The organism is Peribacillus frigoritolerans, assembly GCF_030676415.1.
GTDB classification, from domain to species: Bacteria; Bacillota; Bacilli; order Bacillales; family DSM-1321; genus Peribacillus; species Peribacillus frigoritolerans_A.
On sequence record NZ_JAUUTW010000029.1, the window covers coordinates 1 to 57,671 of the forward strand.

Consider the following 57,671-nt stretch of genomic DNA (forward strand, 5'->3'; position numbering starts at 1 on the left):
CCAAAAATGGCCTAACATAGTGGGCTCGTAGAGCCCCAATCTCTTAACTTTAGGCGAAAATTCAAAGGGAATTTCAAAAGGGGTTCAGAATTTTTTAATTCCGAACCCCTTTTGTCTACAAACTGAAAAACCCCGAATAGGGGTTTTTTTAATTAATATCTTATCATTCTCCTTGAAAAACTGGGGGGTTGAGGAACTCCACAAACAAAGCTTTGGGAATAACACTCTTTCACGATACTTCGGGTATGCGGTATAAATGTGTTGAAGTGTTTATTCACGGTAGTTGTATGTGTCGGGTGAAAAACCGGAATCACAGTGTTAATGACATTAGTTTTAACAGATTGCTTTGTTGGGGAGATTTGAGGTGGATTATACTGAGTGGGCATTCTGTGAGGAGGGCAATATTGTGGTGGACATTGACCGCCTTTCGGATGCCCCCAGGGCTTATTATACATTTAAACACCTCCTTGCTTTTTTTGAAAGTCATTATTAGTTTATGAAAATAATTGATAAAGGGACTGGTATAAATGCCTTTATCAAAAATTCACGGGCATACCAGATCTTTCACTCATTTTTAAAAAATTGAATAAACATTAATGTAAACGAATTCGGTTAATCGCTTGACGAACAAATGACTTGTGTCTTTTCCGCCAGTTATTTTCCTTGCTTTTTTCCAAGCCCCATTCAGGAAATGTAGATAACCGTAATGCGGCAAATAATTGCCAGACGGGTAAGGTTGTAAAATTCACCTCCGGCATCATGGATTTATATTGATTGGTGAAGTTATTCATCGCTTGCATTCCAAAATGATATAAAATTTCGAGTTGACTATTTGCAAGATCAGCCAAAGGGTCCCCTAAGCCTGAGTCTTCCCAATCAATTATGGAAACTAGTTTATCCTCTTTCCATAATATATTTCCTGGCCAATAATCTCCATGAAGGATCACTTCCTTATTCATGGATGGTAATGGCATGAAAGATTTTAGCAAATCTCTAATCAAGCTCAGATTTAATGTTTCGTCCAGGTTTACCCTATCTTCATTCTTTAACATCTCGACATATATATTTTCTAGTTTAGGCAGGAATGATAAAGATAGATTTGCACAATTAACACGATGGATTTTTGCTAGATTGATTGCCAATTGTAAGATATGATCATTAAGATTTGAGGGGGTGAATTCTGACTTACCCTCAATAAACTCGATAAGTATGCATGGCTTGGAAAAAGTCTCGCAAGATTGCTCGAAGTAATATGGCATCGGTACAGGCAAACCGGCAGCTGTCAATATCCCTAAGAGCTTATGTTCATCTGCTGCAATATTTGGATTCCGTTTCAAGTCATTATCACCATGCTGACGAACGATCATTTTTACGATCTGCCCTGACGATTGTAATATTTCAAGTCCTGTCACCTGTGCAGAAATTCCGCCTTTTAATTTCCATGCTCGAATTAGCTTGTTTCCTTGATCCAAATTTTTAACTAATTGTTCAAATTTACCGTATTCATTTATCATACGATTTCTCCTTTTAACCGTACCTGTTTAGGCATTTAAGTTACATTATCTATAGGATAAGTGTCCAGTTGGTCTATAACTTTCGTAAAAAATATATTCAAAGAATCCATTTAGCATCTGGCTACAATTTCAATAAATGAAACCAATAGCTTCTATCTCCTTCCAACCTTTGTTTATAGGTGGCTTATCCTCCAATAATTCCTGATAAATAGGTGTGTTTTTTTGGGGAACGGCAGCCGAGAAGAAGAATTCTATATTATTTTGAAATTTCTTTAATCCGATAGTTATGTGTACAAGCATTTGTTAATACGTAACATAAGATTAATAGAGGTGATAGAAATGGTAAAAGTATTTATTGATCCCGGCCATGGCGGTACGGATCCAGGCTCGGTGGGGAATGGATTGAAAGAAAAGGATTTAACTTTATCCATTGCAACTCGAATCAAAGACATCTTATTAATAGAATATAATAATGTTTCTGTAAAAATGAGCAGGACTCAAGATACGTACCCCTCCTTAAACGATCGTACAAATGCAGCGAACGCGTGGGGAGCTGACTTTTATCTCTCCATCCACATTAATGCTGGCGGCGGAACTGGGTACGAGGATTACATTTATACGTCCACTAACCAGATAACGAAAACGTATCAAGATCATATTCATTCAGAGGTCATGAAGCTTATCAACATCCAAGACAGAGGACAAAAAACAGGAGATTTACATGTACTCCGTGAAACGGACATGCCTGCACTACTGACTGAAAATGGATTTATCGATAATGTCAATGACGCAGCCAAATTGAAAACGGCATCCTTTATCGAATCACTGGCTCGCGGACATGTAAACGGTTTAGTTAAATGCTTCAATCTTACAAAGAAAAGTACAGCTGTATACCACACTGTCGTTAGTGGGGATACCGTATATTCCTTAAGCATTGCTTATGGCAGTACGGTTCAGCAAATTAAAGATTGGAATGGTCTTGACAGTCAGTATACCATTACAGTAAACCAGAAATTGCGAGTGAAATGAATAATTGATAATTGACTGGTTAAATTATTCATAACTTCCAGAAAGCACACCACGCATGAAGCCCTTCTCAAAAAGAGAGAGGCTTTTCTTGGTTCAGGAAAATGCATGTAATGAAATAATCAGGTGCATTCTACCGTCCTGATTTGTTCCATTACTTCGATAATGGCTGAAGGAGTGTAAGGGAAATATTATGACCAAAATATTATTAGCCTCTAATATTAAAATCTCATTCTTAAAACTGATATACGGAGGGAAAAATCCCTTGGATCTTGTATACCAGTTTATCTGCATGTAAGGGAAATTTACTGGAAAAAGCGTCCTAGGACACATATAGTTTCCAAATACATTCACTCAATGAAATAAGTAATCTAAAGAACGATACTAAATAGCACAAACCATGATGGCTTGTACCTAATATGTAGAATTGAATCTATGTATTGTTGCTCATTATTCATTTATTTTCATTTCCGTAAAGAAACCCCCGGGATGGATATTAATCGTATATTTTAATGGCTTGAACCACTTTTCCTAAAATTCGGACTCTATCATTTTTGATATTATAGGTTTTTTCTTCATAAAAAGGATCCGTGCTGCAGGGAGTGAGTGTGATGTTTTCTTCATTGATATTCACTTTTTTAACCGTAGCATCGTGACCATTTACTAAAACCACACCAATTTTTCCGTTTTCGACATAGGTTGTTTTTTCAACGAGAATCAATGATCCGTCTCTGAATTCTTTGTTCATGCTATTGCCATTCACTCTAAGGAAAAAATATTCTTTATTCGATTTTAGCATCGAATTTAATGTCGGCATATAGGTTTCTATATATTCGTTGGTAAAATTAGGCTCTCCAGCAGGGATATTTCCGTAGACACCAATTAATCTTACATTCTTTTCATTTAGAAATTGCATTCCAGGATTATTTCTAACGATAGGTGCTCCTTCAATGAGGTGGGATAGCGGTATTTCAAAGCATGTGGACATCATGCTCAATTTATCCATTAAAGGTTTATTCCGTCCGGATTCCCAAGCTGAAACAGCCGTTGGGGCCACTTTTAATATATTTGCCAAATCTTCTTGTGTCATTTTTCTTTCTTTTCTTAACATTTTAATCCGTTCACCAATGTGCATATTTCTTCACCTCTTACTTGAATATACACTATGAGTGAAAGTGAGTAAATTTAAAGTGCGTGAATTTTGCGAAAAGTTGTTGGTAACTATACTTCAAGTGTGATATTATTTTTTAGACGGGTGGTGACAAGATATGACAAACGTTAAGTTCACACTTAAACAAGCGAGGAAGTATAAAGGATTAACTCAAGATGAAATGGCTAAAGTGCTGAAGATGGCGAAGAGGACATACATTGACTATGAGCAATATAAGATTCCTTTGCGAATCGATAAGGCTTATTTATTTGCTGAATGTGTAGGATTCTCGATCGACGATATCATTTTTTTTGATCCTCACCTACACTTCAAATGTAGTTGAAAGTTCAAATGTACCAGTATTTCTTCACCAGATTGGCCATTCGGAATGTAAAGTCTAATCAATATAATCCTAACTTCCATGGGACAAGATTCAAGTAATGGAAAGAAGGTGAAAAAAGTGGAAAGGGAAATTAATTCTTTTGAAGTTGCAGTAGCAGCTGCTGCCGTTAGCCTATTCAAGATTGGAAAGGAAATTCGTAGAGATGTCATTGAGGATATTATCGTACACGACGGTGTTGTCAAATTGTACTACCGGAAGGACGAGCTTATCACTGAAATTATTGATCCTGTTCTCATGGGGGATACGGGTATGTAGGAGGGGGGGAGTGCTTAAATGAGTAAAAATCCAAACTTCTTTTGTGTTCATTAAAAAAGGGGCCTGTATGCTGATATTTTGTAGTAAATAGACGATTGATTCTAAGCCCAATGAATGACAGCCAATTGCTGTGAAAGAATTTAATTTACTTAATGTATAGGACGGACTTTAAAACACCATGAATAGGAGCAATTGGACAATGGCAAATTCGAAGGAAAAGTTAATATGGATGAACAAGCCCTCTATCCTTTGCAGGATAAGGGCTTGTTCTCTTTTTTCGAACGTGAAGCATTCGATTTTAAGGATTTCCTCTGTAAGTACGTCTTCATAAAAGGAAAAAGAGTGCATACATAAATGAATTGAAGGCGAATCTTCATACTTTATCTCCATTTTTAATGAACTTCTTCTAGTTTTTTTCTCCCATCTTTATGAAGGTAGCAGGTAATGGTATGCAAAAGTACAAATATATACTAATGAAGGCTATGGAAGGTCTGGGAAGGAGGGCATTGATAATAGGATGAGTTCGAAAAAATACCACAGGATATTGGAGGAGATAACAATTGAAAAGGAATGTAATCAATTATGTCGTTTTTCTTGTCCTTATTCTAACCATATTAATTATGGCTAAGCCAGACATTTCCTCAGCAGGGAAATTGAAGCCGCCCTCCGAAACTTTCAGTCCAGGGGATTGGTTTCTTGGAGGAATTCCTCCCAATCTTGACACAGAGAAACCACCGATCGTGTTTGTTCAAGGGAAAAATAGCAGTTCAACCAGCTGGTACGGTGAAACGGAATATCATGGTGTCAATGATATGTATACCAAGGCGTATGAAGCAGGCTACCAAACGGTTTTTGTTCAGCTTCATGATTCAGCTGGAAATGGATCAGTGAGCCAATATGCTAATGGAAGGCTTTTAGCTCAAATGCTCTCAGAAATCAGTAACCATTTCGGGGGCGAAAAAGTAAATATTATAGCTCACAGCAAAGGCGGGCCAGACACCCAAGCGGCTCTAGTACACTATGGAGCACACCAATATGTTGGAAGGGTCATCACTTTAGCTTCCCCTCATCATGGTTCTTACCTAGCTGATTTGGCTTATAGCTGGTATGCGGGCTGGCTTGGTTCCTTATTAGGTCAAAAAGATGATGGAACTTATTCTTTACAAGTTGGTAAAATGGCGGAATTTCGTTCTGTCACGGATAACCATGTTAACTCTCGTAAAAACATGTATTTCACTGTGGCAGGTATGAACAGAGGCCCGGTACTTTCAGCTTTATCAATGGGGGGACAATATTTATCTTCATATGGAGAAAATGATGGTCTAGTGAATGTATGGAGTACAAAAATCCCCTACGCAACACATTTATTTACGGATCCCAACTTTGATCACGACAATATTCGAGTCGGTTCAGCTGTATTTTCAAGAATTGAACCCTATTTAAGAAGCACTTCCACCGCTGGGATTCCTGTATTTAATGTCAATTATAAAGAACGAGTTGAAGATGATGTCATCACAACCGCACTCGCTCAAACCGTTCTGGGTGATGTCCTGAAAAAAAATGTCTGGATCGAACAAGTCTTCCATGTAAATGAAGCAGCCCCAGGTAATATAACCATATATACAGCCTCAAATGATGTTGAGGTTGAATTGATTTCTCCATCCAATAAAAAGTATTCACCTTCCTTAAAGGTTCATTCAGCCAAAAATGAAACTTCCTTTTTTAATGGAGCAACCATCCAATCATTCTATAGAAATAACCTTGAAATTGGTGACTGGAAAGTACGAATGAAGACTAAATCGTCAAAAGACGCCTACTTGTTCACAGCACAATTTAACGAAAAGAATCCCATTACATTAAGTATGGCCGGTAAAGTTAAGCAAAAAGATGCAAAGTTTTTAATAAAGAATCCATTGAATGATAAAAAAGGACCAATAAGCACAACATTTTTGGTTCATCTAATAGATGAAACCGGTGATGAAGTTAGTGAAAAAAGCTCAATTAATGTAATGGATACCGAAAATTTTACTGGTACCCTTCCAGAAGTACCTAAGTCAGGTGTTTATAATGTAACAATAGATGTCAAGGAAAAAAATGTGGATGGTACTGAAAGAACCCGGACGCTGATTCGTTCGGTCTATATTGAGAAATAGTGAAATGCCTTCTCTTAGTTGAGAGGGTCTTTTTTGGGGTAAAAGAGGGGGTGAGGGTAAAATGCCAATTCAGGTTCCCTGGCAAAAAAAAGATTTTATGAATTGCAACGAGTGACAGCCTGTATTGATTTATTCCGCCCTTTGATAGATTCTTTATAAGGCAAAATACCAATTTTTAGTGGCTTGGATAGCCATATACCAACCCGTTTTATTCTGCAAACAATGATGTAGATGGAATGAAAATGGAAATGAATTAGCCAATAACCAAAGGGTGGCAGGAATGGCTATCACTGCATTTCCTGATAATTTAACTGCCAGAATCCATGAAGCTGATATTGCTGGTATTGCAGTAAAAGCACTTACAGAAGGAAGTAATCATAGACAAACATCCGATTTGACTGACGCTTCCGTTCTTTAGGATTTTTCTAGATAGCGAGGAAGAAAAGGTGAAAAATAAAACAGATTTGATTGTAGCCTTTTTACTTGCCGGAACGCTTGCTTTTCTTCTTTTAGCTATTACGCAAGGGTCTTTATCACTTGCTTTTATCGGAATTGTCTTTTTTATCTTATTTTTATGGAGAATTCGAGTAGCTCAAAATCCTTTCATACAAGGGAAGATATTTGAAAATAGAACTTTCTCTGGGGGACTACTAGTCTCAGCTCTAAGTTCTGGGATTGGGTTTGGTATACCGTACCTTACACCTCTTTTACTTCAAGGAGTAGTGGACTTCTAATGTTTCCTGGGGCGGTTCTTGCAGCTATCCTAGGGAGAAAAGGCGGGAAGCTCGCGGATCAAAAAGGAAATGGGTTTGTTGCATACACAGCATTATTATGTTTCTTTTTAGGATATGGGATTTTGTCAATTCTTGCAGGTTCCTCTCCATATTTCATTATGATTGTGCTTATTTTTGCTTATGTTGGTCAAACATTTATACAAATTGCGTTAGGTAATACTGTGTCACGTTCGCTATCAAAAAAAACAAGCAGGTGTAGGTATGGGCATTTTTATGATGATGAACTTCATCGCAGGTGCTACAGCAACTAGATTAATAAGTAAAGCATTAGAAGTTAAAAGTCCAAGTCTACAACTTAATCCATTTTTGTTAGATCACAATAGTTTTAACTTCAGTAAAATCTACGCCGTTCTTGCAATTTTAATTGTGATGGTTACCTTTATTTATAGAAGTAACTTTCGAAAAGAAACTATAAAAGATCATTAATTAAAGCAGGGGTCCATTTATTGAACTCCTGTTTTTGTTGTATATAAATATATGGTGAAAAAGCATATTCGATACGGGGTGCGCCTCAGATCCGGAATATACAGAAAAACTGGTGAAACTTAACGAAACAAGTGATTTAACTAAATACGATGTAAGCCATCGAAGAGGTTTATCATATTGTCAAAAAAGGGGATTTCGTCTCTGCTCTAGCAAAGGCATATGGTACTACACAAGTTCAGATTCAAGTGGAACGGCTTGGTAGATCTAACCTTATTAAAGTGAACCAAAGATTAAGAGTGAAATGAATTTTAACAGGGAGCGGTATTTTAACGCTCTCCTTTATTTGAATGAGTTTCTTTCCAAAGTACTTATACCAAGAAAGACGATGGTACACCTTTCATCCGTTATAAAAGATGTTAATATTCCCATGAAAATTGAGTCTATTAAAAAAATATATCAAAACCTACTCTTCCGTATGCATATTGAGAGAATTCGAGACATAAATTAAACAAACAAAAAAAGCGCGGATAGCGCTTTTAGTGTATTTGTCTATATAAGCCTATTACTTTTCCAAGTATCGAAACATCTCGTAAAATAATTGGTTCCATATTTGAGTTCTCAGGCTGAAGCCTTATGTAATCCGGTTCCTTAAAGAATCGTTTTACAGTGGCTTCATCATCTTCCGTCATGGCCACGACGATATCTCCATTATTGGCACTGCTTTGTTGTTTCACGATGACATAATCTCCATCATGAATTCCTGCTTCGATCATACTTTCACCCATGATTTCCAGCATGAATACATGGTCATCATGTGGAACCATGCTTTCGGGAAGCGGAAAGTATTCTTCTATGTTCTCAATGGCCGTTATAGGCATACCCGCTGTTACTTTTCCAAGTAACGGCACGTTCACGACATTGGCTTTGGGAATATTGTTCGCTTCCTCCGAATTCATTATTTCAATGGCCCTAGGCTTGGTTGGGTCGCGTCTAATCAGGCCTTTACTTTCCAGGCGGGATAAATGTCCATGTACTGTTGAACTTGATGCAAGCCCCACTGCTTCGCCAATCTCCCGTACGGAAGGTGGATACCCTTTTTGGCGGACCTCTTCTTTAATGAAATCAAGAATATCTTGCTGCCGTTTTGATAGTTTAGTCATTTGTGCACCTCTTCCCCAATGTTCTTTGCTACATTATAGCATGGCCCCCAATTCTATACAAACATAAGTTCGAATTTTGTTGTTGACTGAAACAAACGTTCGTATTATAATTTGACCATAACATACGAACGAACATTCGCTTTGGAGGGATATTCATGAAAAAATTATACAAAAATTATATTTATACGATTCTATTAGCGGGATCAGTATTCATCTTTTCAATTTTATTCTCTTGTACATTGGACAATGATCAAAAAAAAGATTTCCTTTCTATAGAAGTAAGTGAAGGTGATACCCTATGGGGAATTGCCGAAGAATATGAGGAAGCAAATTTGACAAAAAAAGAATTCATTGGTTGGATAGAAGAGCATAACGGAGTCAGGGCGGATTCGATTAAACCCGGTCAAGTCATCGTCATACCGGTTAAAGGGGAAGAACTTGTCCAGAATTTGGCAAGTGAGCAGTAAGTAGTGAAGGTAGGGTATTATGAAGGCGGTAATCTATTGTAGGGTCAGCACAGAAAAAGAGTCACAGGAAACATCATTGGCAAGGCAGGAAGATGAATTAGTCAAATTGGCAGAAAAGATGGATGTTGAAGTCATTTCCATAATAAAAGAACAGGCAAGTGGTTATGAGTTGAATCGGGATGGCATTTTTGACATGCTCGAACTATTTAAAACCAAAGAAGCTGAAGTACTATTAATCCAGGACGAAACAAGACTGGGAAGAGGGAATGCCAAAATAGCCCTTTTCCATGTCATCCTTAAAGAAGATGTGAAAATTTATACGCTCTCACACGACGGGCAGCTTGAGTTATCGGATTCGGATGCCATGGTCATTCAGATAGTCGGTATTGTAGAAGAATATCAAAGGAAACTACATAATCTTAAAATAAAGCGCGGGATGATAAGGGCCGTTGAAAAAGGGTACCGTCCTCAAAAAAATCTCCAGAATCAAAGGAATTCCACTGGAAGGGAACGTATGGAGATCCCTATTGAAGAAATTATTAAACTTCGGGCCAATGGATTGACATTTGCAGAAATCGCAGCAACTTTAAGGGGCTTTGGATACAATGTATCTAAGGCTACTGTGAACAGGCGTTTTCTCGAACATCAACTGAATACACAGGAAAGTAAATCATAGAACTTGTAATTTCGCTTTTTTTTTAATACCATGACAATATCCGGAGATTATGAAGGAGCGAAATTATGTTATCAAAAGAAAAATTAGCCCGTATTAATGAACTTTCTAAAAAGGCAAAGTCTGAAGGTTTGACCGAAATTGAGGCGAAAGAGCAAACCCAATTGAGAAGTGAGTATTTGGAAACATTCAGAAAGTCCATGACCGATACATTGGAGCATGTGAAAGTCGTTGATCCAGAAGGTAATGACGTCACTCCTCAAAAGATAAAAAATATAAAAGAAAAAAGAAACTTACATTAATAATGCTTGGATTCACCTGATGGAACATTCCGTTTGAGGATCCTCTTAGCATTTAGGAGTAAAAAGGGAGTGCATTCATGTATGTATTCTCCTATTTAGTTTAATCTAAATAGGGGACTTCCCTTATTTCTAGAAAATTGTAATATTGGGGCAGTAAATAGTGATTTTAGTTGTGATATTATGCTTGTCACTATAATATAAAGAGGTACATTACAGGAAGGGATGTTTTTACGATATGTTAGATAAATTAGATGCACTTTCTATTAATACGATTCGTACATTATCGATTGATGCAATTGAAAAGGCTAATTCCGGCCATCCAGGTATGCCAATGGGTGCAGCACCGATGGCGTATAAACTATGGACCGAATATATGAACCATAACCCGAAAAATCCAGATTGGTTTAATAGAGATCGCTTTGTTCTTTCAGCTGGTCATGGGTCTATGCTTTTATACAGCCTTCTTCATTTATCGGGCTATGGCTTATCTATCGATGATTTGAAAAGCTTCCGTCAATGGGGCAGTAAAACTCCAGGACATCCTGAATTCGGACATACGGCTGGTGTAGATGCAACTACTGGCCCGCTTGGACAAGGTATCGCAATGGCAGTCGGAATGGCAATGGCAGAACGTCACTTGGCAGAAAGCTATAACCGCGATTCTTATAATGTGGTCGACCATTATACATATAGCATTTGTGGAGATGGAGATTTAATGGAAGGTGTTTCGGCAGAAGCCGCTTCATTAGCAGGACATCTACAACTCGGAAGACTCGTTGTTTTATATGATTCTAATGATATTTCCCTTGACGGCGACTTAAGTCAATCATTTAGTGAAAGCGTAGCAGACCGGTTCAAATCTTATGGATGGCAATATATCCGTGTTGAGGATGGGAACGATCTTCAGGAAATTGCTAAAGCGATTGAAGAAGCGAAAACCGACGATGCACGCCCAACATTAATCGAAGTGAAAACGGTTATTGGTTACGGTTCACCTAATCGTTCAGGTAAATCTGCTGTTCACGGCGCTCCGCTTGGTGCAGATGAGCTGAAATTGACAAAAGAAGCATATAAATGGACATTCGAAGAGGACTTCCATGTTCCGGAAGAAGTGTATTCACACTTCAATGAAGCTGTTGTTGATGCAGGCGCTCAAAAAGAAGAAGCTTGGAATGAATTGTTCAAAAATTACAAAGAAGCACATCCTGAGTTAGCACAGCAATTGGAGCTTGCCATCAAAGGTGAACTGCCTGCTGAATGGGATCAGGAAATTCCGGTCTATGAAGAAGGTAAGACATTAGCTTCCCGTGCTTCAAGTGGGGAAGTACTAAATGCGATTGCCAAAAAGGTCCCTAGCTTCATTGGGGGTTCTGCGGATTTAGCCGGATCTAATAATACTGCCATCAAAGGTGAGACAGATCTATTACCTGGTAATTACAGTGGCCGTAATATATGGTTCGGTGTACGTGAATTCGCTATGGGTGCGGCCTTAAATGGAATGGCGCTTCATGGTGGATTAAAAGTATACGGAGGAACATTCTTCGTATTCTCTGATTATCTACGTCCTGCCATAAGAATGGCAGCATTAATGGGACTGCCTGTAAACTATGTATTCACTCATGACAGCATTGCTGTAGGGGAAGACGGACCGACTCATGAGCCAATCGAACAATTAGCATCATTGCGTGCAATGCCTAACCTAGGGGTAATCCGTCCAGCTGATGGCAATGAAACGGCAGCAGCCTGGAAAGTGGCTATGGAGTCTACAAATAAACCAACTGCTCTTGTACTGACTCGTCAAGGATTGCCAACAATAAAAGACACTTCCAAAACTGCGTATGAAGGTGTTTCAAAAGGGGCTTACATCATCTCTGCTTCTAAGAAAGAAGTAGCCGATGCATTACTTCTTGCCACTGGTTCCGAAGTGAACTTGGCTGTAGAAGCACAGAAAGCTTTAGCGAACGAAGGAATTGATGTTGCGGTAATCAGCATGCCATCATGGGATCGATTTGAAACTCAATCTAAAGAATATAAACAAAGCGTAATCAATCCGGCAGTGAAAAAACGCCTAGCTATCGAAGTGGCTTCACCGTTTGGCTGGGATCGTTATGCAGGTGATGAGGGTGAAATATTGGCCATCAATCATTTTGGAGCTTCTGCACCAGGCGGTAAAATCATGGAGGAATTTGGTTTCACTGTAGAAAATGTAGTTGCCCGTGTTAAGGAAATGCTTAAATAATAGTAAGGGAGAACTGACACCAACTAGATTGGTGTCAGTTTTTTTTATCAAAAACAATCCTATTTTATATGGAATGTGCCCCTATTCTAAAGGAAATCTTCCATTCGACAAAAAAAGAAGAAAATTTCTCCAGTAAACTACATATCTTTTTAGTTTGTCAATATATAATGAGAATAAATAAATTTCGTTTAAATGTGTCAGTTAAAGGGGAAAGTCATCATAGTGGAAAATAGTGGAGAGGGTCCTGGTAGTTAGATGTTTTCGTGACCAAAATAGGAAAGCTAGGAGGCATTGGCTGATGAGAACCTATCAAATTTATTTAATCGAAGATGAATTTGCCCATCATTATTATGGAAGAGAAAAGCTATTTTTCAATTTGTTTTTGGAGTATATTCAAGCAAGGGGCAGACTGAAGAGTATTTTGCAAAAACAAATCGAATATGTCACCAAAACAGTCCCGATTATCCAGTTGCAGTTAGCGATTGAACAACGTTTGCAAAAAAAGATGAATTATTGGACTCAAAATGGAAAATACTATTTAGAAAAAACAAACGGATCAAGTAAAGCCGTTTTAATTATTCAGAATGAGTCCATTACTCTTGAAGCTGAAGGAGACTATGAAGCGGAGACGGCTTTCTTTGAAAGTATTCGAAAATATGAAGCGAGTTTTCTGGCCATTGATTTTGAACATGAAAAATACGGTTGGTTAAAACCGATAAAAGAAAGAAAATTTGTCTAAATGGGGGACTTTTCGGTAGCGGGTATTGTATAATAACCTTTGGTCTAGTACACTGATGTTAGACAACACGAAGGAGGAAATAGTATGTGGATTTACATTCTAGTTGGCGTACTGGCATTGATTGCTGGAGTAGTGCTGGGATTTTTCATCGCTCGTAAATACATGATGGATTACTTAAAGAAAAATCCGCCAATTAACGAACAGATGCTGAAAATGATGATGATGCAAATGGGTATGAAACCATCCCAAAAGAAAATTAATCAAATGATGAGCGCCATGAATAAACAACAAACAAAATAAGATAGCATTTATAAGATAAGCAAATCATAACTACCTTGAAGAGTGTATCTTTCATCATAAATTTTCCTAGTTTTTGCTTTATCTTTCAAATACTAATCCTAAACTTCTTTCTCTGATAAAACCAAATCGGAGAGAGGGGTTTTTTATGTTGTTAGTGGATAAGCAGGAGTAAAAATGATGAAGCTAACTAAAGATAAAAGGGTGGCAATCATGAGGCTTGAAAGGTTTCATAGACTTTCATGATTCTACACAGGATTCATCAAATTCAGAAACTTACTATATTGCATGTAAGGTTCCTGAATTTGAGTGACTGGCCATTCAATTTTCTATATAATGCTCATGGTTTTAAAACCACTTTAATGCATCCGTCTGTCCTTGTATCGAATACTTGGTAACCATGTTTAGCTTGATCCAATGGTAGTACGTGGGTTACGACATCGCCAGGATCAACTTTCCCTTCAGATATAAGATTATAAAGATATGGCATATAAGGGATAACAGGAGCTTGTCCGGTCTTGATATCCACGTTTCTTTGAAATATATCTCCTAGCGGAAAGCCGTTATAACGCCCTCCGTAAGCACCGGTTATTTGGATGGTTCCTGCTTTACGGACCGCTTGGGAGGCGATTACAAGACCACCCATTGCACCGCCATGCAGCTTAAGCCCCGTTGCAAGATATTCCATTGGGGTCATTTTACCACTCATGCCTGAACAGTCAATTACGATATCAGCTCCGCCTTTAGTTATTTCTTTTAGATATTCCCCTGCGTTTTCATATTGTTCGAAATTAACGATTTCGACTTTATTTGTCCGTTTTGCATGTTCCAAACGATAGTTGAGATGATCGACGGCAATGACCCTCTTCGCTCCTTTGAACCAAGCGAATTTTTGTACGAGTAATCCAACGGGACCGCAGCCTAAGATGATTACTGTATCACCTGGTTTCACTCCTGCATGGTCGACGCTCCAAAATGCAGTTGAAGCTGCATCGGCGAGTAATATCAATTTTTCATCTTCAATCTCACAGTCTTCTGGAATCTTAAAAGGTGTGAAATTCCCATAAGGAACCCGCATGTATTCTGCTTGTCCTCCCGCATAGCCGCCAGTTGTTTCTGAATATCCAAAAAATCCGCCCATTTCCCCATGAGGATTCGAGTTATCGCACTGACTTGTAAGGTCATTGTCGCAATACCAGCAGCTTCCGCAGCTAACGTTAAAGGGGATGATTACACGATCTCCCTTTTTCAATTTATTTACACCAGGACCAACTTCCTCGACAACCCCCATTGGCTCATGACCAATAACATAATCCGTTGGCATATTAGGAATCATTTGATGAATCAAGTGCAAATCCGAACCGCAAATGGCCGAAGCAGTAATTTTTACGATGATATCATCAGAATTTTTGATATGCGGGTCTTTAACCTCTTTGACCTGCACGTTTTTATTGCCCTGGTAAGTTACGGCTTTCATTAAACTTCCTCCTCTATTTATTCGGCGTTGCGAACATTCCGAGTCTATCTGTATCGTTAGGGAACAACTTCATCCCAGCGATGCTAACTGCCATTTCAGCTGATTTCAGATCCAATTCAACTTGCTTTCCTACATCATTTGGATAAAGCCAGCCTTTACTTATCATTAAATCGGATATTTCTGCATGTAAATCAATGGATTGCTCCATTTGCCGGTATAATGTTTTACGCAATTCTGGACTGGCTGTTTCTGACAATGCGATGCCATACGTATGAATACCGCTTTTGACCGACAGTAGGAAATCCAGGGCAAAAGAGGAATCCGCCATTTCAGGCATATGTTCAGCACCTAGGGGATCTAAATAATCCATTTCCATTAAAGCTCACCTCACTGTATATGGTTTGTTCGGGCACCTTCGTAAAAAGTCATAAGTTCATTAATGGCTACTATAGATTGCTGTACGTCTTTTTCCATTAATGCTTTTAAATCATTGTCAAAACAAATTCCTTGCATTAATTTGGATTTCATTAAGCATATTGTTTTAAAATTTAATATTTCATGGGTTTCCATGGTCTCGTGAAATGCCAGCTTTTCATTTTCCATTCAATCACCTCCTAAGTCTATGTAACAAAGGTAATTTTCCCAATTCAACTCTCGGGTATACAGAGGACTACATGTTGTTTTTTAATGTTTTATAACCTTTTATAGAAAAATGAAAAGGAATGAATAAGAGCTTTTGAACAACGAAAGATAAGTATGAGAATTTAAATGAAAGGTGAGATACTTTTAGTGGAAAAGTTGGGACTGCATGAAACGTTAGAATTGCATGAAATATTGAATTTCAAAAGCCTTTGTCTATCAAAAGCAGCTACAATGAATGGGTTAGTCCAAGATACCGAATTAAAAAACATTCTTTTACAGGACATGAGCAACGGAAGAGAGCATATTCAAAAATTACAGGAAATCCTGGTAAATCAAGGCGAGGGAAGACAATGACTAACTTTTTGCAAAATATGGCGGGTATGGGTGGTATGACCGATCAGGTGATTGCTACTGACTTTCTGAATTCTGCCAAATCAGGAATAAGAAATACGGCTTTCGCCATAACAGAAACAGCTTCACCTGAATTGAGGGCTACATTACGGGAACAGCTGAGGTCTTCTGTAGAAACACATGGGTTAATAAGTGATTATATGGTTTCAAAAGGTTATTATCATCCACAGGATATAAGTGAGCAATCGCAGGTGAATCTAAAAGCGGCTAATACAGCATTGAATCTTTCTCAACAATGAGATTCATCACCAGAATCAAATGAATGTGATTCCCTCTATCCTTTGTGGTTAGGGGGATTTCATGGTATAAACCGATCTACATAGTTGAGGAAGCTGTTGAGTTTTTTGACTTGACTTTATCAACTGTAAATTATAATATTACAGTAATCTCCTTGAGGAGGATGCGAAAAGTGAATAGTGATTTTACAATAGCTGTCCATAGTTTGGTCTATTTAGCTTATCTACCAGATCATATGGCAAGCAGTGAGTCTATCGCAGAAAACGTTTGTACAAACTCGGCAAGGATTCGGAAAATGATGAGCTGCTTAAGAAAAAAGGGATTTGTTAAAACTAAAGAAGGCGTTGGCGGAGGCTATATTCTAGACTGTAACCCTGAAGAGGTAAGTTTGGCAGATATTTATATAACCGTCTCACATGGAACCTTGAAACCAAAGTGGTGTACAGGTGATCCGGAGAAACAATGTGTCATATCTTCCAATACTCAGGTAGTTATGGATCAAATATTCGATGAAGCTGAATTATATTTTGAAAAATATTTAGAAGATATAACTCTCAGCACTTTTTTGGAAAAAATTAAGCAATGTCCGTGATATTGATTTAGTTTTTTCTTTGTACTAAATGTATATTTTATTATTACAGTTAATAACTATAGTTTGAATATCAAATGAACATATAAGGGGTGTTAAGGAAATGGTTAAAAATATTCAGTTCAAAAATGGGGATTGGGTACAGGGAAAATCAAGAGATGGGGAACTTATCCATGGTTTCATTGAAACCGTAAGTGATAATCGAGAAATCGTTAAAGTAAATGTGGTGGAAAGTGATAATGAAAAAGCGGTTGGAAAATCGATTTGGATTCCGAGTAAATGGACTGAAAAACTGCCGGATCTAGAAATCAGTAACGAAAATCATCTTTTGGCTTTAATTGATTTGGCGTTACTTTCTAAAGATGAAACATGGTTTATGGAGTTATCCGGTAAATTGGAATCCATCAAAATCCATCCGAAATTAAATGCCAGGAAATCAGAGTTTCTTATTCCGGGAAATAGAATCGCAAAACTTGATTTAAATAGATGATGAGTAAAAACCATAAATATTTCGAATAATACAAGGAGGAAATGATCATGACAATAGAACATGTAACAGATGATAATTTTGCAAGTGAAATCAAGGAAGGTTTAGTATTGGTTGATTTTTGGGCACCTTGGTGCGGTCCGTGTAAAATGATTGCCCCGGTGCTTAATGAAATAGATATGGAAATGGGTGATCGGGTTAAAATCGTAAAACTTAATGTGGATGAAAATTCAGATACGACAAGCGAATATGGGGTGATGGGAATTCCAGCTCTTATTCTATTCAAAGATGGAGAAAAGGTAGATCAAGTTATTGGCTTCCAGCCAAAAGAAGCCATTTCGGCATTAATCGCAAAGCATGCATGATTATTGAAATAATATGCGGATGTGTACTGTGATTCAAGGACTTATATCCAACCAACGTGGTGGGTAACTAAATGGAGGATTACTAAATGAATTCTAAATATACACCATTATTTGAGTCATTCAATTTAGGAAAGGAGTTAGAAGTGAAAAACCGATTGGTTATGGCGCCTATGACAAATTTCTCTTCGAATCCTGACGGGACTGTATCCGACGCCGAAGTTAACTATTATGAACGTCGGTCAAGCGGGGTAAGCATGGTTATAACGGCATGTACTTACGTGACGGCTAATGGAAAAGGTTTTCATGGGGAATTTGGCGGAGATAAGGATGAATTGATACCTAGTCTAAGTCGTTTGGCATCAGCGATTAAAGCGAAAGGTGCCAAGGCAATTCTCCAGATTTTTCATGGCGGCCGAGAGGTTCCACCGGAATTGGTAAATGGCGATGTTGTCAGTGCAAGCAATATCCCGTCGGAAGGCGAAGGGAAAGCAGTTCCGCGTCCACTATCTGAAAAGGAAATAGAATCGATCATTCTCGACTTTGGTGAAACCACCCGACGTGCCATTGAAGCGGGATTTGACGGTGTCGAGATTCACGGTGCCAATGGTTACTTGCTTCAGCAATTCTTTTCGCCTCATTCAAATCGTCGTGAAGACAAGTGGGGCGGTTCCCTTGAAAAGCGACTGACTTTTCCATTAGCGGTTGTGGATGAAGTGAAAAAGGCTGTTGCTGAACATGCCAAAGGTCCGTTCATCGTAGGATATCGTTTTTCACCGGAGGAGCCGGAAACACCTGGAATCACCATGGATGATACACTTGCATTAATTGATGGGCTTGTAACAAAGGATCTGGATTATCTTCATGTTTCATTAATGGATTTTTGGTCGAAAGCAAGACGGGGAGCCGAGGTTGACCGACCTCGGATAGAAATTATAAAAGAACGTATCGGAGATCAAGTTCCCATCATTGGTGTTGGTTCCATCTATACAGCGGATGATGCGATCAAAGCACTGCAATCCGGGGTTCCGTTAATCGCGTTAGGCCGTGAAATCATAATCGATCCTGAATGGGTACAAAAAGTGGAACAAGGCAGGGAAGCTGAAATCGTGACAAAAATAAACAAAGATAATCAGCAGCAACTTGATATTCCAGACCCATTATGGCAAGCGATCATCCACTCTCCAGGATGGTTTCCAGGGATTGGATAGATAACCATTCAAATTTATTGAAATAAAAAATGCATATTAGTTTTTAAAACCAGTATGGAATGATTGTACTTGTAAAATAATAACCCCGGATAACGGGCACACATATAAAAGTGTTCCTTATCCGGGGGTTTTATGTTTATGTAAGGATCATTTATATGAGTGAGAATCTATCTAAACAGCACTTAGGAAGCTGCTATTCAACACCAGAAGTGCAACCAATAATGGCTGCTTTTCTGGTGTTATCTTCTTTTTAACAGAATAGCTAATATATTTGTAGAGAAATGATAAGTAAAAGAGACAACATATAATCACTATCTAAAGATAAAAAATAAAATCACTGATAGTACTAGATATAAAATGAAATTAATAAGGATTTGCCACATGGGTCCCCCCAATCTAACAACAGATCAATAAGACCGCCCCCTTTTTCATTTAATAACTAATCTATTTATTACTGTATTTTCTTGTTTTTCGGTGTCAAAAGTATCAATCGAAGTAAAGTTTATGAAACAGTAAATAATAATGTCATCACTTGGGGATTTATATTGTTTATCTTGTTATAAATTACATATTTTGTTTCTAGAGTCTATTTACCAATCTTAAGAATTTTGGAAAAGGTTAGGGACAAATCAAGTACAGTTGATTTCAAGGATGGGAGCATTTTAACTGTCTCTGAAGGAATATTCTATAATAGGGTATCTTTTGATTCATTGAGGACACACCGAAGATAAAAAAACATGAGGTTATGATCATTCTCATTATTACTGTAATTTTTCCTTAGTTTGAGTTTTAGTTTTTAGACATGATATTTTTCAAATTAGGAACTTTTGTTTTCAATCCGAAATTTTTATTTTAATTAGGCACTGGTCCTGTGAAAAATCCACATCAACATGGAAGAGGAGGAACAGAATGAAAAGGATTCGATAGTACTCTATAATTTTAATGGCCTTATTCCAACTCATTTGTGAAAATTCCTGTACAACAGTGATGCACAGGAAGAATATTATTTAAATATGGGACAACCTATGTTCCTATTTCCTCAACACGATAATCGAAGTATCCATTACTCGAGTTATAAGCTTTGATAACCAATAGAAAAATTTCTGAGCAATGGGGAAAAAGTAAAAACACGGAGTGGCTTTACCCAACTCCGTGTTTTTTTATAATGTAGGATTAGCAAACCTAAGCGATACCTTTAAAATAGAAAGGAATCAAGTGAGTATGGGCCAGCTCCGGTTAATGCAACGCCAATAGCCACTGCAAGAATGGCAAGATTATATTCATAACCGTTTTGAGTTGACCAGTAGCCATTTGCTCCATGGACTTTAACGATCGCTACGAGCATTGTAAGTGCAATTAATATACCTGCAAAGGGTGTAAGGAGACCTAAAGCAAATAAAGCTCCGCCAATAAGCTCTGATAGACCAGCAAATAGGGCCATGGTAACTCCTGGCTTCATGCCAATCGAATCAAACCAGCCTCCTGTACCTTTCAAGCCATGACCGCCAAACCATCCAAATAATTTTTGAGCTCCATGTCCAACAAACGATAACCCGATTACTACACGTATAACTAATAAACCTATACCAATCATTTATGATTCCTCCTGGAATTTTATTTTTAATTTAGATATCTTTTATTCGAGATTTATATTAAAAAATAAGGGGTGTTATCTCGAATTAATTTATCTTTGATTAAAGATAATATTTTTTGAGCGATTTGTCAAACATAATTTTATCATTTTAATTTGAATGATTGCTCTGGGGAAAAAGGAACGAGGATAGGTGATGTTTCTCGGATGAATTAAAATAAATACATTTCATTTCTTGGGTTCTGTATTATAGGGAGAAAAAACCACTCCTTTTATTTCTAAGGGATATCTCTTAAACGAATAGTTCCATAGTCCATTGATAGTTTTTTCTTCCTTTGATGGAGTTATACATGGGGGGGGATGAACATTCTTTTTCATCATCTATTATAAGGATGATGTCTTCAAAGAGGTTGTTCAAAATTGAGGTATGGATTATAGGATGTAAGGTATCTGGTTTAAAGTGGATATATTCATTAACTTCAAAAAGGCGAAAGTATGCTATTAAGTGTTATCACTTCCCTGCTTTTTTATCTAATAGTTAGAAAAATTTTTTGATAGAGAAATAGTGGATTACCGAATACTATGCCAAGGTTCATTCAACAGGGAACTTTTTGAAAAAAAGGGTAAGCTTAACTTGGAGTGAAACAATAAATCAGAAACCGTAACACATTCCTTTATCGTACTGTAGGTGGACTTCAGCATGAATATTTGGAGTGTCATTGTCGCAATGAGGGTCTTCAAACGAATGCCATCCTGCTACATACCTATTACTCGCGAACTTTTCTGATATACTCGTGAATTTCACACTTTTACTCGCGAACTTTGCTGATTTACTCGTGAATTTCGCGCATTTACTCGTGAGTTTTGCTGATTTACTCGTGAATTCCGCGTATTTACTCGTGAATTTCACACTTTTACTCGTGATCATTATATATGGAATCCAATTTTATTTATAAGGGCTCCGAACTGGAAGTACAAATCTCGGTAATCAATGTGAATCCACTGGTCACCGATTATTTTATGAGGTGACTGCCGCATCGACTGGCCCAACCACGCTTTCAATTGGATCCAGCAAGTTTTTTCTCGAATACTGGTGATACCCTGCGACTGTTCTGCTTGTATTAGGTACGAAAACATTCATAATGAGGGGTTTATTAATTGGGTGCTGAAAATGTAGGATTTAATAACATACACTCCAGGTGCCACTGAGTAGGTAGTCTTATGATCTCTGTTCCGGACGGTTCTTCCATCTTAGCTGGATCTACCATTGTTCTAGTTGTGACAAACTGTGCATCGACTTCCGATGTTGATATTGTAACCTGATTCATATGCCTCATGATAAATGTAAAAACAGGAAAACAGGCAGCGCACAAAACGCTTGCCTGTTTTTTTATATAGCAAAGGTCATGCCTAAGTATTCAAATTGAGAAAGTATGTAAAAAGGGGAGATTGACAGCAAATTTAATCATATAATAACATATGTGGTTATCAATGGGAGATGAACTGAGTTAAAAATCTGTTCCGGTTTTATAAAAAAGTTCATTATATTTATTTAATAATTGATCAAGTTGCTGGCTATATTCAACGGCAACATGCGAGTTTAAACCATCTTTAGCGACAATTTTGATAAGTTCATTTCTCTTTAATTCAATCTGTTCGAGAAATTCATTCTTTTCAGCCATTATATTTCCTTTCTGGCCCCAACATTTATTCAAGGTACCCTTAATTTATATGTTTGTTGTAAAATCTGTATGAATATAACAATTATATCGGCTTGGATTAATGAATTCAAATAAGTTAACTTAATCCGTCGCCCCATCCAGTTATAAGTAATTGGTTGTCATGAAATATTCACAGTTCCATAAATGTATTTTTTTATCTTATTTGTTACAATGTTTATAGGTTGACATACATAGGAGTGAGCTCATTTGAATGATATTAATATGTTTTTAGCTTTTGGGGCGGGCTTTCTGAGTTTTATTTCGCCATGCTGCTTACCGCTATATCCGGCCTTTTTATCTTATATCACTGGTATGAGTGTTGGTGAAATCAAATCCGAGAACGCCATGCTCCAAAGAAGAAGCATGCTGCATACTTTATTCTTCCTTCTTGGGTTTTCTCTGGTTTTTGTTGCAATAGGTTTTAGCACAACATACCTAGGTTCTTTTTTCTCGGATTACAAAGAATTAATTCGTCAGATTGGCGCCATCCTGATTATCATTTTTGGTTTATTCATTGTAGGAATCTTTCAGCCGAAATCTTTGATGAAAGACAGTCGTTTTGAATTTAAGAACCGACCTGGCGGATATATAGGTTCCATTCTTATCGGACTTGCCTTTGCCGCTGGATGGACCCCTTGTGCAGGTCCGCTATTAGGTGCTGTCATTTCACTGGGTGCAACAAATCCTAGTGCTGCCATGAGCTATATGACTGCCTATATTTTAGGATTTGCCATACCGTTTTTCATATTATCCTTCTTTGTCGGAAAATTGAAATGGATCAAAAAGTACAGCCAATACATCATGAAGATTGGCGGATATTTAATGATAGGAATGGGTGTGATTTTGTTTTTTAATTGGATGACCAAAATAATTGCAGTCCTGTCTAGACTATTCGGTGGCTTTACGGGGTTTTAGTCCATAATAAGTTATTTTTTCAATAATATTCTATTTGAATATGGTGTGTCATTTCTTTCTTTTTTCATTACATTTCTTATGCATGCTGTTGTTTGAATGAGGAGGAACGGCTATGGACCGAATATTAATCGTTGGTGATGCTAAGTATATGGGAATGACACTTTCAATTTGAATCCTGACCTGGTAACGATGGATATTACCATGTCGCCAATCACGAGAGGGCTGGATGCCGTTAAAGAAATTAAGAAGGAATTTCAGGCTGCAAAGGTTATAATCTGCTCTGCCATGGGTCAGCAAAAAATGGGTATCGAGGCTATAGAAGCCGGGGCGCAAGATTTTATCGTCAAGCCTTTTGACGAGGGCAGGGTATTGGATGACATCAAAAGGGCGCGTAATTAATAAGACTCTCCTTGTTTATCTCAAATAGGTAATATATACTTTGTTTATAAATCGAAGTCATATATAATTTTTATTGGTACTTACCTATTTTTAGTTTAAAGGGATGGTTTAGAGATGATATATATATCAACAGGTATAGCGATTGTGATGGCTATAGGTGTTTTCATATTACGGATGAAGGAAACGAAAAAACCAGTGAATGAAAAGAAAATCATCTTACCGCCGCTGTTTATGAGTACGGGTGCTTTGATGTTTATTTTCCCAATGTTCAGGGTGACTCGATACGAATTGTTGGAAGCTCTTGTTGCAGGGATGTTATTTTCCATCTTATTGATTAAAACATCTAAATTTGAAGTTAGAGATGAAAAAATTTATATTCTGCGCTCTAAAGCATTCATATTCATACTGATTGGTCTCATGGTGATTCGACTGGTGGCAAAACTGATGCTGGGAAGCACGATTGAAATCGGTGTATTGAGCGGTATGTTTTTCTTACTTGCTTTTGCGATGATCGTTCCGTGGAGAATTGCCATGCTTTACCAATATAAGAAAGTTAAAGCAGCCAGTTTCGGCGGAAGTAGCATGGTGTGATACATGTACTGTAGAATTTAATCAAAGGGACAAACAAAAACCTGAGTCGATATTCATGATGACTCAGGTTTTTCATTTGCCTGGGAATTTTGCGGGTAAAAAAATCAACCCTAAAACCTAGTAATTTTATCCGGATTATATTATATTAGTATTATTATTATTTTACTTAAGGAGGAAACGGTTTATGTTACAAATGATTATGTTCGGGATTATTTGTGGTTTACTGCTGGGATTTGTGCTTCAAAGAGGCCGTTTCTGTGTTGTTGGTGCATATCGTGATTTGATTTTAGCTAAAGATGGACGGATGTTCTTAGCTACATTTATTGTTATAGCGATACAAAGTATTGGGGTTTATGCTTTGAAGGATACAGGGGTCATTCAGTTTGGAAATGATGGTTTTCCATGGCTGGGAACAATCGTGGGTGGCTTTATTTTTGGTATAGGTATGGTTCTGGCAGGAGGTTGTGCCACTGGGACTTGGTATCGTGCCGGAGAGGGCATGATCGGAAGTTGGGTTGCCCTTTTTGGATATATGCTAGGGGCAGCTATGACGAAATATGGTGTATGGAAAGTGGCTGGAGATAATCTGTTATCTTATCGCACAAGTGATACGTATATTCATGAAACATTAAATGTTTCGCCATGGGTGCTTGTGATTATTGTGACACTTTTGGTAGGCCTATTGGTGATTCGTGAATGGAGAAAACCGAAACTTCCAATCTTTAAAATGAAACCGAAAAAAACGGGATTGGCCCACATTTTATTCGAGAAACGGTGGCATCCCTTTGTTACAGCATTATTGGTGGGCCTTATTGCAATCATGGCATGGCCGCTAAGTGCAATGACAGGCAGAATGTTCGGACTTGGAATCACAGCGCCTTCCGCGAACATTCTAACTTTCCTTATAACAGGAGATGATGCGTTAATCGATTGGGGTACGTTTTTAGTATTGGGTATTTTCCTCGGTGCTTTCATTGCTGCCAAAGGGAGCGGGGAATTCCGTTGGCGTTTGCCTGATATGAAAACGTTACGTAATAATGCAATTGGCGGTGTAACCATGGGCTTCGGTGCAAGTGTTGCCGGGGGATGCACAATCGGAAATGGTCTGGTGAACTCGGCTCTATTTGCATGGCAGGGTTGGATCGCGATTGTCTTTTTCCTGCTGGGTACATGGGCAGCCACTTATTTCACGATTATCCGTAAGCAAAAGCAGACAGCGGCTGCATCCAAAGCGGCCTAAGATACGGGTCAAAAATTTATTAATCAAGGAGTGGAATAAAAATGGCAAAAGTATTGGAAACGACTGGAATGGTATGTCCATTCCCTTTAGTGGAAGCAAAAGAAGCGATAGTGGACATGGCAAAAGGAGAGGAATTGATCATTAATTTCGATTGCACACAAGCAACGGAGAGCATTCCGCGTTGGGCTGCTACCGAAGGTCATGAAATCACAGAGTTTGAGCAAATCGATGACGCTAAATGGCGTATAATCGTGAAAAAGGGAAAGTAAATTGATTTGAAGAAAACGTGCTCCTGTGCACGTTTTTTTTATTTTTTCAAGGTTGAATAATTGGCGCTGAAAGTTTCTAGTGATAACATGTCTTTAACCACTTTATTAAGGAGATGTTGATAATGGTAGACGAGGTCATTTTAAACGATGTTCCACTGCATGTTACTGATTTTCTTTGTGAAACTGTAAAGGATTCTGAAGGTAAGGAAATCAGAAAAGTCAGTTTCAATTTCAAGGTTACACATAGTGAATATCATGATATTACAACACTGCTTTATCAAATGGTATTTGATTTAAAGATTCCACAGTCAAACGAGGAGTTTCGTGCAGAGATCTTTAACTATGCCACTTCGGTCACGAATCTATATGAAGAAAATGCGGTGGGGGATTTTTCGCTCGTCTTGCTGGAAGTGAACGGTCAGGAATGATTACATTGCCAGTCTTGTAAAGATATGGGTTACTGTCTATAATAATAGTGACGATCATTCTATACATATGAGGTGGTACTTTGCTTAGTGGATGGTTTTTATGGTTTATTCTATTTTGGGTAGCCCTTTTAATTATATTGATGAGCATAGGTGGCTTTTTCATGTTTCGAAAGTTCCTGAAAAGATTTCCCAAAGAAGATGGGAAATCCGATATGGATTGGGAAGAATACTATTTGGACCAAACAAAGCACTTATGGTCAAAGCAGCAAAAGGAATTACTGGAAGATTTAGTGAGCCCTGTGCCAGAACTTTTTCGTGATGTTGCACGTCATAAAATCGCGGGAAAAATCGGAGAGTTGGCGTTAAAGGAAAAAGCGGGCGATATTACGGAAGATTTAGTGATACGCGGCTATATCATTGCCACACCAAAACGTGACCATAAATTTTTACAAAAAAAATTAGCTGAAAGAAAAGTGAATATGGGTCCATATGAACACTTATTCAGCTAATGATGAAAAAAGCAGACTCCTTGGAGTTTGCTTTTTTTTATTCTGAATCATTCAAAAGAATGGGTCAGTGTGGTAAAAATTAGAACGTTTGTACCCAAACCATGCTATTCGTTAAATTTTTGATATAATAATAGTAAGTAAAAATTAGGACGGAGTGAAACTATGAAATTTATCCATACGGCTGATTGGCATTTAGGGAAAATCGTTCACGGGGTACATATGACAGATGACCAAAGGCATGCACTCTTGCAATTCATAGAAATTGTCGAAGAGGAAAAACCGGATGCGGTTGTGATTGCCGGTGATCTATATGATCGTTCCGTTCCGCCGACTGAAGCGGTGGAGCTTCTTGATGAAATCCTTTATACGATTAATGTGAAAATGAATACACCGATCGTTGCGATATCGGGAAACCATGATTCTGCGGAAAGACTCGCATTCGGTTCATCATGGTATCGTCATAGTCAGTTATACATTCATGGGAAATTGACAAAAACATGTGAGCCGGTTCGCATCAAGGGCGTGAACTTTTATTGTGTTCCATATGCAGAACCTGGGACGGTCCGCCATCTTTTTGAAGATGATAGTATCCATTCCCATCAAGAAGCGATGAAGCGGATAACCGGAACGATTGCCGAGAATTTCAATAAGGATGAGCCGAATGTCTTCGTAGGACATGCTTTTGTATTAGGCGGAAAAACGAGCGATTCGGAAAGGGTCTTGTCGGTAGGTGGTTCTGGCTGTGTTTCATCAGACTTATTCGCTGCGTTCGATTATACGGCACTTGGGCATTTACATAGTCCAGACGCAATACGTCATCCTAAGGTGTTTTACTCTGGATCACTATTAAAATATTCCTTTTCTGAGGCCAAGCAGAATAAATCTCTTTCCATCGTCGATATGCAAGAAGATGGAAGCTTTGATATACGCTATCGTTCTTTGGCACCCAAGTTCGATTTGAGGGAAATAGCCGGAGTTATGGAAGAGTTACTCGATCCCGCTTTCTATCAATCGCAAAAAAGGGATGACTATTTAAAAATAACACTGAATGATGAGGGGGCACTCATCGATCCTATTAACCGCTTGCGCCAGATATATCCGAACGTACTACATCTAGAGCGTAAATGGGATTTGACTGACCTTAGAAGAAAAAAATCCTTCTCTTCTGTAAAAGATGAACGGAAATCAGAATTGGACCTGTTTGAAACGTTTTATCAAGAAATGACAGATCGGGACTTTGATTCCCAAAAGCAGGATTTGATGGTTTCGGTAATTGAGGCTGTTAAGAAAGAGGAGGCTTTGAAATGAGACCGGATATTTTAACGATGCAGGCATTCGGACCATATGCAGGAAGGGAAACCATTGACTTTAAATCCCTTGGAGAACGGACCATGTTTGTCATTTCTGGAAAGACAGGCGCAGGGAAAACAACGATATTTGATGGGATTAGTTTTGCAATATATGGAAAAGCCAGCGGTGAAGATCGAACCGGGCAAGATTTGCGAAGTCAGTTTGCCGATGATGATTTGTTGACGGAAGTCTCGTTACAATTTACCCTGCGTGGAAAAACGTATTTGGTGACCCGGTCGCCGCAGCAGGAACGCAAGAAAAAAGCAGGTGAAGGAACGACAACGGTTGGAGCAAAGGCTGAATTATATGAGATATTGGCCGAAGGAAAAAAATTGCTGGGAGCAAATGTACGAGAAGTTGAAGAAAAAATCAAAGTGCTCATTGGACTTGACGCTAATCAATTCCGGCAAATCCTGATGATTCCACAGAATGAATTTCGAAAACTGTTAACTTCCGACAGCAAGGATAAAGAACAGATTCTCCAGAAATTATTTCATACTGAACTTTATAAACGAATAGAAGAAAAATTAAAAGAAGAGGCTTCCAACCTAAGAAAGAAAAGTGAAAAAAGTGCTCAGCGGCGAATTGAATTAATGAAAGGCATCCAGCCTGGCAATCATGAAGAATTACAGGCACAAATACAAGGGGAAGAGCCTAATGAACAACAGGTCTTACCGTTGTTACAGGAAGTCATTTTGCAAGCCGCAGAAAAAAGTGAGTATATAAATAAACAAATACAGGAAAAACAGAAAGCTCGTGATCAAGTAAATCAAGAACTTTCAAAAGCTGCCGATTTATTGAATCGATTTTCGGAAAAAGAAAAACTGCGAAAAGAAAAGGAGGCCCTTGAAGCAAAGCTGCCAGAAATGGAACAAGTGAAAGTCCAAATAAAAATGGCACACAAAGCGGCTTCGCTTGAAAAGCAGGAACAATACTATTTGCGAATTGGCAAACAAGTACAAGATGCGAATGCCGAACTTCAAAAGTTAAGTGAGCAGACCGAGAAGTTAAGGGCTGAGCGCATTGAGAAGCAGGATTCCTATGATAAGGAAATGTTGAAGGAAAATCAAAGAGAGCAGGCAGTCCGAGCTGTTCATCAGCTTGAGCAGGTAAAAGAGGCTGTCATGACTTTTGCAAGCTTAAAAGCACAGGTTACTCTAGATGAAAAAGAGTGGCATGCCAGTAAAAAGCTTCGTGAAAAAACTGTTTCGGAACATCTGTCGATTGAAGCGGAAGCAGAGAAAGTCGCTCAAGAAAAAACAGAAGCGGAAAAAGCGGCTGTTCTTTATCGTGATCAGGAAATTGAAGCAGAAAGAAATAATCAATCGTTATTGAAAATTAAAAAGCTTCAAGAAGTTCATTATGAAATCCAGAATACGAAACGAGTTCTGGATGAAAAGAATAATCGGTTCCAAGAGTTACAAAGAATACAAATTCAGGAAAAGGGAAAACTGGAAACCCTGAACCGAAACTGGCGATCCGGCCAAGCGGGTATGCTGGCTTCCATGCTGCACTCTGGGGAAAATTGTCCTGTGTGCGGTTCACAAAGTCATCCAAAACCTGCGCAAATGCATGAGCATATGCCGACGGATTTGGAACTGAAAGATCAAGAAAACAAGCTAAAAACTGCAGAACAACAAAAAAGCCAAGCGGAAAGTGAATATTATCAAGCGAAATCCAAATATGATGCACTCGTAGAGTCTTCACAAGAAAAGCTTAGTGACTTACAAAATGACTTGCCGGAGTTTAAGTATGAAGATATTGATGAGCATTTGATACAGTTTGTACAAAAAGGAAAAGTGCTGCAAGAGCAGCTTAAAGAATTGATGCGGAAAAAGTCTTTATTAAATGATCTGGAAAGAAGGTTGCTGGAATTAAAAGAGAAAGCAACCCAGCTAAAGGAGAATCTGATCTCTTTAGAAAGAAAAGAGGACCAAGGGAAAACCAGGTATATTGAAAACTCTACAAAACTAACAGGATTAACCGATTCCCTGCCAGACGGAATACGGACAGAGGAAGAATATGATGCAGCTTATCAAATGGCTGTAAAAACACAGAGACGCTTACAATCGGCCTTGGAAGATGCACAAAAAAACCTTCAACTGGTGAAGGAAAGAGAATCGGCCATCATTGCCAAAAAAGAATCCCTAAGTGGAAATATAGAGGCTTTAAATACAGAATTGAAAGAGGAACGAGAAAAGTTAATTACGGATATGACCAATCAAGGCTTTTCCAATTATAAAGAATATACGGCAGCAAAAAAATCGGAAGCGGCTCTTGGAAATTTGGAGGACCAAGTACAGCAGTATAATCAAAATTGGCAAAGTGTTTTAAGTCTGTTTCATGATTTGGAAGTGAAATTAAAAGATGTGACCAAACCAGATCTTGAAGGATTGAAAAAGACTTTCGATTTCATAGATGGAGAATTGGAGTCGTTACGCCAAAATAAGAATGAATTACAGGCTGAAATGCGGACTAACGAAGAAATCGATGGGAAATTGGCGCAAATCAGGGAAGATCAGAAAAGTTTAGATGAAAGGTACAGTATCGTCGGTCATCTGTCTGAGATTTCCAAAGGTCAAAACTCCTTCAAAATAACTTTTGAACGGTATGTACTAGCAGCCTTTTTAGATGATATCCTAAAAGAAGCCAATTCAAGGCTACTGAAAATGACAAGCGGCAGATATCAGCTGTTGCGAAAGCTTGATCCTACACGCAGGAATATCCAGAGCGGTCTGGAGTTATCTGTGTATGACCAATATACAGGACATGAGAGGCATGTCAAAACCCTTTCGGGAGGCGAGAGCTTTAAGGCATCCCTTGCACTTGCTTTGGGTCTTGCAGATGTTGTCCAGCAGAATGCTGGCGGAATTTCACTCGAAACGATGTTCATCGATGAAGGTTTCGGTACGCTCGACCCTGAATCTCTTGATCATGCGATTGAAGCATTAATGGATATACAAAGCACCGGGAGATTGGTCGGGATAATTTCCCATGTGCCGGAATTGAAAGAAAGAATCGATGCACAGCTACAAGTCATTTCGACACAAAATGGAAGTCGAACGTCCTTTTATTTTGCTGGATAATCAAGAAAAAAGAATGGCTAAGGGGGATGTAGTTCCCTAGGCCATTCTTTTTATTTTTATGAACGAACTACTCAATGCTAATATCTTCAGCTGTTTTTCCGGGGGAAAACTTATGGATGCGAATCACCAATATCGGATTCGAGAATTCAGCGGTAATTCTTCGTGAGCAAATCGAAAAGGGGAAAGGGATCTTTCTCTGTGTGGGTAGTGTATCTTCTTTTTTTTCAAGAAATGGCTTATCAGTATCGTGAACGGTGATCGATAGCTCATTATCACATAGGCAAACTTTTATATCTTTCACATCATGATTTTCCAAAACCGCTTCCACCATATACTCATCGTCACTTTCGTATATATCAATTGAAAAAAGTTGATGATCCAACGCACAAGTTTCCGGATCTAGAAAAAAACTTTTTACCCATTCATCAAACTTTTCAACCTCATTCATTTGCGATCCATGTTGATTGTCTTGCATGTTGATACCCCCGGTTTTCCTTTGATGTATTATATGCTGGGGCATGAAGAATGGTGATTGAAAAAGTGGTTCAAAAAATATAAAAACAACCAAGGATTTTAGAAAAGTAATCAAAGCAAAGAAACGACGGGTATATGGGTATTAAAGGGAATGAAAAAGTAGAAGGAAGTTAATAAAAGTGATGACCAAATCTTTATGATTTGGTCATTTCTTTATAATCGATCATGTTGATCTATTATGCTCGTACCTTACTGCCATTAAAGTTAAAACAACTTACAAATGTCATATTTTAGATACCTTTATTAAAGAATACTTTAAAAATGATCAGCCTACGTCACTTATCCAGAGATACGCAACAGTAGAAGAAGTTGCTGATACGATCGTGTTCCTCGCATCTAAAAATGCATCTTCTATCAATGGGGTTGCTCAACGCGTAGAGGGTGGAATCATACAATCAATCTTGTAAATTGGTAAGGCAAGAAGTTTTGAGTTTCTAGGTGGAACTGATATTTGCATTTGGAGATTAATATACTGATTGAATTAAAAAATGGTTTGATTTTTCAACAACGGGTGCTTTAGCAAAATAAGAGGTCATTTTTACAGCTCTTTTGCATTTGCAAATTCGCTGGCGCTACTTTAACCGGATCTGTTGAATCAAGATCCAAGTGATAGCTAATCTTTCTACTCCTATTTTTGTTTTTTAGTTATAATAAGATCGTGCTTAAAATGGCAAAACAGTAAAAGTTTTCTGATTGCTTCAATCATGCAAATATAAAAGAAAAATGGAGGAATAAAATGCGGGAAAAGGCTGTAGTCATTGGTGGGGGGATTGCCGGTAAATTAGCTGCTAAAGCGTTGTCTCATTTTTTTCAGCAAGTTATCATCGTAGAAGCAGGTCAAGAATGTAAAGAAAAAGTTCCTAGAAAAAGAGTTCCTCAGAGTTACCACCCTCACGTTTTATTGAAAAGAGGGGAAGAAGCCATTGAGATTTTGTTTCCGGAGATATTGTCTCAATTAATAGAAGATGGCAGCATCGTCACTAATTTTACAAATGATCTGAAGTGGCACCATTTTGGTTATTGGAAACATCGGTTTTCTGGAGAGTTTACCCTGATTCAGCAAAGCCGGCCTATGCTTGAATGGCATTTACAAAGACGGGTTGAAGAAGTTCCTAATATTACTACTCGATATGAAACAAAAACAGAACAGCTGTTAGTAAACAAGCATGAAAATACCGTTCTGGGAGTCCGAGTACGTTCCTGTAAGACGGGTCTGGCAGAAGAACTGGATGCCAGTTTTGTAGTGGATGCCAGCGGTTCTGCCTCTAAGAATATAGAGTGGCTGCAAGCACTTGATGTAAAAGTGAAGGAACAAAGAGTTAAGATTCAATTGTTTTATGCAACACGCCTTTATTCTCTTAAAAAACAAGAACATCCCGAATGGCAAAACCTCCTTATATCACCGAGCTTTCCCGATAACCCTTACGGTGCCTATATTCAAACTCTTGAAGACAACCGATTCTCTGTCACGTTCAGCGGGTATGCTAATGCATATGCACCAAACACAAATGAGGAATTTGTCTCATACGCTAAAAAACTTCCTGTTCCTGACGTTCTTCGATTTCTTGAGGGAGCAGAGCCTCTTTCCGAGATTAAAATACATCGAGTTCCTTATCAAGTACGACGCCGTTTTGATCAAGCAAAAAACATTCCGGAAGGTTTCTTAATCATTGGTGATGCTCATTGCCGTTTTGATCCTCTTTTCGGACAGGGAATTTCTGTTGCTGCGGTGCAGGCTTTAGAGTTGCAATCTTCTCTTTTTCAAACGAAGAGGGCTGACAAGGGATTTGGTCAAAGATTTCATAAGAGGATTTCTAAGATTATTGACGTTCCTTGGGAAATGGCGACAACAGAGGTTCTTCGTCATCCCGAAATTAAAGGGGAGCGAACCTTTGTTCAGCCATACAAGCAGTGGTACTGCAAAAGGGTATATGAACTTTCAGCTTCTGATCCTGAAATATATAGTCGATTAGTCAGAGTAATGAATCTTATCCGAAGCCCTCTCCATCTGTTTCATCCTAAAGTACTATTCGCGATTCTTACTAATCAGCGGCATGAATGATTCTCCTGTTGTAAAGGAAAAAACAATTATGGATCTCTGAATACTAAATAACGAAAATATGAGAAAAAAGACTCGCGATTCGTTTGTGAATCTTTTTCTAATGAAAAAGACACTTTTAAAGAATCTTGTTAATTTTCTTGTTAACAAACGGGGCGTTAGTTGAAGATTAGAACTGTTTTTAAGGCAGCCTTTTCTTTATGCAACGATCGGGGCAGGTTTATTCATTAAGAACTACCTGTTTTTTTATGATGATTACCATTATTAGGTATTGTGAATTATAGTCATTTTAAGAGCTGTAAAATATGGATATTAACAAAGAAGTTGACACATTGATCCTTTCGTATAACAGATAGCAGCAAAAGTAAAGTCTATAGGAGCTAAGATGGAGCCGCAAATGGGGCCGCAGTCAAGATGCCTACAACTGCTGCATTTACTCCCATTAATGCCCTTTTACTTTAGAATTACGGCGTAATATGTCCCAAAACGGCAATGTCCCTAAAATAAAAGAAAGGCAGGTAAGAACATAGCAATCGTTGTTAATAAGACACCTTGCATCCATTTTTCACGGCACTATATACGCTGCAAACGTAAATAATGGTCCTGGTACAGCTTGTGTAGCACCATATCCAACAAGAAATGCCTCTTTATCAAGCCTACCAGTAGGGACAAATTCACGTTCGAGCAATGGCAAGATTACGTATCCTCCACCAAACACTGAAGAACCAGATCGATAAAAGCTATCAAACAGAGCAATCCAATTTGAACCTTACCTTACTTAATTTTGTACCAAGAACTGCTATTAGTAATGATCGTAACGATTTGGTTACCTATGATTAAATAATTCCATCCTTCGCTGGGGATGTTTCACCATTAGATCCGGTGAATTTATGGCCAATTGATTTAAAAGCCCTGGAAAATCTCCAGGGTTATTTTTATGCATTGCTATGGGAGATTCCAAGCGAATTAACTTTAATTTTATGGATAACCCTTCACGACTGGTTATTTTTGAAACATTCGGAACGAAAGATGTTCTAATTGTTAAGAACGCTTCAATTCTTTCAGAATTGAGGAGCATTTGGTTGGATTTAAAAAGGGTGCCCATTTTCCACTCTGACCAAGGATTACAATATACGACGAAATCATGCGAATAGCAGGTAAAAGAACCCGGTATTCAAGGAAGACACTCTCGTCGTGGCAATTCTAATGATAAAGCAGGTTTTCTTCTCGCATTTAAAAACAGAGAAGTTATATTTGGTACGCCCAAAAACAGCAGAGCAAGCTTTTATAGCTATTCAGGAGTATATAGACTTCTACAATACTAACCGCTTCCAAGAAAGATTTAACGGCCTTTCCCCGATTGAATACCAAGAAAAGGCCGCAGCTTGAACTACTCTTTTTTTATTGTCTACTTGACAGGGTTATGTACAGACGCTTTCTTTCTTATTTTTTTACAAACCATTCTACCGATAGGAAGATATTAAATCCCTTTATCAATAATGAATTGAGAATTCTGTAATTCACTTAATCCTTGTCTTTAATTCCTCTTTTGAGTAACTTTTTAAACACTCCAGCTGCAGGTAAAACGTAGGTAGCACAAATTGTGCAAGCTCTTTTCCTTTCGGATACAAATATTTAGAAAATGATTATTTTCTTTTGTGAAAATCCTTTTTCTAAATTTATGCCGTTATGATCAATGACTCGATATAAAAATGAATTTTATCCAGTCACTGTCTAAGGGTCAATCGTCAGTTACTTCTTAGATTAAGGAGTGTTTTTCTGTTAAATGCTTCAAGGTGGAGTCTGAACAGATATAACCTCAACCCCAAGGTCTTCCAATGATTTTTTAAAGGAAGGGTGGAGTCGATCATCCACAATAAATTTGTCAATTTCCTGCAAGTCTGCAACCTTTGCAAAAGAAACCTTTCCCATTTTGCTAGAGTCGCTTAATAGGATAACTTGCTGTGCATTCTGGATCATCAATTTTTTTATCCTAGCTTCCATTAAATTTGGTGTTGTCAAACCTTCAGTTAAATGAACACCATTTATCGCCACAAAAGCTTTGTCCACACGGATCATTTCCAAGTTTTGTTCAGCAAACGATCCTACCGATGCAAGCGTTTCATTTCGCAGGCTTCCGCCTAAAAACAAAATTTCTATACCTGCAGTGGGTTTGAAATTTCTCATAATCAGTATGGAATTGGTGACTATTGTTAACTGGGAAAACTGTTGAAGATCTTCGAGGATTGGCAGAGTAGTTGTTCCAGCATCTAAAAGAATTGTATCTCCATCGTCTATAAATTCGACAGCTTTTTTTGCGATGGCTTTTTTTTCTTGTACAAATTCAACTTCTTTATCCATAATCTTTGGTTCAAAATTAACGGCTTGTAAAGAAACAGCTCCCCCATGAGTTCTTTGAATCTGGTTAGTTGTTTGAAGTTCTTTCAAATCTCTTCGAATCGTTGATTGCGATACTTTTAGATAATCACTTAAATCTTGGACTGAGGCTCTAGAATAGTTAGTTATAAAATCAATAATTTTTAATTTTCTCTCTTCACTGTACAAAAAAATCTACCTCCATCACAGTGTACATCGTAATTGTACACGATTATGCAGAGTAATACATTATTTTTAAAAGAATTCTAAATCTTTAGAAAACATTGACAATTATTTAATATTCTCATAAGATTGTCATATATAATCATAGTTGGTCAAAAAAAATCATAAATGATCAATTATGAAAGCGATTCCAAATATATGGTGGGGAGATGATACATGTTTTAACTAAGAATTTAACTCAATACAGGCAAAATTTAAAAAACGGGAGGATTTTATGAAAACTTATCTAAAATCGTCATTTATTTTGATTATCATGATGTTTCTGGTTGTTTTGACTGCCTGCAGCGTAATTGATACAGGATCGGAATCACAATCAAACAGTTCGAGAAGTGTTGAAAAAAATAAAAGTGACCAAAAATTAAAAATAGGGTTAACACTAGGAACGCTCTCTAATCCTTTCTTTGTTTCTATGTCAAAAGGAGCGAAGGAAGCGACAAAAGAAATGGGGGCTGAGTTAATTACGGTGAGTGCAGACTATGATTTGGCGAAGCAAACTTCTCAAATTGAAGATTTCATTACCAAAGAAGTTGATTTAATTCTTTTAAATGCAGTCGATTCAAAAGGAATTGCTGCGGCAGTACAACAAGCCAAATCAGCGGGTATCCCGGTTATTGCAATTGATGTAGCTGCAGAAGGCGGAGTGGACAGTGTTGTTACATCTGACAATTACCAAGCAGGCAAAATTGCAGGTGAGTATATGATCAAACAATTAAAAGGGAAAGGAAATATAGCAATAATTGAAGGACCACCGGTATCTGCAGTTACTGATCGTATTAATGGTTTTGAAGAAGCGATTAAGAAATCAGAGATTAAGGTGATTGCTAAACAAAATGGAGAAGGAAATAGAGAAAAAGCGTTATCTGCAACAGAAAATATCTTGCAAGCACATTCGAAAGGATCTATTGATGCAATTTTTGCTATTAATGATCCTGAAGCACTTGGAGTAAAGATTGCTCAAGAACAAGCAGAACGTGAGAAGGAATTTTTTATAGTGGGTGTAGATGGTGCTCCAGAAGCAGTCGAAGCTTTAAAAGAGAAAAAAAGTTTTACAGCTACTTCTGCACAGCATCCAGATGAGATGATGAAAAAAGCATTGGAAATTGGGAAAGATGTGTTGGATGGAAAGAAAGTCGACAAGTTAGTCAAAGTTCCTGTTGAATTAGTTACTCAGGAGAATGTGAACAACTATAAAGGTTGGTAATGAGATGCTGAATAAGATCTTCCTTAGAAGGTCTTATCTTTTTTAAGAAATTCATTCATTAAGGGGGACAATCATGTGAACAGTGTACAATTAATTGAGAATGATGTTGTTTCGGTATCTGACTCTCCCTCTCCCATTCTCAAAATGAAAGGAATCAGTAAGACATTTTCAGGAGTTACTGTTTTAAAAAATATTAATCTTGAACTCTATAAGGGGGAAGTTCATGCATTAATGGGGGAGAATGGAGCAGGGAAATCTACACTTATTAAAATATTATCAGGTATCTATCAGCCTGATGCAAATGGTGGCAGCATCATATATAAGAATAATTCTGTCACTTGGAGTGGTCCAGTGGAAGCGAAGAAACAAGGAATTAGTGTGATTCACCAAGAACTGAAGCTATCTCCAAATTTGACAATAAGTGAAAATATTTTAATGGGTACTAAATTTCCTGAAAATAAATTTGGCATGGTTAAATGGGATGATGTTTATCATAAAGCAAAAGAAATTTTACATTCAATGGGATCTGAATTAAATCCCAAAACGATAGTTTCCACATTAAGTGTGGCACAGCAACAAGTTGTAGAAATTGCTCGTGCTCTTTCATATAATGCAGACGTGTTAATTATGGATGAGCCGACCGCATCGTTAACTGATAAAGAAATTGAAAAGTTATTTGAGATAATTGAGGATTTAAAAAAGAAAGGTGTTGCTATTGTTTACATCTCTCATCGAATGGATGAAATTTTTCGAATTTCAAACAGGTATACCGTTCTAAGAGATGGAGAGTGGATAAATAGTGGACCAATCAAGGAAACAAATCCTGAGCATCTTGTAAAGTTAATGGTCGGCAGGGAATTAAACTCCCTTTTTAAGAGGCACACAAAAGTAGCTACATCTCGTGTTGATGACACGAAGCCCGCCCTCGAAATAAATGGAATATCGGATAAAAGGGTTGTGAAAAATGTTTCGTTTAAAATATATCCTGGTGAAATTGTAGGACTTGCTGGTCTTGTAGGGGCAGGTAGAACCGAATTAATTCGAACCATATTTGGAGCTTCTCAAAAAACAGGTGGTGAAATTCTGGTTAATGGAGAAAAAGTGAATATTACCTCTCCGAATGATGCAATCCGACATGGAATTGCCCATGTGCCGGAAAGTCGAAAGGAGCAAGGATTGTTTCTGAACATGAGTGTCAAAGAAAATATTATTATGAATGAATTAAAAAAATTTCGCAAAGCTGGTAAATTGAACTGGAAAGAAATTGATCAAAAAGCAGATTACCTTATAAAAGAATTAGGAGTAAAGGTTTCTTCGTCTGAACAGCTTGTTGCCAATTTAAGCGGTGGAAACCAGCAAAAGGTTGTCATCGCACGGTGGCTCTCGATTGGTCCAAAGGTGCTACTTCTCGATGAACCAACTAGGGGTGTGGACATTGGGGCAAAAACAGAGATTCATAAAATTATATCAAAGTTAGCTGAAGCTGGATTGGCAGTGTTAGTAGTTTCCTCCGAGCTGCCTGAAATTTTGGGAATTAGTGATCGAATTCTAGTAATGCATGAAGGTAAATTACAAAGGCATTTAACAAGGCAAGAAGCAACACAAGAAAAAATCATGTTTTTTGCTACAGGGGGGGAATGAAAATGAAAGCGAATACAACGGTTGTGACCACTGATAAAGCCCGATATGGAAAGGAAGCTCTACAAATTTGGAATCGCTTAGGAATGCTCATTATTTTAGTATTATTATGTGCTGTGCTGGCTTTTACTGCACCAAATTTCCTGGAGATGTCTAACTTGTTAAATGTACTTAAACAAGTGTCCATAAATGGCGTACTGGCAGCTGGAATGACGCTTGTCATTTTAACAGGCGGAATTGATTTATCTGTAGGTGCCATTGTTGCTTTATCAGGTGTTGTTTCCGTAATGATTTCCCAAGCGGGAATACATCCGTTGGTGTCAATCTCTGCTGGACTATTAGTGGGGGCTTTCTTTGGACTTGTAAATGGATTTTTTACAGCAAAAACTAAATTGCCGGCCTTTATTGTCACCCTTGGGAGTTTCACATATGTAAGAGGGCTTGCGTACGTGATTAGCGGTGGCTACCCTATTGTTGTGGAGTCAGATTTGTTTAAATTTTTAGGAGCTGGTCGGCTGTTTTTAATCCCCACTCCTATCTATATCATGGTTATTGTGTATATTGGTATGTTCTTTGTTTTGAAATATACTATGTTTGGCCGTCATGTATACGCAATTGGTGGAAGTGAGGAAGCGGCACGTCTTACAGGTATTAAAGTAGAGCGCACTTTAATGAAAGTTTATTCGTTAAGCGGACTATTAGCGGGTCTTGCGGGTGTTGTTCTGGCAGGTCGATTATTTTCTGGACAGCCAACAGCAGGTTTAGGGTATGAACTTGATGCTATTGCCGCAGTAATATTAGGCGGCACGAGTTTAACGGGTGGTATTGGGAGAATACAAGGGACCATTATTGGAGTTTTAATAATGGGTGTAATTAGCAATGGACTAACGTTAATGGATGTTGGATATTACTGGCAACTCGTTGTTAAAGGCGGTGTGATCATAGCTGCTGTACTTATTGACCGATTAAGAAGCCAGTCTCAATCATTATAAAGTAAAACAAAATTGCAAAGGTGTGAGGCCGTTGAAAAAAGCAATAGAAAAACTTTTAGCATGTGGTGTAATTTGCACTTTAGCATTAATCCTAGTTGTTCCGACATTTGCAGCCGATTCAAATTACTATAATGAAAGTAACCGAAATCAATTTCATTTTTCACCTGAAGCAAGTTGGATGAATGACCCGAATGGGATGGTCTATTATGATGGGGAATACCACCTTTTTTATCAAAACGATCCTTATAGTTCTAAATGGGGTCCCATGCATTGGGGACATGCGGTCAGTAAAGACTTAGTTCACTGGGAGCATTTGCCTGTAGCTCTGTATCCAGATGAAAATGGAATGATATTCTCAGGAAGCGCAGTGATTGATTATAACAATACTGCAGGATTTGGAAAAGAAGCAATGGTGGCGATTTTTACTCATGCCGATGGTTCAAAGCAAGTGCAAAGTCTTGCTTATAGCAATGATAAAGGAAGAACATGGAAAAAATATGAAGGGAACCCGGTAATGCCGAATCCTCCTATTTCGGATTGGCGCGATCCAAAGGTTTTTTGGCATGACCAATCAAAAAAGTGGGTGATGACGCTTGCAGCGAAAAACGATGTTATGATTTACACTTCACCCAATTTAAAGGACTGGAGCTACGGGAGTTCATTTGGTGTTGATCCCACATCGGTGCAAGCCACAAGCCTAGATAAGGATGGATCAGTGTTATCCAAACAAACAGGCAGTGATTTTGTTTATGAAGCGGATATAAGTGTACGAGAAAAAAATGGTCGAAAGGGTTCTGGGGAACTGGTCTTTCGTTCTGATTCTTCCTTAAAAAATGCTTATCTTGCTGGATTGGATGCCAAATCCGGGAAAGTGACTTTAAGTAAATTGGTTGATGGAAAGAAAATTGTCCTTCAGGAAAAGAAAATTAAAGTGATGGATGAAGATTCAACTAAGTTGAGAGTGGAAACTAAAAAGGATTTCATAAAACTTTCTATAGGAAACAAACCGGTTATAAAAATAACTGATAATTCGTATGAAAGTGGGAATTTTGGCTTATATAATAGAAATGCTGTTTCTGTTTTTAGGAATGTTTTCTTTAAAAATGCGACTAACTTTAAAACAAATATCCTTAGCTGGAAAGCTATAGATGGAAAATGGGAAAGTACGATGGAAGGGAAGGTAGGGAATTCTAATACTAACGGTAATTACGTATCTTCACAGGTTGGTGATCAATTTGGTTATAGAGCAAACGTTAAACTAAATGGGAAAAGTGCGAGAGGTGGACTTCTTTTCAGAGCTGACAAAAACGGTGAAAATGGGTACATTGCCCAATTGGATGCTGGGAAGGGTAAGGTTAGTCTATTAAAAATTGAAAACGATAGACCTACTATCTTAGCTGAAAAATCCATAAGTATTGATTCAAATCAAGTGTATGATGTTTCTGTTTATACTAATGGCAGCAAGATAAAGGTACTGATAGATAATAAAGAAATCATAGAACAGGTTGATACAACGTATGAGAGCGGGCATTTTGGTTTAACTGTAAGTAATTCAATTGTAACCTTTCAAGACGTGATTAAAGAAAATTACATTGTGGCAAAGGAACAAAATATTGCTAATCCTGATTTCGAGTCAGGAAGTCTAGAGGGATGGAACGTTCTTGACGGTGATGCTTTTGGGGCAGCAAATGTTACAAAAGCTACTTCTTATTGGGGTGGTTCATTCGGACAACAGGATAAATATCATTTATGGGGATATACAGCAGAAAAAGGGGATGATGCAACCGGTTCGATTCGATCTTCCTATTTTACACTGGGGGGAAGCGGCGAAATTAATTTCTTGATTGGTGGGGGATATGATAAAAACCTTTATGTAGCGCTCGTCCGCGCCTCTGATAATAAGGAATTAATTCGTGCAGAAAACACCAAGTGGGCGGAGGATGAAAAGTATCGCCGTGTGACATGGGATGCTTCAAAATATATTGGAGAGACCGTTTATATGAAAGTGGTGGACAATAAAACTGGAGGTTGGGGACACATTAATGTGGACGATTTTCATGTATACAATCAAGGGTCACTGCCTATTGTCGTTGACAATGATCCAACTAAGGCTGATACACCTTTCGTAGGTAAGAAAAAGGGCTTGATTAAAGAATGGGACTTTATAAATGGTGAATGGACAGAAGGGACACAAGGATCTTATAGCGGAGTGTGGGAATGTCCAGAATTAATTCAGGTGCCGGTTGAAGGGAAATCGAATAAGAAAAAGTGGGTGTTGTCTGTAAGTATAAATGATGGAGCAGCAGCCGGGGGTTCAGGAATGCAATACTTTGTGGGTGACTTTGATGGAAAAAAATTCACGAATAATAATTCGTCAGACAAGGTTCTATGGACGGATTATGGGGCAGACTTCTATGCAGGTGTGACATGGAACAATACTGGGAATAAAGGCAAGCCGTTATGGTTGGGATGGATGAGTAACTGGCAATATGCGAACGACACCCCGACTTCCCCATGGAGAAGCTCAACCACTGTTCCGCGTGAATTATCGTTAGTGCAGACAGAGAAGGGGTTACAATTGAAACAAACACCTGTACAACAATTAATAACCTTGCGAGATAAAGCTTTTAAGTTAAGCAACCAATCTATTATCCCTGGTAAAAATCTATTGAAAAATGTTAAGGGAGATACGTTAGAAATCGAAGCGGAACTTTCAGCAAATAAAGCAAGTGAAGTTGGATTTAAAGTAAGAAATGGTAATGGACAATATACGACCATTGGATACAACCCTAGCAATGAAACAGTGTTTATTGACCGAACCCATTCAGGATATGATTTTGGTCCGAATGTAAAAAAAATACATGAAGCCCCTGTACAAAATACAAATGGAAAAGTGAAATTGAAATTTCTTCTAGATCGTTCGTCCATCGAAGTGTTTGTTAATGAAGGAAAACAAGTGTTAACTGATCAAATTTTCTCATCACCAGAGAATCAGGGTGTCGAACTTTATAGTCTTGGCGGTACTGCTCATTTAGAATCTCTTGAAATGTATACATTAAAAAGTATATGGGGAATCAGTCCGATTGTTTCCAATCTATCTGGATGGACCACAATCAATGGTGAATGGGGAGACACTAGAGAAGGGAAACAAGGCCGCAGCGATTCTGACAGCTTTATAGTTGCCTCTCAAACCGCAAGTGATTTCACATACAAAACCGAGGTGAAGGTATTAAACGAGGGAGCTGGAGCTCTTTTATTCCGAGCAGATGAAAAAGCCGAAAATGGTTATATAGCTACAGTGGATGTACGTAATGATATATTGAAATTGTTTAAAATTGTAGATGGGAAGATTGAAGTTCTACAGGAAGAACATATGGTACTTAATCCTAATCAAACATACAAATTAAAAGTTACAGCAAAAGGCAGTCTGATCCAAACTTATTTGGATGATAATCTGATCCTAGAAAAGTCTGATACGACTTTTAACAATGGGCGTGTAGGGTTAAATGTATGGAATTCAACTACTGTCTTTAATCATCTTTCTTTAGAGACACAAAATAAAAAATGATTAGTAAGGGCTTAGGTATAGCCAGCAGCTCTTTTAACACGGAATATAAACATTAGTATCGTTCATGTGAGTACACGTTCACGAAGGGTGGCGTTTTCCCCTGAAACATCCATTTTCAAGAATCTACATTGACTTTTACGAACGTTTTGAATGCTTCATTTTTATTCTTTAAAAAAAGATTTCGGCCATCAACTGAAATCATTAATAATTATGTAAACAACCATGGTGCAGAAACCTTTATTAAAGTCTCTGTACCATGGTTGTTTGTATTTATTCGTTCGTGAATGTTGTTTTTCTGCCAGAGTGCTTTCTTGATGAACAATTTCTTCTTTCGACTTTACTTGGCCTTAACACATTACTTCTGTTTTGCAAAAAGGATTTTTCTAATCGATAGATCGTTGATTTCTCAATCGTTTTTCACAGCTGTATTTTCCATATAGTTTTTACCCCACTTAAACATAAACTCTAGTATGGGCATCAGAGAAAGTATCGCCTTACCAAGGCTTTGACTCGGGAGGCAGTTTCGACGAAACTTACTAAAAAACACTATTCTCCCATTCCTTCTAAATCGATTTTAGAGAATAGTGATTATGAACTCCTTAACCTGGTCTTTGACAATCTCCCGTTACTTGATTTTATCTTACTAAATCCATTATTTCTTATCAGGCAAAGAAGTTTAGTTTACGGAAGGTAAATTGATGTTATAGGAATATCCTACTTCAGAGGCGGTATTAACAGCCGGAGAAGTAGACTGGCAGAAGAGTGTTATAGAGTTCTGTCTAGCAGATTGGGTCAATGGGCATGGGGAAAAGCAAAAAAATAGAATAATAAGTTTACGAATGGGCAAAAGCTAAAAATCCAGGAATGGAAGTTGAAAAGCTATAGATTTTTTAATTCACTCGTAAGCCAAGTTTCAATAAATAAATGTTGCACTTGTCCATCCTTAGCTGGATGGGCTTTTTAAATTTTATAATACACCATGGATAAAATCAAAATCACGATTTGTGAGGAGGTATAATCTATAATATGGTAAAACCCTACTTTTCAATATCGATTGAAATCCAACCAGAGCCTGTTGATAATTCAAAAATGAATTATTGGTCTTTCGATGAATCCTCTACAGAAAGGCATTATATATGAAAAAAATTCATTAATGAATTGAATGCTCTTAGTATTAATCGATTTTACGCAAAAGTAGGACTTGGCATGCAAGTTGCATGATAATAAGTATAAATCAAACATGCACGATATGAAATTCGTTTATGTGGGGAGGGAAAATGGTGCGAAAAACGATAAATAAACCATGGGAGCAATGGTATGTTGAAAGAATGAAATCTATGAAGCTACCGGAAATATCCGTCTATTCACTGCTTGATATAACAGCAAGTAAGTTTCCACACCATACAGCCATCATTTATGAAGACCAGACAATGGATTATAAGAATCTAAAAATGCAGGTAGACAAACTTGCAGGTAAATGGAGAGAAATGGGCTTGGTTAAAGGGGAACGGATTGGTCTGATGATGGCCAACCACCCTTATTTCATAATCAGTTATTATGCTGCCCAGGCACTAGGCCTGTTAGTTGTACAAATTAATCCCATGTATAAACCGCGGGAACTATTGCAAATTTTAATAGACTCGGATACCAAGAATATTGTATTTGACCAAACAGCGGCAAATACCATTAGAGAAACGAAAGCGATATATGAATTTGATGTTTGCATTGAGACGGAAAATGATCAAAATGGCTCGTATTCCTATTCCCTTCAAACGATGATTGAAACCGGGGACGCCATTAGGAAGCCCGAAATGATAAGCCCGCATGAAGATACTGCAGTCATCCAATATACTGGCGGCACCACTGGGAAGATGAAGGGTGTCATGCTTACTCACAATAATTTAACGTCCAATGTCGTGCAGAGCTTTGAAATGTACGGGGATTCCCTGAAACCTGGCGAAGAAATCGTGTTGGCAGCAACGCCTCTTTACCATGTTTATGCCATGACAAGTGCAATGAATCTAGGTATCTATATTGGAGCTGCCATCCTCTTATTTCCTAAATTCGAACTTCAAGATGTACTTGCAAAAATAAAAAAGTATCGTCCGACTTTCTTTCCTGGGGTTCCAAAGATGTATAATGCATTCGTCAATCATCCAGAAATTGAAAACTATGGACTGAATTGTTTAAAAAGTTGTTCTTGTGGATCGGCGCCCCTGCCCGTTGAAGTAATTAAGCGATTTGAGGAGCTGACCGGTGCCAAAATCGGAGAGGGTTTCGGTTTATCGGAAGCTTCACCTTCCACTCATCGTAATCCGCCTTTCGGAAAAAGGAAAATAGGAAGCATTGGCATCCCTTTTCCTGGCACGGATTGTATGATCATTGACGATGAAAATAATGAAGTGCCTAACTCATGCGTCGGGGAGTTGCTCATAAAAGGCCCGCAAATCATGAAGGGTTATTGGAATAACGAAGCCGAAACCAAAAAGGCCTTACAGAATGACTGGCTATATACTGGCGATCTTGCTGTGATGGATGACGAAGGATATTTCTATATAGTCGGCAGAAAAAAAGAAATGATCATCGTCGGCGGATTCAATATTTACCCGCAGGAGGTAGAAGGGGTTCTGTATGAACATCCGGCAATTAAAGAGGCAGCCGTGGTGGGCATCCCCCATAAAGAAAAAGGCGAAATTGTGAAAGCATTCATCGTACCTAAAGAAAGCGCTTCCGTAGATCTTGAAGAAATAGAAGGATATTGCTATTCCCAATTGACGCCTTATAAGGTACCGAAAGTATTTGAATTGAGAAAAGAGCTTCCGCGAAATACAGTGGGTAAACTATTAAAAAGATTGTTAGTTAAAGAAGAATTGGAAAAGGAATGAAAGAGGGGAATGCTTTTTGCTCATCCAACCATTTATGATCAAACCTACGTTGGATGGTATACGATTTTGTAAACAAAAATAAAGAAGAGGAGGGATTCATATGCGTTGGGTTGTTCTCATTCTATTATTCTTTGGAGCCGTCATCAATTTTGCAGACAAATCGATCGTGGGTCTCGCAGCTGTTCCCATCATGAAGGAATTCGATCTTACCTATGCGGAGTGGGGTCTTGTTGGAAGCAGTTATTATTGGCTCTACCCGGTAACAGGAATTTTTGGGGCAGCATGGGCTGATCGGCTGGGGGCTAAAAAAGTGCTTGGGTTCATCATGCTGACATGGACTGTTTTGCAATTCGGCGTTTTAGCCATCACCGCTCTTCCATTATTAATTCTATACAGGATTTTACTGGGCGCATTCGAAGGGCCATATAGCCCAATTGCTTACAGTCATGCCGATAAGTGGTTTCCGCCGAAACTGAAAGGCTTTGCCAATTCGGTAGTGGTTGGCGGAGGAACAGTTGGTGCGATGATCGTGGCACCGATCCTCGTTTCCTTAATTACGATATTCGGCTGGAAGGTTGCCTTTGCAGCACTTGGTGCAGCAAGCCTTGTTTGGTTCTTCCTCTTTCAATTTTTAACAAAGGAAAATCCAGTTGAAGTATATGAAAACGTACAAAAGAAAAAGAAATTAAAACTAGAAAAAATAAAAATGAAAGACTTTTTGTTGCTACTGGCCTCACCTACTGCTTTGTTTACTACGCTAGCTTATTTTTCAACATATATTTTAGTTGTTTGGTTTTCAGTTTGGCTCCCGATTTATTTAGTGGAAGCCGTAAAAATGACTCCAGGTCAAATGGGAACCAGCGTTGCGATAATCGGAGTCGTTTCCGTATGTATTTATATGGGTGTTTCGATGGTGTCTGATCATTTATTCAAGAAGAATCAGAATTGGCGGTCATCGAGGGTATTTGTCGTCGCGGGCGCTATGATTCTTGGTGCATTGTTCTTTTCCTCAATCATGGTTATTCAAAATCCAATCTGGGTGATAGTTGCCATGTGTTTAGCAAAGGGCCTTACATATGCCATTTTACCGATCGGACCAACAATCATGATCAATGAAATGCAAGAGCGGGGGGGATTGATGACAAGCATCTTAACATCATCAGGGAATATAGCAGGCATTATTGCACCTCTATTAACTGGATATATCATAAGTTTAGCAGGAGGAAATCAGTTATTGGGTTATAACTTATCGATATTGTTCATGGCCATTCTTGTCCTGGCTTTTGGCATCCTGTTTGCGATATTCGTAAAACCTGCCAAATCAAAAGGGAAACATAAAAATAAAAATTCGGATAACTTTGACCTTAAGTCCTCATAAGCAGGGACGAACCTGCTTACATTCAATGAAACTAGTGAAGAGAAGGAATGCCTTTAAATAATGGTGTGAATAAAAGGAAGAGGAGCGGATGGGAAATGAATAGAGATGCCGTCATAGTTTCTGCAGTTCGAACAGCAATTGGAAAACAGGGAGGTGCACTTGCTTCTGTTCCTGCCCACGTATTTGGAGCGGAAGTGATGAAAGAAGCCTTAAAACGAGCGAATGTCGATCCTCGAATGATTGATGATGTAATCATGGGGAATGTATTGAGCGGGGGTGGAAACATTGCCAGGTTAACTGCGCTGGAAACTGGACTCTCGATTCATCTTCCGGGACTGACTGTCGACCGTCAATGCGGCTCGGGAATAAATGCTGTTAACTTAGCTGCACACGCGATTCGGGCAGGTGATGGCGATGTCTATATCGCAGGCGGGGTCGAGAGCATGAGCAGGGCGCCATACTTGATGGATCGTCCGGAAAAAGCATACAGTGCAAAGCCACCGCAGTTCAGAAAGTCCCGGTTGTCCCCAAAAGAGATTGGCGATCCACCGATGGGAATCACGGCTGAAAACTTAGCGGAAAAATATGAGGTCAGCAGGGAAGAACAAGATGCATTTGCTCTACAAAGCCAAAAAAATATGGCCAGAGCCGTGGAAGAGGGCCGTTTCAATGAGCAAATTGCGCCTATTTACATTCCCGTCAGAAAAGGTGACGATATCGAATTTAAATTGGATGAACATCCACGACCGCAAATAACGAAAGAAGGGCTTGCCAAATTATCACCTGCGTTTTTAGAAGGAGGTTCCGTCACAGCAGGCAATAGTTCGGGATTGAATGATGCCGCATCAGCCCTGGTCATAATGTCGAGGGAAAAAGCGGTGGAATTGGGGATTAAGCCTTTAGCGACGATCAGGGCACAGGCCGTTGCGGGGGTAGATCCAAATTATATGGGAATAGGACCTGTTCCCGCTATAAGAAAGGTAATGGAGAAATCAGGGCTTTCCTTAAATGAAATGGACATCATTGAAATTAATGAAGCCTTCGCTGCTCAGGTCATTGCTTGTAATAGGGAGCTTGATATGAATCCCTCTAGAGTGAATGTGAACGGGGGAGCCATTGCACACGGACACCCACTAGGTGCGACGGGTGCCATCCTCATTACGAAAGCGGTTTATGAGTTGAAGCGTTCTGCCGGAAGATTTGCTCTTATTACAGCTTGCATTGGAGGCGGACAGGGAATTGCTACGATAATTGAGCGTGAAGCATGATTTTGTAAGTGTGTTTACCAGAATACAATGAATTCCATTAAATGAATAGAACACAGCACTCAGCCCAATATGCATATGAAGAAAACTTGTCAATGGCAGCTATAAATGAACAGACCTAAGGAGGACTAAACTCATGACAATCACTTTAACCAAGGAAATGCAGCAAATGAAGGAAATGATCCGTAATTTTGTTGAAAGGGAAGTGGAGCCCTACGCCATACAAATTGAAGAAGAAGATGCCATCCCGGAGCATTTGGTGGAAAAAGCAAAAGACCTTGGCTTGTTCGGAATAAGCATTCCCGAACAATACGGTGGAATTGGCTTAAATGCTGTGGGAAAGGCAACCGTATTAGAGCAGTTAGGAAGAACCCATAATGGTTTCGTTTCATTAATAAGCGCTCACACCGGGATTGGCAGTACAGGTCTGGTTAAGCTAGCATCCGAACATTTGAAAAATAAATACTTGCCTGAAATGGCAGCAGGTACGAAAATTGGCGCCTTTGCTTTATCTGAACCCGAGCGGGATCGGATGCAACCAATTTGGCAACAAGTGCAGAAAAGAAGGGTGATTACTGGGTGATGAACGGGACGAAACATTTCATCACGAATGGGCCGATAGCTGATGTTTATACAGTATTCGCTTTAACAGATAAAGAGAAAGGGGCAAAGGGAGGGATTACTGCTTTTTTAGTAGAAAGGGATTTTCCCGGTTTGACTGTCGGCAAAAAGGACAAAAAAATGGGGTTAAGGGGATCATATACCTCACAGGTCATTTTTGAGGATTGTATCATACCAGAAGAAAATGTTATTGGCGAAGTTGGAATGGGGTATATCTCTGCCCTTAAAATTTTAGGTGAAGGGCGGGTCGGATTGGCTGCAAGAGCAGTGGGATCAAGCGGTAAATTAATTGAATTGTCAGCTAAGTATGCAAAAGAGCGCATTCAATTCGGTAAACCAATCGCGGACAATCAAGCGATTCAATGGATGCTTGCTGATATGGCAACCGAAACGGAAGCCGCAAGAGCATTGACGATGATGGCGGCACAAAAGATAGATGAAGGAAAAAAAGTGATCAAGGAAGCATCGATGGCAAAACTATTTGCTTCAGACGTTTTTAATCGGGTGGCCGATAAAGCGGTTCAAATTCATGGCGGAATGGGATATATGGCTGAATATCCAGTTGAACGTTTTTATCGGGATGCCCGCATAACGAAGATCTATGAAGGAACGAATGAAATCCAACGTTTAATCATTGCAAGAAATGTCTTGGAAGAGTGTTAATTGTTTCGGGCAGGTAGTCCTTTGCCCATGAATCTGGAATTTCAAGGGGGAGGAACGAAATGGGAGAAGATATCGTGATCGGTGCTGTACGAACACCGATTGGAAAGTACGGTGGAGGATTTAAAGAGATTAGTTCCGGTCATTTGGCGAGCATTGCCATTAAAGAAGCGATCAAGAGGGCAAATATTGCAGCTGAACAAGTGGATGAAGTCATTTTTGGGGAGGTTAGGCAAACGACCGAATCCTCGAATGTTGCGAGAGTGGCAGCACTGCGCTCAGGGATTCCCGATTCTTCACCGGCTTTTACGGTAAACCGGTTATGTGCATCTGGTATGCAGGCCATCACCTCAGCAGCACAGCAGATAGGCTCAGGTCAAGCAAATATAGTCGTTGCCGGCGGTACGGAAAGCATGAGCCGCGCACCCCTTTATTTAAGAAGTGCCCGTTTTGGGGGAGACAGGACCAAGTTAGTGGATTCTAATACAGAAGCTGGACAGCAACCTCAAGAAATTTATGGAAAAAATTTAGGAATGGGAATCACCGCTGAAAATGTCGCACAGCGATACAACATTTCCAGGGAAGAACAAGATGCCTTTTCAGTGGAAAGTCAAAGAAGGGCGGCGCAAGCGATAAAAGAAGGAAAGTTCAAAGATGAGATCGTTCCTGTCCAGGTCTCTGACAGGAAGAGTACGGTTACCATTGAAACCGATGAATATCCACGCCCGGAAACCACAATGGAAAAGCTTGCAAGCTTAAAACCGGCATTCAGGGAAAACGGAACCGTCACTGCAGGGAATGCTTGTGGCCGTAATGACGGGGCATCTGCATTGGTATTAATGAAAGCCAGTGAAGCGGAACGGTTGCAAGTACAGCCAATCGCAAAGATTGTCGATTGGGCGACTGCGGGAGTTTCTCCTGAAGTGATGGGAATTGGTCCAGTACCAGCCGTTGGAAAACTTATGGAGCGCACCGGGAGAAAAGTAGAAGAAATTGGGCTTTTCGAATTAAATGAAGCGTTCGCTTCACAGGCATTGGCAGTAATCAGGGATTTATCGTTAGATGAAAACAAGGTTAATGTAAATGGGGGAGCCATTGCACTTGGGCATCCAGTCGGATCGACGGGCGCTCGGATCGTGACAACATTGATATATGAGCTGATTCGCAGGAAAGAAAGATATGGAGTTGCTACACTTTGTGTTGGCGGCGGGCAGGGAATGGCTATCATGATTGAAACGATATAGACCAACGACAAAGGAGTGGAAACCCCATACGTTTCTGCTCCTTTCCGTATATAAGTTGAATCACGCATAAGTGAGGGGGAGGAAGATTGCCTGTTGAAGTGGAGGATATTCGGAATCAATTCGAAAGTAGTGCATTCTTTTCACATATAGGGTTTGAAATCATTCGGTTTGAAGAAGGGAATGTAACGATAAAGCTAAACATTGAAGAACATTTACTTAATGTTAATGGAACACTGCACGGGGGGATTCATGCTACCATGCTGGATACCATTCTAGGAATGGTGACTCGTTCCGTTACCAAATCTAAAGTCGTGACAACAAGCTTAACTGTACATTATTTAGCCAGCATATCAAGCGGGGAATTATTTGCGGAAGCAAAAGTCCTTCAAAAAGGATACAAAATTGCCTTTACTGAAGGAGAAATAAAAGATACTGAAGGCAACATCATTGCAAAGGGTACAGGAATTTTTAAAATCATTCGTGATAAATGAGGCAAGGATGATCAAGTTGGCTGACAAATGACTATGCTCCATTTTAATAGAAAAGAATGAGGTGTGAAAAAAATTGACTAGAGCCTGGCATGGATTTTATCCGAAAGAAACTCCTGCTGAAATTGACATTCCAGTATTATCATTGTATGGACTCCTTGAACGTTCAGCCCGACTTTATCCAACCTGCAAAGCCGTAATAGATGGCGATCGGGAAATGACATATATGGAATTAAAGGATGCCTCAGATCGTTTTGCTGTGAATTTAGCCAGCCGTGGATTTCAAAAAGACGATCGTATTGCAATCATGCTGCCAAATTGTCTAGAATATATCATTGCCTATTATGCCATTCATCGTTTGGGAGGTATGGTCGTTCAAGTGAACCCCCTGTACCAGTCAAGTGAATTGGATTATATATTACGGGATTCCGAAGCCAATTGGTTCATTGGGCGTGAGGAACAACGGGAAAAATTAGTGCTAACAAGTTTTTCTGATAGGTTAACGTTCATATCAGCCGAACAATTAACGGAAACTGGAACGGATTTATCAAGGAAAGATAAGGAACTTCCTGCTCTGGCTATCAATCCCAAGGAAGCTGTGGCTGTTCTTCAATATACAGGGGGGACTACAGGCAAATCAAAAGGGGTCATGCTAACGCATTTTAATTTGGTCTCGAATGTATTTCAAGACTTTGCCTTTACGGCAAATGCCCTTCAACTCCAAAGGCCTGGCGAACGGATGCTTGGATTGACCCCATTATTCCATGTATTTGGTAATGGACGATTGAATAGTGCCATATATGCCGGATCTACTTATATCACATTAGAGAAATTTGAAATAAACAAGGTAGTAAATTTGGTTCGAACACATCGGCCAACCATTTTTCCTGGTGTCCCGACCATGTATATTGCTTTACTGAATCACCCGGATTTGACGGCAGACGATTTAAGCTGCTTTAAGTACTGCAGCTGTGGTTCAGCCCCGCTCCCGATAGAAATCATTCATCAGTTCGAAAAGAAATTACGGGTTACAATATTAGAAGGATTTGGAATGTCAGAAACGTCACCCACTACCCACCGCAATCCAGTTTTAGGACAGAAAAAACCAGGAAGTATCGGAATTCCTTACCCTAATACCGATGCTAAAATCGTCGATCTGAAAACAGGCATCGATGAATTGCCAGCAGGTGAAATAGGCGAACTGATCATTAAAGGTCCGCAAGTAATGAAGGGATATTGGAAAAATCAAGAGGAAACGGCAACGGCTTTGCGGGATGGATGGCTTTACACTGGGGATATCGCGACGATGGATGAAGACGGATATTTTTATATCGTAGGCAGGAAGAAAGATATGATCATTGCAAGCGGATATAATGTTTATCCAATCGAAGTAGAAGATATTATTTATCAGCATCCAGCCGTAAAAGAGACATGTGTATATGGAGTACCGGATTCATATCGTGGGGAAACGGTAAAAGCGGCTATAGTCTTTAAGAAAGGAAAGTCGGTCTCGGAGCAAGAAATCAGGGAGTTTTGCTTGCAACGACTGGCCAGATATAAAGTGCCGCGAAGTTTTGAGTTCAGGGAACAACTGCCAAAATCAGCTGTAGGGAAAATATTGCGCAGAATATTAATGGAGGAAGGAACGCAGAGCCCTACTGTCGGGGAGAGATAAGCATTTCATTTATCGTTAGGGATATATGAAACCCTAACGATAAATGAAACCTTTTTTCGAGGTTCCCCTTATTTAGGGTTTTCTAACAAATCTTTATAGACTATAAAACTACTTTCCTTTTAGGGGAATTTTTAGGGGGATTTCAAATGAAGTCCCATCCACCAATAATTCATGAGACTCACCATCCGCTATATCATCGGTAGTGAATGAAAAGGAATCGAGCCGATCGAAGTTTTCCTCGGGATCAACCAATAAGCCAATTGTGCCTTTTCTTGTTTCTCCTGGTTGGTAATCTGATCGACTTACTTTTTTTGTCCCGATTAAAGTATCCCCGGAATGGATGAAATTTTTAGAAGGCACATCATATGTAAGATCACCATTGAAAGTAACATTTTCCATGCTGAAGAACTGAAGTTCCTTCGAATCTTTATTCTCAACAGAATAAGTTATCTCTAGATAAGTAACCTCTTCATCAATATCCGTTTTAGACAACTCAGCCTGTTGATCAATCTCCTCCATGGATAAATCCTCTTTATAGTATATCGAATAGGCCTCTTCAAAACTCAATCCCATATAGGACTTGAGCTCATCCTTTACTTCATCTGTGAGTGAAGATAATTGAATCCTGCGGATATCCTTGATTGTGATGACCATGGGTGCCAATTCAAATGACTCATTAATAGACCTCGTTTCTAGCAATGTGAAGGTTCCCCAATTTTTTTGGCAAACCTTATCGCCGACTTTTTCAAGATGGGGCCCGCCATATTCCTGCACCTCAGGAATTTTGGATTCCTTGGCTTCCAAATTTTTCACTTTTTCAAATTTATCGCTCTCGAAATAATTGAAGGCAATCACACTTAAACAAATAAGCAATAATCCAACAATTGTTGATATGATCCATCTTTTACGGATATATCATCACTCCTTGTCTTAAACCTTTGATGTCAAATATAATATACCATTTTTTTTGCAAATGAAGGAAAGGCGAGTACCTGAAGGCATCTTGTTATGCAATGGTACACATTAAGGCGTTCTCAATTAAAATGAAAAGAAAAAATAAATGAATCAACCGATAGTGTCGACAAACTTAGCCCATTTTAAAAATTAAAAGAACGAAAGAATTAGCCGAAAAAACAGGAAACATTCCAAATGGGAAATCGAAGTAAAGATAGTCGGACAGGTGGCAAATTATTTGTCATCTGTCGTTTCATATATTTTATTAAAGGGAACTGACTTTACTATAATTCAGCTGCTCTTTCTTTGGGATATAGGAAGGTGAAGCAACGGACAGGAAGAGCTGGAAACATTGGGTATATCAGGGCATTCCAGTCTCCACTTTCTTTTGGAATGTGAGTGAATTTCTCAGTAATTGTACAAGCCATTTTTCAAAAATATCATATCTTGTTACGAAGAGAGAATCATAAGAAACTTGCGAGATACTTGGCATTTTTATGGATGATAAATGTGTACTGTGGTCTGTTTTCAGAAAATAAATTCCAAGCCTAAACACAATCTTTTACTTATTATCGTCTCTTCTAAGTATTTATTGTTACAGCTCACTGGAACCCAATCTCTCTAGTAGCATATTTTTAAAAAAGGAGACGTTTAGGGAATGTTGTGGCCTATTAACAATGGTAAGGAAAGGATACATCAGCCGAATAAAAGTACAATGCTGTCCCGGCAAGAGATAAAAGCCATTGAGTCCTGGATATCTCAAATGGGGACATTCCAATTTTATAAAACCGCTGGACAAAAAATGTCTACTGCGAGAAAAACGCTAAAGTTCAAGTATAAAATCATTGGGCATGGATTTAACCGGGTCGTCTATGATTTAAATAATGGCTATATATTAAAAGTTGCATTTTCAGAAGTAGGATTAATCAGCAATGCAAATGAAGCCTATATATATAATAACTGTAATGAGAAAGCCAAAAAGTATTTTTGTCCGGTTAAGGAGCATGGGACGGGCTGGATTATCATGAAGAAGGTGGACACGAAAGTGCCATTTGCAATCAAGGAATATACGAAACTGATCAAATTGGAATTAAAATTCCTGAGGTACGGTATTATACCAATTGATTTGCGTTTAGATAATGTCGGATATAACGAGAATGATGAAATGGTCGTCATAGATTATGGTCTATTCACCCTGGATCTCAAAAGCCCTGTTCTGCGATGGTTAGTTTGATGACGGGTCTTTCCAAAGAAAATATATAATGGAGATTACAATGAAGTGATTAGGCGAAGCGGTGAATCTTGTGAGCCGTTCTTCAGAGTTCTTTAATTCCTAGAAATAAGTTTATCTAATTGCAACTGGTGAAGAGATATTATCGAATGATCTAAATGAAAGAAGCATGTTACGAAGGGCTTTTTTAGTGCAACATGCTTTTTCTCGGTTTAAAGTACCATAACTGATGACACAACGCTTGCCACTTTTTTATCATTTTGAAATAAATCTGCGAGTACATAAGCTGTTTTTTTTCCGATTCGGTCTACTTTTGCTTCAACCTGTACGTCTCCCAATCTTACTGGTCGATGGAAGGTGGTATGTAAATCTATGGATGCGAAGGATTGGCCGATACTTAATTTAGATGATATCGCATAAGCCATTATAATATCTGCTGCAGATGTGACAAATCCACCCATAGCAACACCATTTCCGTTGATGAATTTTTCATCTACTTTCCATACTCCCCTTGCAATTCCATCCTGGGCATAATTAGCTTCAATCTGTAACGTTAGATCACAATTCGGAGGTTGTTTCCCCTCCGTTATAACTTGTAAAAGCTCGTGTCCTTTAAATGATTCCCCCATTAAAATGCCCTCCTTGAATAAGTTGAAACTACAGAATATTCTAACATATATCTTGATTTCAATGAAGTTGTTGATTTTACAAATAAAGTAATTAGAGACTTGAACCAAGAAATGTTTTTTGGTGGTGGACTTGATTTCCACTCCAGGTACTCGCTTTCCGCGGGCGGTCTCGCACCTTCCGTTCCAATCAACTGGAACGTTTTTTATAAAAACTGCAGGCTGGTCTATTCCGAACAAGATGTTTTCTTACTATAATCCTTAATGGATTGAAGAAATTTGCGACACTCCTGCCGAAAAACTGGCTAGCCTAGACCCCACAGACGCTTGCGTCGAGGAGGCTTGGCAGGCAGTCGGCGGAAAGGGAGCGGATTTTAGAAATCAAAGGGAACGTTTATAAAAGAAAACACTGTAGGCAAATGGCTTTTCTTCGAATTTGTCTACAATTGGAGGTTCGGACGATCTTATCCTATGTTTTTTTACTATAATCCTTAATGGATTGAAGAAATTTGCGACACTCCTGCCGAATAACTGGCTAGTCAAGACACCGCAGACGCTTGCTTTGATGAGGCTTGGCAGACAGTCGGCGGAAAGGGAGCGGATTTCCTCAATCAAGGGCGGGAATATAAAAAACAGTAGGCATATTTGCTTACTGAAATTTGAAGTTGGTAATTATCAAAAAAATCAAAAATCTCCTTCTTTTTCTAATTAAATTGTGATAGTGTTTAAAACAAAGAAGTATCACCTTCATCATTTTCTTAAAAAGAAGTATTTAATTCATCAGAAAGGAGTGATATCGTGGAACATCTTCCATTTAAATTATTAGTGAAAGAAAAATTTGACCATCTATCGGCAGGTCAAAAAAAAGTTGCCGCTTACCTGATTGAAAATTTGGATGAAGCCGCATTTAAAACGGCATT

General features: G+C 38.7%; 55 protein-coding genes and 5 pseudogenes (1 of these 60 running past the window's edge). 45 read left to right on the plus strand and 15 right to left on the minus strand.

The window, feature by feature from the left end:
* Window positions 1-152: 152 nt before the first annotated feature.
* Window positions 153-455, minus strand: a complete 303-nt coding sequence (locus Q8G36_RS21895) for a CotD family spore coat protein (RefSeq protein WP_336622981.1) — start codon at window positions 453-455, stop codon at window positions 153-155.
* A gap of 138 nt (window positions 456-593) precedes the next feature.
* Window positions 594-1,514: an aminoglycoside phosphotransferase family protein gene (locus Q8G36_RS21900; RefSeq protein WP_305161431.1), complete on the minus strand. Its 921-nt coding sequence runs from the start codon at window positions 1,512-1,514 to the stop codon at window positions 594-596.
* 339 nt (window positions 1,515-1,853) lie between these two features.
* Here Q8G36_RS21900 and Q8G36_RS21905 point away from each other — a divergent pair, with 339 nt between their 5' ends.
* Complete coding sequence (locus Q8G36_RS21905; protein WP_305161430.1) at window positions 1,854-2,543, plus strand: N-acetylmuramoyl-L-alanine amidase; 690 nt, start codon at window positions 1,854-1,856, stop codon at window positions 2,541-2,543.
* Window positions 2,544-3,036: 493 nt separating this feature from the next.
* Here the strand turns inward: Q8G36_RS21905 and Q8G36_RS21910 are convergent, their stop codons facing one another.
* Window positions 3,037-3,675, minus strand: coding sequence for a LexA family protein (locus tag Q8G36_RS21910; protein WP_305161429.1), 639 nt, complete (start codon window positions 3,673-3,675; stop codon window positions 3,037-3,039).
* 133 nt (window positions 3,676-3,808) lie between these two features.
* On the opposite strand from Q8G36_RS21910, the gene Q8G36_RS21915 reads away from it, so the two are divergent.
* Both Q8G36_RS21915 and Q8G36_RS21920 read left to right on the plus strand, forming a co-directional pair.
* A complete protein-coding gene (locus Q8G36_RS21915) occupies window positions 3,809-4,033 on the plus strand; it encodes a helix-turn-helix transcriptional regulator (protein WP_063234642.1) in 225 nt (74 codons plus the stop codon).
* Window positions 4,034-4,150: 117 nt separating this feature from the next.
* Entirely contained in the window at window positions 4,151-4,348 is a 198-nt protein-coding gene (locus Q8G36_RS21920) for a hypothetical protein (RefSeq protein WP_305161428.1), read from the plus strand.
* A gap of 168 nt (window positions 4,349-4,516) precedes the next feature.
* On the opposite strand, the gene Q8G36_RS21925 is transcribed toward Q8G36_RS21920, so the two are convergent.
* Window positions 4,517-4,738 (minus strand): hypothetical protein, encoded by a 222-nt coding sequence (locus tag Q8G36_RS21925; protein ID WP_305161427.1) that lies wholly within the window; start codon window positions 4,736-4,738, stop codon window positions 4,517-4,519.
* A 230-nt stretch (window positions 4,739-4,968) separates the two neighbouring features.
* On the opposite strand from Q8G36_RS21925, the gene Q8G36_RS21930 reads away from it, so the two are divergent.
* From Q8G36_RS21930 to Q8G36_RS21945, 4 genes are all read left to right on the plus strand, one after another.
* Entirely contained in the window at window positions 4,969-6,501 is a 1,533-nt protein-coding gene (locus tag Q8G36_RS21930) for an esterase/lipase family protein (RefSeq protein ID WP_305161434.1), read from the plus strand.
* A gap of 280 nt (window positions 6,502-6,781) precedes the next feature.
* Window positions 6,782-6,919 (plus strand): hypothetical protein, encoded by a 138-nt coding sequence (locus Q8G36_RS21935; RefSeq protein ID WP_305161426.1) that lies wholly within the window; start codon window positions 6,782-6,784, stop codon window positions 6,917-6,919.
* 28 nt (window positions 6,920-6,947) lie between these two features.
* Entirely contained in the window at window positions 6,948-7,235 is a 288-nt protein-coding gene (locus Q8G36_RS21940) for a hypothetical protein (protein WP_305161425.1), read from the plus strand.
* A 261-nt stretch (window positions 7,236-7,496) separates the two neighbouring features.
* Window positions 7,497-7,721 (plus strand): hypothetical protein, encoded by a 225-nt coding sequence (locus tag Q8G36_RS21945; RefSeq protein WP_305161424.1) that lies wholly within the window; start codon window positions 7,497-7,499, stop codon window positions 7,719-7,721.
* Between the two features lie 536 nt (window positions 7,722-8,257).
* Here Q8G36_RS21945 and lexA read toward each other — a convergent pair.
* On the minus strand, window positions 8,258-8,881 hold the full coding sequence (gene lexA / locus Q8G36_RS21950) for a transcriptional repressor LexA (RefSeq protein WP_063234646.1): 624 nt from the start codon (window positions 8,879-8,881) through the stop codon (window positions 8,258-8,260).
* A 155-nt stretch (window positions 8,882-9,036) separates the two neighbouring features.
* Here lexA and yneA point away from each other — a divergent pair, with 155 nt between their 5' ends.
* The 6 genes from yneA to Q8G36_RS21980 all read left to right on the plus strand — a co-directional run bounded on the left by yneA (window position 9,037) and on the right by Q8G36_RS21980 (window position 13,601).
* Window positions 9,037-9,348 (plus strand): cell division suppressor protein YneA, encoded by a 312-nt coding sequence (gene yneA / locus Q8G36_RS21955; protein WP_305161423.1) that lies wholly within the window; start codon window positions 9,037-9,039, stop codon window positions 9,346-9,348.
* 19 nt (window positions 9,349-9,367) lie between these two features.
* The gene (locus tag Q8G36_RS21960) at window positions 9,368-10,024 is read left to right on the plus strand and encodes a YneB family resolvase-like protein (RefSeq protein ID WP_305161422.1); all 657 of its coding nucleotides are present in this window, start codon (window positions 9,368-9,370) and stop codon (window positions 10,022-10,024) included.
* Between the two features lie 65 nt (window positions 10,025-10,089).
* Entirely contained in the window at window positions 10,090-10,323 is a 234-nt protein-coding gene (locus Q8G36_RS21965) for a DUF896 domain-containing protein (protein WP_305161421.1), read from the plus strand.
* A gap of 235 nt (window positions 10,324-10,558) precedes the next feature.
* Window positions 10,559-12,562, plus strand: a complete 2,004-nt coding sequence (gene tkt / locus Q8G36_RS21970) for a transketolase (protein ID WP_305161420.1) — start codon at window positions 10,559-10,561, stop codon at window positions 12,560-12,562.
* Window positions 12,563-12,860: 298 nt separating this feature from the next.
* A complete protein-coding gene (gene sirA, locus Q8G36_RS21975) occupies window positions 12,861-13,301 on the plus strand; it encodes a sporulation inhibitor of replication protein SirA (RefSeq protein ID WP_305161419.1) in 441 nt (146 codons plus the stop codon).
* Between the two features lie 84 nt (window positions 13,302-13,385).
* Window positions 13,386-13,601 carry a YneF family protein gene (locus Q8G36_RS21980; protein ID WP_285767008.1) on the plus strand — a complete coding sequence of 72 codons (216 nt, stop codon included), beginning with the start codon at window positions 13,386-13,388 and terminating at the stop codon, window positions 13,599-13,601.
* A gap of 337 nt (window positions 13,602-13,938) precedes the next feature.
* Here Q8G36_RS21980 and Q8G36_RS21985 read toward each other — a convergent pair whose 3' ends face one another.
* From Q8G36_RS21985 to Q8G36_RS21995, 3 genes are read right to left on the minus strand one after another with little or no spacing between them, the layout of a single operon-like run.
* Window positions 13,939-15,075 carry a zinc-dependent alcohol dehydrogenase gene (locus tag Q8G36_RS21985; protein ID WP_305161418.1) on the minus strand — a complete coding sequence of 379 codons (1,137 nt, stop codon included), beginning with the start codon at window positions 15,073-15,075 and terminating at the stop codon, window positions 13,939-13,941.
* 13 nt (window positions 15,076-15,088) lie between these two features.
* Entirely contained in the window at window positions 15,089-15,451 is a 363-nt protein-coding gene (locus Q8G36_RS21990; protein ID WP_305161417.1) for a spore coat protein, read from the minus strand.
* Between the two features lie 11 nt (window positions 15,452-15,462).
* Complete coding sequence (locus tag Q8G36_RS21995) at window positions 15,463-15,678, minus strand: spore coat protein (RefSeq protein ID WP_305161416.1); 216 nt, start codon at window positions 15,676-15,678, stop codon at window positions 15,463-15,465.
* 165 nt (window positions 15,679-15,843) lie between these two features.
* Between Q8G36_RS21995 and Q8G36_RS22000 the strand changes: the two genes are divergently transcribed.
* From Q8G36_RS22000 to Q8G36_RS22025, 6 genes are all read left to right on the plus strand, one after another.
* Complete coding sequence (locus Q8G36_RS22000; RefSeq protein ID WP_305161415.1) at window positions 15,844-16,071, plus strand: hypothetical protein; 228 nt, start codon at window positions 15,844-15,846, stop codon at window positions 16,069-16,071.
* The gene (locus tag Q8G36_RS22005; RefSeq protein WP_305161414.1) at window positions 16,068-16,367 is read left to right on the plus strand and encodes a spore coat protein; all 300 of its coding nucleotides are present in this window, start codon (window positions 16,068-16,070) and stop codon (window positions 16,365-16,367) included. The genes Q8G36_RS22000 and Q8G36_RS22005 overlap by 4 nt, the downstream gene beginning before the upstream one ends.
* Before the next feature lie 170 nt (window positions 16,368-16,537).
* Window positions 16,538-16,957 carry an RrF2 family transcriptional regulator gene (locus tag Q8G36_RS22010; RefSeq protein ID WP_305161413.1) on the plus strand — a complete coding sequence of 140 codons (420 nt, stop codon included), beginning with the start codon at window positions 16,538-16,540 and terminating at the stop codon, window positions 16,955-16,957.
* Window positions 16,958-17,057: 100 nt separating this feature from the next.
* Entirely contained in the window at window positions 17,058-17,444 is a 387-nt protein-coding gene (locus Q8G36_RS22015; RefSeq protein ID WP_305161412.1) for an IDEAL domain-containing protein, read from the plus strand.
* 47 nt (window positions 17,445-17,491) lie between these two features.
* Window positions 17,492-17,806 carry a thioredoxin gene (gene trxA / locus Q8G36_RS22020; RefSeq protein WP_305161411.1) on the plus strand — a complete coding sequence of 105 codons (315 nt, stop codon included), beginning with the start codon at window positions 17,492-17,494 and terminating at the stop codon, window positions 17,804-17,806.
* 86 nt (window positions 17,807-17,892) lie between these two features.
* Window positions 17,893-19,014, plus strand: a complete 1,122-nt coding sequence (locus Q8G36_RS22025; RefSeq protein WP_305161410.1) for an NADH-dependent flavin oxidoreductase — start codon at window positions 17,893-17,895, stop codon at window positions 19,012-19,014.
* 1,195 nt (window positions 19,015-20,209) lie between these two features.
* Here Q8G36_RS22025 and Q8G36_RS22030 read toward each other — a convergent pair.
* Window positions 20,210-20,608: a DoxX family protein gene (locus Q8G36_RS22030; RefSeq protein ID WP_305161409.1), complete on the minus strand. Its 399-nt coding sequence runs from the start codon at window positions 20,606-20,608 to the stop codon at window positions 20,210-20,212.
* Window positions 20,609-21,399: 791 nt separating this feature from the next.
* Between Q8G36_RS22030 and Q8G36_RS22035 the strand changes: the two genes are divergently transcribed.
* Window positions 21,400-21,561, plus strand: coding sequence for a hypothetical protein (locus Q8G36_RS22035; protein ID WP_305161408.1), 162 nt, complete (start codon window positions 21,400-21,402; stop codon window positions 21,559-21,561).
* 552 nt (window positions 21,562-22,113) lie between these two features.
* Here the strand turns inward: Q8G36_RS22035 and Q8G36_RS22040 are convergent.
* On the minus strand, window positions 22,114-22,287 hold the full coding sequence (locus Q8G36_RS22040; protein WP_305161407.1) for an aspartyl-phosphate phosphatase Spo0E family protein: 174 nt from the start codon (window positions 22,285-22,287) through the stop codon (window positions 22,114-22,116).
* 246 nt (window positions 22,288-22,533) lie between these two features.
* On the opposite strand from Q8G36_RS22040, the gene Q8G36_RS22045 reads away from it, so the two are divergent.
* The 9 genes and pseudogenes from Q8G36_RS22045 (at window position 22,534) to Q8G36_RS22085 (ending at window position 31,113) form a co-directional block, all read left to right on the plus strand.
* On the plus strand, window positions 22,534-23,241 hold the full coding sequence (locus Q8G36_RS22045) for a cytochrome c biogenesis protein CcdA (protein ID WP_305161406.1): 708 nt from the start codon (window positions 22,534-22,536) through the stop codon (window positions 23,239-23,241).
* 112 nt (window positions 23,242-23,353) lie between these two features.
* Window positions 23,354-23,640 (plus strand): annotated as a pseudogene (locus Q8G36_RS22050) (response regulator).
* Window positions 23,641-23,754: 114 nt separating this feature from the next.
* Window positions 23,755-24,231, plus strand: coding sequence for a CcdC family protein (locus tag Q8G36_RS22055; RefSeq protein ID WP_305161405.1), 477 nt, complete (start codon window positions 23,755-23,757; stop codon window positions 24,229-24,231).
* Between the two features lie 184 nt (window positions 24,232-24,415).
* Entirely contained in the window at window positions 24,416-25,471 is a 1,056-nt protein-coding gene (locus Q8G36_RS22060; protein WP_305161404.1) for a YeeE/YedE family protein, read from the plus strand.
* Between the two features lie 41 nt (window positions 25,472-25,512).
* Window positions 25,513-25,740 carry a sulfurtransferase TusA family protein gene (locus tag Q8G36_RS22065; RefSeq protein WP_048685981.1) on the plus strand — a complete coding sequence of 76 codons (228 nt, stop codon included), beginning with the start codon at window positions 25,513-25,515 and terminating at the stop codon, window positions 25,738-25,740.
* A gap of 122 nt (window positions 25,741-25,862) precedes the next feature.
* On the plus strand, window positions 25,863-26,168 hold the full coding sequence (locus Q8G36_RS22070) for a DUF3219 family protein (protein WP_305161403.1): 306 nt from the start codon (window positions 25,863-25,865) through the stop codon (window positions 26,166-26,168).
* 80 nt (window positions 26,169-26,248) lie between these two features.
* Window positions 26,249-26,677, plus strand: coding sequence for a DUF2621 domain-containing protein (locus Q8G36_RS22075; RefSeq protein WP_034312903.1), 429 nt, complete (start codon window positions 26,249-26,251; stop codon window positions 26,675-26,677).
* A gap of 162 nt (window positions 26,678-26,839) precedes the next feature.
* A complete protein-coding gene (locus Q8G36_RS22080; RefSeq protein ID WP_305161402.1) occupies window positions 26,840-27,985 on the plus strand; it encodes an exonuclease SbcCD subunit D in 1,146 nt (381 codons plus the stop codon).
* Window positions 27,982-31,113 carry an SbcC/MukB-like Walker B domain-containing protein gene (locus Q8G36_RS22085; RefSeq protein ID WP_305161401.1) on the plus strand — a complete coding sequence of 1,044 codons (3,132 nt, stop codon included), beginning with the start codon at window positions 27,982-27,984 and terminating at the stop codon, window positions 31,111-31,113. Before Q8G36_RS22080 ends, Q8G36_RS22085 begins: the two co-directional genes overlap by 4 nt.
* A gap of 67 nt (window positions 31,114-31,180) precedes the next feature.
* Here the strand turns inward: Q8G36_RS22085 and Q8G36_RS22090 are convergent, their stop codons facing one another.
* Window positions 31,181-31,588 (minus strand): Hsp20/alpha crystallin family protein, encoded by a 408-nt coding sequence (locus Q8G36_RS22090; RefSeq protein ID WP_305161400.1) that lies wholly within the window; start codon window positions 31,586-31,588, stop codon window positions 31,181-31,183.
* Between the two features lie 292 nt (window positions 31,589-31,880).
* On the opposite strand from Q8G36_RS22090, the pseudogene Q8G36_RS22095 reads away from it, so the two are divergent.
* Window positions 31,881-32,054: pseudogene (locus tag Q8G36_RS22095) on the plus strand (SDR family oxidoreductase); the annotation flags it as partial.
* 329 nt (window positions 32,055-32,383) lie between these two features.
* A complete protein-coding gene (locus Q8G36_RS22100) occupies window positions 32,384-33,709 on the plus strand; it encodes an FAD-dependent oxidoreductase (RefSeq protein ID WP_305161399.1) in 1,326 nt (441 codons plus the stop codon).
* 309 nt (window positions 33,710-34,018) lie between these two features.
* On the opposite strand, the pseudogene Q8G36_RS22105 reads toward Q8G36_RS22100, so the two are convergent.
* Window positions 34,019-34,472, minus strand: a pseudogene (locus tag Q8G36_RS22105) (chromate transporter); the annotation flags it as partial.
* A 289-nt stretch (window positions 34,473-34,761) separates the two neighbouring features.
* On the opposite strand from Q8G36_RS22105, the pseudogene Q8G36_RS22110 reads away from it, so the two are divergent.
* Window positions 34,762-35,095 (plus strand): annotated as a pseudogene (locus Q8G36_RS22110) (IS3 family transposase); the annotation flags it as partial.
* Window positions 35,096-35,497: 402 nt separating this feature from the next.
* Here the strand turns inward: Q8G36_RS22110 and Q8G36_RS22115 are convergent.
* The gene (locus tag Q8G36_RS22115; RefSeq protein WP_305161398.1) at window positions 35,498-36,271 is read right to left on the minus strand and encodes a DeoR/GlpR family DNA-binding transcription regulator; all 774 of its coding nucleotides are present in this window, start codon (window positions 36,269-36,271) and stop codon (window positions 35,498-35,500) included.
* A 268-nt stretch (window positions 36,272-36,539) separates the two neighbouring features.
* Between Q8G36_RS22115 and Q8G36_RS22120 the strand changes: the two genes are divergently transcribed.
* From Q8G36_RS22120 to Q8G36_RS22175, 11 genes and pseudogenes are all read left to right on the plus strand, one after another.
* On the plus strand, window positions 36,540-37,526 hold the full coding sequence (locus tag Q8G36_RS22120; protein WP_305161397.1) for an ABC transporter substrate-binding protein: 987 nt from the start codon (window positions 36,540-36,542) through the stop codon (window positions 37,524-37,526).
* A gap of 144 nt (window positions 37,527-37,670) precedes the next feature.
* A complete protein-coding gene (locus Q8G36_RS22125; RefSeq protein WP_305161433.1) occupies window positions 37,671-39,167 on the plus strand; it encodes a sugar ABC transporter ATP-binding protein in 1,497 nt (498 codons plus the stop codon).
* A gap of 2 nt (window positions 39,168-39,169) precedes the next feature.
* A complete protein-coding gene (locus Q8G36_RS22130; RefSeq protein ID WP_305161396.1) occupies window positions 39,170-40,156 on the plus strand; it encodes an ABC transporter permease subunit in 987 nt (328 codons plus the stop codon).
* A gap of 31 nt (window positions 40,157-40,187) precedes the next feature.
* Window positions 40,188-43,724 (plus strand): GH32 C-terminal domain-containing protein, encoded by a 3,537-nt coding sequence (locus tag Q8G36_RS29405; RefSeq protein WP_370694088.1) that lies wholly within the window; start codon window positions 40,188-40,190, stop codon window positions 43,722-43,724.
* Window positions 43,725-45,004: 1,280 nt separating this feature from the next.
* Window positions 45,005-46,609, plus strand: a complete 1,605-nt coding sequence (locus tag Q8G36_RS22145; RefSeq protein WP_305161395.1) for a long-chain-fatty-acid--CoA ligase — start codon at window positions 45,005-45,007, stop codon at window positions 46,607-46,609.
* A gap of 100 nt (window positions 46,610-46,709) precedes the next feature.
* Window positions 46,710-47,987: an MFS transporter gene (locus tag Q8G36_RS22150; RefSeq protein ID WP_305161394.1), complete on the plus strand. Its 1,278-nt coding sequence runs from the start codon at window positions 46,710-46,712 to the stop codon at window positions 47,985-47,987.
* A 95-nt stretch (window positions 47,988-48,082) separates the two neighbouring features.
* Window positions 48,083-49,255: a thiolase family protein gene (locus Q8G36_RS22155; RefSeq protein ID WP_305161393.1), complete on the plus strand. Its 1,173-nt coding sequence runs from the start codon at window positions 48,083-48,085 to the stop codon at window positions 49,253-49,255.
* A 133-nt stretch (window positions 49,256-49,388) separates the two neighbouring features.
* Window positions 49,389-50,536, plus strand: a pseudogene (locus Q8G36_RS22160) (acyl-CoA dehydrogenase family protein).
* Between the two features lie 59 nt (window positions 50,537-50,595).
* Entirely contained in the window at window positions 50,596-51,777 is a 1,182-nt protein-coding gene (locus tag Q8G36_RS22165; protein ID WP_305161392.1) for a thiolase family protein, read from the plus strand.
* Window positions 51,778-51,863: 86 nt separating this feature from the next.
* On the plus strand, window positions 51,864-52,268 hold the full coding sequence (locus tag Q8G36_RS22170) for a PaaI family thioesterase (protein WP_137018018.1): 405 nt from the start codon (window positions 51,864-51,866) through the stop codon (window positions 52,266-52,268).
* A 73-nt stretch (window positions 52,269-52,341) separates the two neighbouring features.
* Window positions 52,342-53,940, plus strand: a complete 1,599-nt coding sequence (locus Q8G36_RS22175; protein ID WP_305161391.1) for a long-chain-fatty-acid--CoA ligase — start codon at window positions 52,342-52,344, stop codon at window positions 53,938-53,940.
* A gap of 108 nt (window positions 53,941-54,048) precedes the next feature.
* On the opposite strand, the gene Q8G36_RS22180 is transcribed toward Q8G36_RS22175, so the two are convergent.
* Window positions 54,049-54,744, minus strand: coding sequence for a hypothetical protein (locus Q8G36_RS22180; protein WP_305161390.1), 696 nt, complete (start codon window positions 54,742-54,744; stop codon window positions 54,049-54,051).
* Between the two features lie 808 nt (window positions 54,745-55,552).
* Here Q8G36_RS22180 and Q8G36_RS22185 point away from each other — a divergent pair.
* Window positions 55,553-56,128 (plus strand): hypothetical protein, encoded by a 576-nt coding sequence (locus Q8G36_RS22185; RefSeq protein WP_305161389.1) that lies wholly within the window; start codon window positions 55,553-55,555, stop codon window positions 56,126-56,128.
* Window positions 56,129-56,337: 209 nt separating this feature from the next.
* Here the strand turns inward: Q8G36_RS22185 and Q8G36_RS22190 are convergent, their stop codons facing one another.
* Window positions 56,338-56,754, minus strand: a complete 417-nt coding sequence (locus Q8G36_RS22190; RefSeq protein WP_305161388.1) for a PaaI family thioesterase — start codon at window positions 56,752-56,754, stop codon at window positions 56,338-56,340.
* Window positions 56,755-57,549: 795 nt separating this feature from the next.
* On the opposite strand from Q8G36_RS22190, the gene Q8G36_RS22195 reads away from it, so the two are divergent.
* Window positions 57,550-57,671, plus strand: partial view of a MurR/RpiR family transcriptional regulator gene (locus tag Q8G36_RS22195; protein ID WP_305161387.1) — the beginning only. It continues 733 nt past the right edge of the window; 122 of the gene's 855 nt are visible here — the first part of the coding sequence; its start codon is at window positions 57,550-57,552; the stop codon falls past the right edge of the window.

What these genes read in the sequence shown, in the direction of transcription:
- Q8G36_RS22060 (WP_305161404.1), top strand. Translation starts at nt 24,416, where the DNA reads ATGTTACAAATGATTATGTTCGGGATTATTTGTGGTTTACTGCTGGGA.
- Q8G36_RS22030 (WP_305161409.1), bottom strand. Translation starts at nt 20,608, where the DNA reads ATGATTGGTATAGGTTTATTAGTTATACGTGTAGTAATCGGGTTATCG.
- Q8G36_RS22005 (WP_305161414.1), top strand. Translation starts at nt 16,068, where the DNA reads ATGACTAACTTTTTGCAAAATATGGCGGGTATGGGTGGTATGACCGAT.
- Q8G36_RS21915 (WP_063234642.1), top strand. Translation starts at nt 3,809, where the DNA reads ATGACAAACGTTAAGTTCACACTTAAACAAGCGAGGAAGTATAAAGGA.
- Q8G36_RS22155 (WP_305161393.1), top strand. Translation starts at nt 48,083, where the DNA reads ATGAATAGAGATGCCGTCATAGTTTCTGCAGTTCGAACAGCAATTGGA.
- Q8G36_RS22185 (WP_305161389.1), top strand. Translation starts at nt 55,553, where the DNA reads ATGTTGTGGCCTATTAACAATGGTAAGGAAAGGATACATCAGCCGAAT.
- Q8G36_RS22190 (WP_305161388.1), bottom strand. Translation starts at nt 56,754, where the DNA reads ATGGGGGAATCATTTAAAGGACACGAGCTTTTACAAGTTATAACGGAG.
- Q8G36_RS22165 (WP_305161392.1), top strand. Translation starts at nt 50,596, where the DNA reads ATGGGAGAAGATATCGTGATCGGTGCTGTACGAACACCGATTGGAAAG.
- Q8G36_RS22000 (WP_305161415.1), top strand. Translation starts at nt 15,844, where the DNA reads ATGAAAGGTGAGATACTTTTAGTGGAAAAGTTGGGACTGCATGAAACG.
- Q8G36_RS21925 (WP_305161427.1), bottom strand. Translation starts at nt 4,738, where the DNA reads ATGGAGATAAAGTATGAAGATTCGCCTTCAATTCATTTATGTATGCAC.
- Q8G36_RS21945 (WP_305161424.1), top strand. Translation starts at nt 7,497, where the DNA reads ATGGGCATTTTTATGATGATGAACTTCATCGCAGGTGCTACAGCAACT.
- Q8G36_RS21980 (WP_285767008.1), top strand. Translation starts at nt 13,386, where the DNA reads ATGTGGATTTACATTCTAGTTGGCGTACTGGCATTGATTGCTGGAGTA.
- sirA (WP_305161419.1), top strand. Translation starts at nt 12,861, where the DNA reads ATGAGAACCTATCAAATTTATTTAATCGAAGATGAATTTGCCCATCAT.
- Q8G36_RS22065 (WP_048685981.1), top strand. Translation starts at nt 25,513, where the DNA reads ATGGCAAAAGTATTGGAAACGACTGGAATGGTATGTCCATTCCCTTTA.
- Q8G36_RS21990 (WP_305161417.1), bottom strand. Translation starts at nt 15,451, where the DNA reads ATGGAAATGGATTATTTAGATCCCCTAGGTGCTGAACATATGCCTGAA.
- Q8G36_RS22070 (WP_305161403.1), top strand. Translation starts at nt 25,863, where the DNA reads ATGGTAGACGAGGTCATTTTAAACGATGTTCCACTGCATGTTACTGAT.
- Q8G36_RS22085 (WP_305161401.1), top strand. Translation starts at nt 27,982, where the DNA reads ATGAGACCGGATATTTTAACGATGCAGGCATTCGGACCATATGCAGGA.
- trxA (WP_305161411.1), top strand. Translation starts at nt 17,492, where the DNA reads ATGACAATAGAACATGTAACAGATGATAATTTTGCAAGTGAAATCAAG.
- Q8G36_RS21905 (WP_305161430.1), top strand. Translation starts at nt 1,854, where the DNA reads ATGGTAAAAGTATTTATTGATCCCGGCCATGGCGGTACGGATCCAGGC.
- Q8G36_RS22025 (WP_305161410.1), top strand. Translation starts at nt 17,893, where the DNA reads ATGAATTCTAAATATACACCATTATTTGAGTCATTCAATTTAGGAAAG.
- Q8G36_RS22130 (WP_305161396.1), top strand. Translation starts at nt 39,170, where the DNA reads ATGAAAGCGAATACAACGGTTGTGACCACTGATAAAGCCCGATATGGA.
- Q8G36_RS21895 (WP_336622981.1), bottom strand. Translation starts at nt 455, where the DNA reads ATGTATAATAAGCCCTGGGGGCATCCGAAAGGCGGTCAATGTCCACCA.
- Q8G36_RS21935 (WP_305161426.1), top strand. Translation starts at nt 6,782, where the DNA reads ATGGCTATCACTGCATTTCCTGATAATTTAACTGCCAGAATCCATGAA.
- Q8G36_RS22040 (WP_305161407.1), bottom strand. Translation starts at nt 22,287, where the DNA reads ATGGCTGAAAAGAATGAATTTCTCGAACAGATTGAATTAAAGAGAAAT.
- Q8G36_RS22150 (WP_305161394.1), top strand. Translation starts at nt 46,710, where the DNA reads ATGCGTTGGGTTGTTCTCATTCTATTATTCTTTGGAGCCGTCATCAAT.
- Q8G36_RS22100 (WP_305161399.1), top strand. Translation starts at nt 32,384, where the DNA reads ATGCGGGAAAAGGCTGTAGTCATTGGTGGGGGGATTGCCGGTAAATTA.
- Q8G36_RS21985 (WP_305161418.1), bottom strand. Translation starts at nt 15,075, where the DNA reads ATGAAAGCCGTAACTTACCAGGGCAATAAAAACGTGCAGGTCAAAGAG.
- Q8G36_RS21900 (WP_305161431.1), bottom strand. Translation starts at nt 1,514, where the DNA reads ATGATAAATGAATACGGTAAATTTGAACAATTAGTTAAAAATTTGGAT.
- Q8G36_RS21930 (WP_305161434.1), top strand. Translation starts at nt 4,969, where the DNA reads ATGGCTAAGCCAGACATTTCCTCAGCAGGGAAATTGAAGCCGCCCTCC.
- Q8G36_RS21965 (WP_305161421.1), top strand. Translation starts at nt 10,090, where the DNA reads ATGTTATCAAAAGAAAAATTAGCCCGTATTAATGAACTTTCTAAAAAG.
- lexA (WP_063234646.1), bottom strand. Translation starts at nt 8,881, where the DNA reads ATGACTAAACTATCAAAACGGCAGCAAGATATTCTTGATTTCATTAAA.
- Q8G36_RS22080 (WP_305161402.1), top strand. Translation starts at nt 26,840, where the DNA reads ATGAAATTTATCCATACGGCTGATTGGCATTTAGGGAAAATCGTTCAC.
- Q8G36_RS22090 (WP_305161400.1), bottom strand. Translation starts at nt 31,588, where the DNA reads ATGCAAGACAATCAACATGGATCGCAAATGAATGAGGTTGAAAAGTTT.
- yneA (WP_305161423.1), top strand. Translation starts at nt 9,037, where the DNA reads ATGAAAAAATTATACAAAAATTATATTTATACGATTCTATTAGCGGGA.
- Q8G36_RS22055 (WP_305161405.1), top strand. Translation starts at nt 23,755, where the DNA reads ATGATATATATATCAACAGGTATAGCGATTGTGATGGCTATAGGTGTT.
- Q8G36_RS21910 (WP_305161429.1), bottom strand. Translation starts at nt 3,675, where the DNA reads ATGCACATTGGTGAACGGATTAAAATGTTAAGAAAAGAAAGAAAAATG.
- Q8G36_RS22120 (WP_305161397.1), top strand. Translation starts at nt 36,540, where the DNA reads ATGAAAACTTATCTAAAATCGTCATTTATTTTGATTATCATGATGTTT.
- Q8G36_RS22015 (WP_305161412.1), top strand. Translation starts at nt 17,058, where the DNA reads ATGGTTAAAAATATTCAGTTCAAAAATGGGGATTGGGTACAGGGAAAA.
- Q8G36_RS22125 (WP_305161433.1), top strand. Translation starts at nt 37,671, where the DNA reads ATGAAAGGAATCAGTAAGACATTTTCAGGAGTTACTGTTTTAAAAAAT.
- Q8G36_RS21995 (WP_305161416.1), bottom strand. Translation starts at nt 15,678, where the DNA reads ATGGAAAATGAAAAGCTGGCATTTCACGAGACCATGGAAACCCATGAA.
- Q8G36_RS21960 (WP_305161422.1), top strand. Translation starts at nt 9,368, where the DNA reads ATGAAGGCGGTAATCTATTGTAGGGTCAGCACAGAAAAAGAGTCACAG.
- tkt (WP_305161420.1), top strand. Translation starts at nt 10,559, where the DNA reads ATGTTAGATAAATTAGATGCACTTTCTATTAATACGATTCGTACATTA.